The 57,671-nt window shown below is 36.1% G+C and carries 55 protein-coding genes, 1 other RNA gene, 4 pseudogenes and 2 riboswitches (2 of these 62 only partly in view); of the genes and pseudogenes, 42 read left to right on the forward strand and 18 right to left on the reverse strand.

Features of this window, described 5'->3' with window-relative positions; all coding sequences use genetic code 11:
* The 3 genes from IGJ37_RS04150 to IGJ37_RS04160 all read right to left on the reverse strand — a co-directional run.
* A protein-coding gene (locus IGJ37_RS04150; protein ID WP_002358168.1) for a hypothetical protein crosses the window boundary here: on the reverse strand, positions 1-158 show its 5' portion. It extends 103 nt beyond the left edge of the window; 158 of the gene's 261 nt are visible here — the first part of the coding sequence; its start codon is at positions 156-158; its stop codon lies beyond the left edge, outside the window.
* Positions 159-222: 64 nt separating this feature from the next.
* A riboswitch (M-box (ykoK) riboswitch) is annotated at positions 223-390 on the reverse strand.
* 62 nt (positions 391-452) lie between these two features.
* The gene (locus tag IGJ37_RS04155; RefSeq protein WP_002360638.1) at positions 453-1,232 is read right to left on the reverse strand and encodes an ABC transporter ATP-binding protein; all 780 of its coding nucleotides are present in this window, start codon (positions 1,230-1,232) and stop codon (positions 453-455) included.
* 88 nt (positions 1,233-1,320) lie between these two features.
* Positions 1,321-3,093 carry an ABC transporter permease subunit gene (locus IGJ37_RS04160; protein ID WP_325814710.1) on the reverse strand — a complete coding sequence of 591 codons (1,773 nt, stop codon included), beginning with the start codon at positions 3,091-3,093 and terminating at the stop codon, positions 1,321-1,323.
* 44 nt (positions 3,094-3,137) lie between these two features.
* Positions 3,138-3,305, reverse strand: a riboswitch (M-box (ykoK) riboswitch).
* 314 nt (positions 3,306-3,619) lie between these two features.
* Here IGJ37_RS04160 and IGJ37_RS04165 point away from each other — a divergent pair.
* The 3 genes from IGJ37_RS04165 to IGJ37_RS04175 all read left to right on the forward strand — a co-directional run bounded on the left by IGJ37_RS04165 (position 3,620) and on the right by IGJ37_RS04175 (position 6,427).
* Entirely contained in the window at positions 3,620-4,135 is a 516-nt protein-coding gene (locus IGJ37_RS04165; protein WP_016616422.1) for an AAA family ATPase, read from the forward strand.
* A gap of 268 nt (positions 4,136-4,403) precedes the next feature.
* Positions 4,404-6,002 (forward strand): Nramp family divalent metal transporter, encoded by a 1,599-nt coding sequence (locus IGJ37_RS04170; protein ID WP_002382010.1) that lies wholly within the window; start codon positions 4,404-4,406, stop codon positions 6,000-6,002.
* Positions 6,002-6,427, forward strand: a complete 426-nt coding sequence (locus tag IGJ37_RS04175; RefSeq protein ID WP_002358161.1) for a universal stress protein — start codon at positions 6,002-6,004, stop codon at positions 6,425-6,427. Before IGJ37_RS04170 ends, IGJ37_RS04175 begins: the two co-directional genes overlap by 1 nt.
* A gap of 54 nt (positions 6,428-6,481) precedes the next feature.
* On the opposite strand, the gene IGJ37_RS04180 is transcribed toward IGJ37_RS04175, so the two are convergent.
* Entirely contained in the window at positions 6,482-8,152 is a 1,671-nt protein-coding gene (locus IGJ37_RS04180; protein WP_192211720.1) for a PucR family transcriptional regulator, read from the reverse strand.
* 380 nt (positions 8,153-8,532) lie between these two features.
* Here IGJ37_RS04180 and IGJ37_RS04185 point away from each other — a divergent pair, with 380 nt between their 5' ends.
* The 5 genes from IGJ37_RS04185 to IGJ37_RS04205 all read left to right on the forward strand — a co-directional run bounded on the left by IGJ37_RS04185 (position 8,533) and on the right by IGJ37_RS04205 (position 13,871).
* Positions 8,533-10,194 carry a peptide ABC transporter substrate-binding protein gene (locus tag IGJ37_RS04185; protein WP_002363656.1) on the forward strand — a complete coding sequence of 554 codons (1,662 nt, stop codon included), beginning with the start codon at positions 8,533-8,535 and terminating at the stop codon, positions 10,192-10,194.
* Positions 10,195-11,445 (forward strand): amidohydrolase family protein, encoded by a 1,251-nt coding sequence (locus IGJ37_RS04190; protein WP_174120971.1) that lies wholly within the window; start codon positions 10,195-10,197, stop codon positions 11,443-11,445.
* A complete protein-coding gene (locus IGJ37_RS04195; RefSeq protein WP_002406990.1) occupies positions 11,442-12,659 on the forward strand; it encodes an amidohydrolase in 1,218 nt (405 codons plus the stop codon). The genes IGJ37_RS04190 and IGJ37_RS04195 overlap by 4 nt, the downstream gene beginning before the upstream one ends.
* Before the next feature lie 234 nt (positions 12,660-12,893).
* On the forward strand, positions 12,894-13,373 hold the full coding sequence (locus IGJ37_RS04200) for a GAF domain-containing protein (RefSeq protein ID WP_174120970.1): 480 nt from the start codon (positions 12,894-12,896) through the stop codon (positions 13,371-13,373).
* Between the two features lie 66 nt (positions 13,374-13,439).
* On the forward strand, positions 13,440-13,871 hold the full coding sequence (locus tag IGJ37_RS04205) for a VOC family protein (protein ID WP_002382065.1): 432 nt from the start codon (positions 13,440-13,442) through the stop codon (positions 13,869-13,871).
* Between the two features lie 45 nt (positions 13,872-13,916).
* Here the strand turns inward: IGJ37_RS04205 and IGJ37_RS04210 are convergent, their stop codons facing one another.
* From IGJ37_RS04210 to galM, 3 genes are all read right to left on the reverse strand, one after another.
* Positions 13,917-14,555: a sugar O-acetyltransferase gene (locus IGJ37_RS04210; RefSeq protein WP_002365472.1), complete on the reverse strand. Its 639-nt coding sequence runs from the start codon at positions 14,553-14,555 to the stop codon at positions 13,917-13,919.
* A 120-nt stretch (positions 14,556-14,675) separates the two neighbouring features.
* On the reverse strand, positions 14,676-14,822 hold the full coding sequence (locus IGJ37_RS04215) for a hypothetical protein (protein ID WP_002384758.1): 147 nt from the start codon (positions 14,820-14,822) through the stop codon (positions 14,676-14,678).
* 130 nt (positions 14,823-14,952) lie between these two features.
* On the reverse strand, positions 14,953-15,957 hold the full coding sequence (gene galM / locus IGJ37_RS04220) for a galactose-1-epimerase (protein ID WP_048943792.1): 1,005 nt from the start codon (positions 15,955-15,957) through the stop codon (positions 14,953-14,955).
* A 252-nt stretch (positions 15,958-16,209) separates the two neighbouring features.
* On the opposite strand from galM, the gene IGJ37_RS04225 reads away from it, so the two are divergent.
* From IGJ37_RS04225 to IGJ37_RS04315, 19 genes and pseudogenes are all read left to right on the forward strand, one after another.
* Positions 16,210-17,373 carry a galactokinase gene (locus IGJ37_RS04225; RefSeq protein WP_174120969.1) on the forward strand — a complete coding sequence of 388 codons (1,164 nt, stop codon included), beginning with the start codon at positions 16,210-16,212 and terminating at the stop codon, positions 17,371-17,373.
* A gap of 15 nt (positions 17,374-17,388) precedes the next feature.
* The gene (gene galE, locus IGJ37_RS04230; RefSeq protein ID WP_002361578.1) at positions 17,389-18,378 is read left to right on the forward strand and encodes a UDP-glucose 4-epimerase GalE; all 990 of its coding nucleotides are present in this window, start codon (positions 17,389-17,391) and stop codon (positions 18,376-18,378) included.
* Between the two features lie 14 nt (positions 18,379-18,392).
* On the forward strand, positions 18,393-19,883 hold the full coding sequence (galT, locus tag IGJ37_RS04235) for a UDP-glucose--hexose-1-phosphate uridylyltransferase (RefSeq protein WP_325814901.1): 1,491 nt from the start codon (positions 18,393-18,395) through the stop codon (positions 19,881-19,883).
* A 6-nt stretch (positions 19,884-19,889) separates the two neighbouring features.
* Positions 19,890-20,894 carry a LacI family DNA-binding transcriptional regulator gene (locus IGJ37_RS04240; protein ID WP_002358146.1) on the forward strand — a complete coding sequence of 335 codons (1,005 nt, stop codon included), beginning with the start codon at positions 19,890-19,892 and terminating at the stop codon, positions 20,892-20,894.
* Between the two features lie 9 nt (positions 20,895-20,903).
* A pseudogene (locus IGJ37_RS04245) lies at positions 20,904-21,129 on the forward strand (AAA family ATPase); the annotation flags it as partial.
* Between the two features lie 160 nt (positions 21,130-21,289).
* Positions 21,290-21,607 (forward strand): annotated as a pseudogene (locus IGJ37_RS04250) (hypothetical protein); the annotation flags it as partial.
* Positions 21,608-21,634: 27 nt separating this feature from the next.
* Positions 21,635-21,943: a hypothetical protein gene (locus tag IGJ37_RS04255; RefSeq protein WP_325814713.1), complete on the forward strand. Its 309-nt coding sequence runs from the start codon at positions 21,635-21,637 to the stop codon at positions 21,941-21,943.
* A gap of 56 nt (positions 21,944-21,999) precedes the next feature.
* Positions 22,000-22,512, forward strand: coding sequence for a GNAT family N-acetyltransferase (locus tag IGJ37_RS04260; RefSeq protein ID WP_025188867.1), 513 nt, complete (start codon positions 22,000-22,002; stop codon positions 22,510-22,512).
* 48 nt (positions 22,513-22,560) lie between these two features.
* Entirely contained in the window at positions 22,561-23,001 is a 441-nt protein-coding gene (locus tag IGJ37_RS04265) for a GNAT family N-acetyltransferase (protein ID WP_325814714.1), read from the forward strand.
* A gap of 192 nt (positions 23,002-23,193) precedes the next feature.
* The gene (gene emeA / locus IGJ37_RS04270) at positions 23,194-24,348 is read left to right on the forward strand and encodes a multidrug efflux MFS transporter EmeA (RefSeq protein WP_002358140.1); all 1,155 of its coding nucleotides are present in this window, start codon (positions 23,194-23,196) and stop codon (positions 24,346-24,348) included.
* A gap of 144 nt (positions 24,349-24,492) precedes the next feature.
* The gene (locus IGJ37_RS04275) at positions 24,493-25,815 is read left to right on the forward strand and encodes a Y-family DNA polymerase (RefSeq protein ID WP_002386016.1); all 1,323 of its coding nucleotides are present in this window, start codon (positions 24,493-24,495) and stop codon (positions 25,813-25,815) included.
* A gap of 4 nt (positions 25,816-25,819) precedes the next feature.
* Positions 25,820-26,209: a hypothetical protein gene (locus IGJ37_RS04280; RefSeq protein ID WP_002407077.1), complete on the forward strand. Its 390-nt coding sequence runs from the start codon at positions 25,820-25,822 to the stop codon at positions 26,207-26,209.
* 71 nt (positions 26,210-26,280) lie between these two features.
* Positions 26,281-26,478 carry a hypothetical protein gene (locus IGJ37_RS04285; RefSeq protein WP_002360617.1) on the forward strand — a complete coding sequence of 66 codons (198 nt, stop codon included), beginning with the start codon at positions 26,281-26,283 and terminating at the stop codon, positions 26,476-26,478.
* A gap of 17 nt (positions 26,479-26,495) precedes the next feature.
* Entirely contained in the window at positions 26,496-26,801 is a 306-nt protein-coding gene (locus IGJ37_RS04290) for a hypothetical protein (protein WP_002358136.1), read from the forward strand.
* A gap of 52 nt (positions 26,802-26,853) precedes the next feature.
* On the forward strand, positions 26,854-27,285 hold the full coding sequence (locus IGJ37_RS04295) for a universal stress protein (RefSeq protein WP_325814715.1): 432 nt from the start codon (positions 26,854-26,856) through the stop codon (positions 27,283-27,285).
* Between the two features lie 70 nt (positions 27,286-27,355).
* Positions 27,356-27,598 (forward strand): hypothetical protein, encoded by a 243-nt coding sequence (locus IGJ37_RS04300; RefSeq protein WP_002358134.1) that lies wholly within the window; start codon positions 27,356-27,358, stop codon positions 27,596-27,598.
* A 369-nt stretch (positions 27,599-27,967) separates the two neighbouring features.
* Positions 27,968-28,414, forward strand: a complete 447-nt coding sequence (locus tag IGJ37_RS04305; protein ID WP_002390030.1) for a GNAT family N-acetyltransferase — start codon at positions 27,968-27,970, stop codon at positions 28,412-28,414.
* 139 nt (positions 28,415-28,553) lie between these two features.
* A complete protein-coding gene (locus IGJ37_RS04310) occupies positions 28,554-29,267 on the forward strand; it encodes a DsbA family oxidoreductase (RefSeq protein ID WP_002365483.1) in 714 nt (237 codons plus the stop codon).
* Between the two features lie 70 nt (positions 29,268-29,337).
* A complete protein-coding gene (locus IGJ37_RS04315) occupies positions 29,338-29,733 on the forward strand; it encodes a DUF805 domain-containing protein (protein WP_002358131.1) in 396 nt (131 codons plus the stop codon).
* 185 nt (positions 29,734-29,918) lie between these two features.
* Here the strand turns inward: IGJ37_RS04315 and IGJ37_RS04320 are convergent, their stop codons facing one another.
* Positions 29,919-31,340, reverse strand: coding sequence for a helix-turn-helix domain-containing protein (locus IGJ37_RS04320; protein ID WP_002382000.1), 1,422 nt, complete (start codon positions 31,338-31,340; stop codon positions 29,919-29,921).
* A 174-nt stretch (positions 31,341-31,514) separates the two neighbouring features.
* On the opposite strand from IGJ37_RS04320, the gene ebpA reads away from it, so the two are divergent.
* The 4 genes from ebpA to srtC all read left to right on the forward strand — a co-directional run bounded on the left by ebpA (position 31,515) and on the right by srtC (position 39,244).
* Positions 31,515-34,979 carry an endocarditis and biofilm-associated pilus tip protein EbpA gene (gene ebpA, locus IGJ37_RS04325; RefSeq protein ID WP_430598999.1) on the forward strand — a complete coding sequence of 1,155 codons (3,465 nt, stop codon included), beginning with the start codon at positions 31,515-31,517 and terminating at the stop codon, positions 34,977-34,979.
* A 3-nt stretch (positions 34,980-34,982) separates the two neighbouring features.
* Positions 34,983-36,413, forward strand: a complete 1,431-nt coding sequence (gene ebpB, locus IGJ37_RS04330; protein ID WP_325814716.1) for an endocarditis and biofilm-associated pilus minor subunit EbpB — start codon at positions 34,983-34,985, stop codon at positions 36,411-36,413.
* The gene (gene ebpC / locus IGJ37_RS04335; RefSeq protein ID WP_325814717.1) at positions 36,410-38,293 is read left to right on the forward strand and encodes an endocarditis and biofilm-associated pilus major subunit EbpC; all 1,884 of its coding nucleotides are present in this window, start codon (positions 36,410-36,412) and stop codon (positions 38,291-38,293) included. The genes ebpB and ebpC overlap by 4 nt, the downstream gene beginning before the upstream one ends.
* A gap of 93 nt (positions 38,294-38,386) precedes the next feature.
* Positions 38,387-39,244, forward strand: coding sequence for an Ebp pilus assembly class C sortase (gene srtC / locus IGJ37_RS04340; RefSeq protein WP_002360607.1), 858 nt, complete (start codon positions 38,387-38,389; stop codon positions 39,242-39,244).
* A 21-nt stretch (positions 39,245-39,265) separates the two neighbouring features.
* Here srtC and IGJ37_RS04345 read toward each other — a convergent pair whose 3' ends face one another.
* Both IGJ37_RS04345 and IGJ37_RS04350 read right to left on the reverse strand, forming a co-directional pair.
* Positions 39,266-39,544 carry a hypothetical protein gene (locus IGJ37_RS04345; RefSeq protein ID WP_010710166.1) on the reverse strand — a complete coding sequence of 93 codons (279 nt, stop codon included), beginning with the start codon at positions 39,542-39,544 and terminating at the stop codon, positions 39,266-39,268.
* Positions 39,545-39,557: 13 nt separating this feature from the next.
* Complete coding sequence (locus IGJ37_RS04350; protein WP_002358125.1) at positions 39,558-39,851, reverse strand: hypothetical protein; 294 nt, start codon at positions 39,849-39,851, stop codon at positions 39,558-39,560.
* Between the two features lie 194 nt (positions 39,852-40,045).
* Between IGJ37_RS04350 and IGJ37_RS04355 the strand changes: the two genes are divergently transcribed.
* From IGJ37_RS04355 to IGJ37_RS04365, 3 genes and pseudogenes are all read left to right on the forward strand, one after another.
* Positions 40,046-40,249, forward strand: coding sequence for a DUF378 domain-containing protein (locus IGJ37_RS04355; RefSeq protein WP_002381996.1), 204 nt, complete (start codon positions 40,046-40,048; stop codon positions 40,247-40,249).
* A 359-nt stretch (positions 40,250-40,608) separates the two neighbouring features.
* Positions 40,609-41,122, forward strand: a pseudogene (entV, locus tag IGJ37_RS04360) (enterococcin EntV).
* Positions 41,107-41,292, forward strand: coding sequence for a hypothetical protein (locus IGJ37_RS04365; RefSeq protein WP_002384733.1), 186 nt, complete (start codon positions 41,107-41,109; stop codon positions 41,290-41,292). The pseudogene entV and the gene IGJ37_RS04365 overlap by 16 nt, the downstream one beginning before the upstream one ends.
* A gap of 412 nt (positions 41,293-41,704) precedes the next feature.
* Here the strand turns inward: IGJ37_RS04365 and IGJ37_RS04370 are convergent, their stop codons facing one another.
* The 4 genes from IGJ37_RS04370 to IGJ37_RS04385 form a co-directional block, all read right to left on the reverse strand.
* Positions 41,705-41,899 carry a hypothetical protein gene (locus IGJ37_RS04370; protein ID WP_002360606.1) on the reverse strand — a complete coding sequence of 65 codons (195 nt, stop codon included), beginning with the start codon at positions 41,897-41,899 and terminating at the stop codon, positions 41,705-41,707.
* Positions 41,900-42,165: 266 nt separating this feature from the next.
* The gene (locus IGJ37_RS04375; protein ID WP_002360605.1) at positions 42,166-43,917 is read right to left on the reverse strand and encodes a DUF262 domain-containing protein; all 1,752 of its coding nucleotides are present in this window, start codon (positions 43,915-43,917) and stop codon (positions 42,166-42,168) included.
* Between the two features lie 454 nt (positions 43,918-44,371).
* Positions 44,372-44,738: a transfer-messenger RNA gene (gene ssrA, locus IGJ37_RS04380) on the reverse strand.
* 138 nt (positions 44,739-44,876) lie between these two features.
* Positions 44,877-45,182 (reverse strand): DUF898 family protein, encoded by a 306-nt coding sequence (locus tag IGJ37_RS04385; RefSeq protein WP_002360604.1) that lies wholly within the window; start codon positions 45,180-45,182, stop codon positions 44,877-44,879.
* Positions 45,183-45,516: 334 nt separating this feature from the next.
* Here IGJ37_RS04385 and IGJ37_RS04390 point away from each other — a divergent pair, with 334 nt between their 5' ends.
* The 3 genes and pseudogenes from IGJ37_RS04390 to IGJ37_RS04400 all read left to right on the forward strand — a co-directional run bounded on the left by IGJ37_RS04390 (position 45,517) and on the right by IGJ37_RS04400 (position 49,923).
* Positions 45,517-47,400, forward strand: coding sequence for a collagen binding domain-containing protein (locus IGJ37_RS04390; protein WP_430598975.1), 1,884 nt, complete (start codon positions 45,517-45,519; stop codon positions 47,398-47,400).
* Positions 47,401-47,524: 124 nt separating this feature from the next.
* Positions 47,525-49,119: pseudogene (locus IGJ37_RS04395) on the forward strand (ATP-binding cassette domain-containing protein).
* A gap of 69 nt (positions 49,120-49,188) precedes the next feature.
* On the forward strand, positions 49,189-49,923 hold the full coding sequence (locus tag IGJ37_RS04400) for a class I SAM-dependent methyltransferase (RefSeq protein ID WP_016634745.1): 735 nt from the start codon (positions 49,189-49,191) through the stop codon (positions 49,921-49,923).
* Here IGJ37_RS04400 and IGJ37_RS04405 read toward each other — a convergent pair.
* From IGJ37_RS04405 to IGJ37_RS04420, 4 genes are all read right to left on the reverse strand, one after another.
* Positions 49,875-50,321 carry a YxeA family protein gene (locus IGJ37_RS04405; RefSeq protein WP_325814718.1) on the reverse strand — a complete coding sequence of 149 codons (447 nt, stop codon included), beginning with the start codon at positions 50,319-50,321 and terminating at the stop codon, positions 49,875-49,877. The genes IGJ37_RS04400 and IGJ37_RS04405 overlap by 49 nt on opposite strands.
* Positions 50,322-50,430: 109 nt before the next feature.
* The gene (locus IGJ37_RS04410; protein WP_002404447.1) at positions 50,431-51,783 is read right to left on the reverse strand and encodes an amino acid permease; all 1,353 of its coding nucleotides are present in this window, start codon (positions 51,781-51,783) and stop codon (positions 50,431-50,433) included.
* A gap of 170 nt (positions 51,784-51,953) precedes the next feature.
* A complete protein-coding gene (locus IGJ37_RS04415) occupies positions 51,954-52,139 on the reverse strand; it encodes a hypothetical protein (RefSeq protein WP_002358046.1) in 186 nt (61 codons plus the stop codon).
* A gap of 180 nt (positions 52,140-52,319) precedes the next feature.
* Positions 52,320-52,607 carry a hypothetical protein gene (locus IGJ37_RS04420; protein ID WP_002393431.1) on the reverse strand — a complete coding sequence of 96 codons (288 nt, stop codon included), beginning with the start codon at positions 52,605-52,607 and terminating at the stop codon, positions 52,320-52,322.
* A 368-nt stretch (positions 52,608-52,975) separates the two neighbouring features.
* Here IGJ37_RS04420 and IGJ37_RS04425 point away from each other — a divergent pair, with 368 nt between their 5' ends.
* From IGJ37_RS04425 to IGJ37_RS04445, 5 genes are all read left to right on the forward strand, one after another.
* Positions 52,976-53,737, forward strand: a complete 762-nt coding sequence (locus tag IGJ37_RS04425) for a (Fe-S)-binding protein (protein WP_002360596.1) — start codon at positions 52,976-52,978, stop codon at positions 53,735-53,737.
* Between the two features lie 12 nt (positions 53,738-53,749).
* Entirely contained in the window at positions 53,750-55,222 is a 1,473-nt protein-coding gene (locus IGJ37_RS04430) for a LutB/LldF family L-lactate oxidation iron-sulfur protein (RefSeq protein ID WP_002360595.1), read from the forward strand.
* Positions 55,215-55,934, forward strand: a complete 720-nt coding sequence (locus IGJ37_RS04435; protein WP_002361597.1) for a LutC/YkgG family protein — start codon at positions 55,215-55,217, stop codon at positions 55,932-55,934. The genes IGJ37_RS04430 and IGJ37_RS04435 overlap by 8 nt, the downstream gene beginning before the upstream one ends.
* Before the next feature lie 220 nt (positions 55,935-56,154).
* Positions 56,155-56,703: a signal peptidase I gene (lepB, locus tag IGJ37_RS04440; protein ID WP_002358039.1), complete on the forward strand. Its 549-nt coding sequence runs from the start codon at positions 56,155-56,157 to the stop codon at positions 56,701-56,703.
* Positions 56,704-56,813: 110 nt separating this feature from the next.
* Positions 56,814-57,671, forward strand: partial view of a PD-(D/E)XK nuclease family protein gene (locus tag IGJ37_RS04445; RefSeq protein ID WP_174120958.1) — the 5' end (the start) only. The gene runs 2,733 nt beyond the window's last position; the window shows 858 of its 3,591 coding nt (coding positions 1-858); its start codon is at positions 56,814-56,816; the stop codon falls past the right edge of the window.

Here is a 57,671-nt window from a genome sequence, read left to right on the forward strand (position 1 = left end):
GTGCGAATAAATACAAGGGTTACAGAAGAATGTGGGGGTTCTGCATCGTCGTCATTAAATGTTCCTGCAGTAGGAATATGAATTTCTGTCATATTATATTCAATAACTTGAACTGTGATGATTGCAACAGTTCCAATGATTGCTAACATAGTAGTCATACTTTCACTCCTCTCTTAATTTTAAATAAAAGTACTTAACTGATTAACTAGAGACTAAAAAGATACATCAACATGAACGTTGAGCTTTAGCACTATACAACGTAAAGATCACTCTTAGCTATTTTGAGAAAAGCCTTCTCCTCGACCAGTCTTGTTCTACTCATTGGTGTCTCTCGACATTTCTGAGCAATAGCTTATGTTTGTATAGGAGCCTCACCTAACTTATTACAAAGAAATAATAGTCTTTTAAGTAACTCTTTGTCAAGACATAAGCAGAAGTCAAAACAGTTCTATTTACAAATGAATGCGACGAACCATTTCTTCTGTTATTTGTTCTACAATATCAATGGTTGTTTTTGGCGAACGTTGATTTCTGGGGATATCGATTGAGTAAATTTTGGCAATACGACCAGGATTTGCATCCATTAATACAACCCGATCAGAAAGTTGAACTGCTTGTTGAACATCATGCGTGATCATCACAATTGATTTAGTCGCAATTTGATTGTTTAGCCAAATTTCTAATAAATCGTTAGATAATTGGCTGGCTGTAATGATATCTAAAGCTGAAAAAGGTTCGTCTAAGAGCAATAAGCTAGGTTCGATGGCTAAAGCACGAGCAAAGCCTACACGCTGTTTCATTCCACCAGATAACTCTCTGGGATAAGCTTTTTCAAAACCAGTTAAACCAATCATTTCAATGAGATTACTGACTCTTTTATTTATTTGTTCGCGAGAAATTTCTTTACGGTTTTCTAAGCCAAAGCTGATATTTTTTTCAACTGTCAACCAAGGAAAAAGGGCAAAATGTTGAAAAACCATGCCGATATTGGCATCAGGCTCATTAATGATTTTATCTTCAAAAGTAATTTCACCTCTAGTTGTACGAAGAAGTCCAGCAATACTTCTGAGCAACGTTGATTTTCCTGTTCCTGATTGTCCGATAATACTTAAAAATTCATTCGTTTTAACTGTTAAATCAATATTTTCAAGGACTTTTAAATGTTCTGAATGTCCTTCAATTTCAAATTCTTTATATACTGATTTTATGCTTAATAATTCTTTATTTTCCATCGTCTTATTAGATAGGTCAAGGGAAATCACCTATCGTTCTCCTCTCTAGTTTATCTTAAAAATTTAGTCGAGTTGAGTCGTCCAGCTATTAATAGTGAAATTTTTGTTTTGCTGCTCGATATAAAGGTTGCCAAACAAAGGCGATACATAAACCAACAACGAAACACATCGCTAAGGTTCCTAAGGCAGATTTATCTTTTACGCCATCGTTTGCCGCAATATATTGTCCTAGGCCAGTAACATCTATTGATTTTTTGCCCCATTGAATGCTTTCTGCTGCGATATCAGCGTTCCAAGCAGCACCAGCAGCGTTAATAATTGCTGTAATGAGGTAAGGTAAAATAGAAGGGATCAAAAATTTTGTCCACCATTGCCATTTAGATAATTTAAAAAGTTTGGTTACGTCACGAATATCATCAGGGATGGCTAAGTAGCCAGCAATTACATTAAAGAAAAAATACCATTGGCAACCAACCATGATGAGTGGTAAAATCCACCATTCTAATTTGTTGAAGCCCATACTAATAATCAACACAATGAATGGAGTATAAACATTTGACGGAATGGAGCCTAAAATTTGTCCAATCGGTTGAACGATACTTAAGCGCCGATTATCATTCGCAACCCAGATTGCTAAGGGAGTAAAGATAATGCCAGCAACGACCATAGCCAAGGTAACCCGTAGCGTAGTATAAAGGGTTAATCTAGGAATCATGCTGAAATCTTGATGGGGCAAAAAATGATAGAGCTTAATAGAACAATAAACCCCAATAATGGTTAAGCTGACATACCATAATGTTTTGAAGAAATGGCGTAATTTTGCTAGTAATCGATAGAGATAGTCTAGCTTGAAAAAGTACCAAACTTTTGGTAAATCGTAAATCCAAAAATGACTGAATTTCACAAAAGCTTTTGAAAAGTATTTCGTTAAAGTTGCTTTTTTTAATAAATGATAAATGATGGATTTAGGTGGCGTCGTACTTTCGACATCTGTTTCATATTTAAAATAATAAGTGGCTCGAACTAAAGGTTGAAAAACTAAAAAGTTTAAAATCACCACATTGATTAATAAGGCAAAAACAGCCCATAAACAGGATTTAAAGTCGGCTCGATTTAATGCTACTTGGATATAAGAACCAATTCCTGGTAAATAAAGGTTGGTTTCTTTAGGAAAGGCAACAGAAGCTTGCTCGCTGGCCACCAAGGCAAACCAAGCCGCAGTTTGAGAAATAATAACGTTCCAAAGTAAGCCAGGAATTGAGTAAACAAATTCAAGCCGCCAAAATTTTTCCCAAGCATTGTACTTGAACTGATCGGTCACATTGACTAGATCTGAAGGAATAACTTCCATTATTTGATAAAGAGTCAACATGATGTTCCAAGCTTGACCTGTGAAGATGGCAAAAATAGCAACCGCTTCTGCGCCCATCACATTTCCTGGAAATAAACCAAGTAACCAAGCAGTTGTAAAGGTCAAAAAACCTAGCAATGGAACAGATTCAAGGAAATTAACTAATGGTAAAATGACTCTTCGAGCCGTTTTATATTTTACGGCTAAAATACCAAAAACAAAGGAAAACAGGAAGGACCAAGCCATCCCCACAATCATTCGAAACATGGTTCGAATTGAAAAGTAAAAAAGATTTAATGGAGATAAGAAATCATCTGTTTTACTTGGTGTTGCGAGGAATTCTTCTGAGGGAAGGGTGTGAAGAGGGCGATTCATTTTTAGCCAAGAGAAGACGATGATAAAAATGAAAATGCCTAAAATGATGAGCAAGGTAAGATTCCCGATACTTTTAGCAAGTAGGGTATTTTTCTTAGATGATGCAGTGACAGCTTTCAATTTAAAAACCTCCAATTAATCATATTAAAGAGGTCGCCGAATAAAAGAAGAAGATTATAGGGTAATCACAATAATTGAGCTTTGGCTTTCTGAGACGTAAGAAAAAAATTCTAGTTATCTTAGGAAAGCCTTAATTCGACAATCCCTGCTTTACTCGTTACTGTCTCTCGACATTTCCGAGCGATAACCTGTGTTCTTCAGAGTAACCTCACCTAATATGATTCTATTTGATTTACATGCTTATCATACTCGTGACTAAAAATAAAACAATTTCTAGCTGGTTATACCTGAATTACTGTTTGTTGTTATTCTATTCAATTATTCTTAAAAAGATTGCCCACATTCTGTTTTTTTAGGGAGAAATTATCAGATGAGTATGTTATATAACCCAAGGTTAATAGCGTAGGATGTTGTATTTTTAGTTTGTCTCGTTTACTGTTAAAGATGTAAGTAGTAACTATAAGTGAATGGCTAAAAAAATTAAAAGTAATCTAGCACCTAAATTAAACAACAAAGAAATTTGTTCAGAAGAAAGGAAATTATGATGATTATTTGGTTAAACGGTGCGTTTGGAGCCGGAAAAACGACCATTGCACATGAGTTACAACAAAAACTTCCCAATGCAATCATTTATGATCCAGAAATTATTGGTAGTGCATTGATGGAGTTAGTTCCCGAAGAAATGAAAGAAAATGATTTTCAAGAGTATCAGGAATGGCGTTGCTGGAATGCTCATTTATTAAAACGAATGTCCAAAGAGTCTGGACGGCCGATTATTGTTCCAATGACCCTTTATAAAAAAGAATATGAAGAAGAGCTGATTGGTTATTTGAGACGAGCTGGCATTGACGTTTATCATTTTTTGTTAGCGGTCGAGAAAGAAGAAATTTTACAGAGATTATTGAAAAGAAATGATGGAACTTTTGAATGGGGGAAAAATAAGTTGCCCGAAGTACTTGAAGGTTTTCGTCAGATTAAGTTTACCGAGATTTTTAGAAATCATTCAGCTGACACGACAGAAATTGTAGCATCCATTCTTAATAGAATAACCGAATAAAAATAAAATAAGGGACCTAAGCCGAAATGACTTAGGTCCCTTATTTTCTACTTCTTAAGATAATCAACTACCAGCTACCCTGATTTCTTCAAACTTTAAGATCGCACATTTACGACAATCTATTTTTACACTGTCAAAATTTTCTTTCAAGTCTTGCATTTTGTTATTTTTAGCAGTATATTTTAGGTGTACCTAAAATATATTAGAGGTTAACCTTCTAACGGGAAGGGCCTTTTAAAATTATTGCAAAACGAAAGAAGGAATTGAATTGAAAAATTCAGAAGAACATGAACCAAAGCAAAGACATCATTTGATTGAATATGCAAATGGTCCTTCGCTTGAAGAAATTAATGGCACCATCGACGTGCCTAAAAATATGAGTTTTTGGAAAACGTTATTTGCTTACTCAGGTCCAGGAGCATTGGTAGCAGTGGGGTATATGGATCCAGGAAACTGGTCTACTTCAATTACTGGGGGACAAAATTTTCAATATTTATTGATGTCGATTATTTTAATTTCCAGTTTGATTGCAATGTTGCTCCAATATATGGCTGCTAAATTAGGCATTGTTTCACAGATGGATTTAGCACAAGCGATTCGTGCTAGAACTAGTAAGACGTTAGGTATTGTATTATGGATTTTAACAGAGTTAGCAATTATGGCTACAGATATCGCTGAAGTTATCGGGGGCGCAATTGCCTTATATTTATTATTTCATATTCCTTTAGGTCTGGCTGTCTTCATTACGGTATTTGATGTTTTACTTTTGTTGTTATTGACAAAAATTGGTTTTAGAAAAATTGAAGCTATTGTTGTTGCTTTAATTGTTGTTATTTTTGTGATTTTTGCTTATCAAGTGGCATTGTCAAATCCAGTATGGGGAGATGTAATTAAAGGGCTGGTTCCTAGCGCAGAAGCTTTTTCTACATCACATGCGGTGAATGGGCAAACGCCATTGACAGGTGCATTGGGGATTATTGGTGCAACAGTGATGCCTCATAATTTGTATTTACATTCTTCTGTTGTGCAAAGTCGTAAAATTGATCGTAAAGATAAAACCGATATTCAACGCGCTTTACGCTTTTCAACTTGGGATTCTAATATTCAATTAACGATGGCATTTTTTGTTAACTCTTTGTTATTGATTATGGGTGTGGCCGTTTTTAAATCCGGCAGTGTCAAAGATCCTTCATTCTTTGGTTTGTTTGATGCTTTATCAAATCCAGCGGTTATGAGTAATTCTATTTTAGCGCATATTGCAGGTTCTGGAATTTTATCAATTTTATTTGCGGTAGCCTTATTGGCATCAGGACAAAATTCAACAATTACAGGAACCTTAACTGGTCAAATTATTATGGAAGGGTTTATTCATATGCGCGTACCAATTTGGTTACGTCGGATGGTCACACGTTTGTTATCTGTTATTCCTGTCTTAATTTGTGTTTTAATGACCAGCGGAAAAAGTACAGTGGAGGAGCATATTGCGATTAATAATTTAATGAACAATTCACAAGTTTTTCTAGCATTTGCTTTGCCATTTTCGATGTTGCCTTTACTGATGTTTACAGATAGCCGTGTTGAAATGGGTGAACATTTTAAAAACTCGTGGTTAATTAAATTGTTAGGCTGGGTTTCTGTCATTGGCTTAATTTACCTCAATATGAAAGGCTTACCTGATCAAATTGAAGGATTTTTCGGTGATAATCCGACAGCGAGTCAAATTACGTTAGCCGATAATATTGCCTATGTCATCATAGCACTCGTCATCCTCTTGTTAGTTTGGACGGTTGTGGAATTATATAAAGGCGATAAACGATATGCACAGCAGCTTGCAGCTATGGAGCAACAAGTAGAGGAGGTTAAATAATGAAATTTTCAAAAATTATGGTTGGTGTTGAAGAGTCGCCAGATGCGTTAAAAGCATTTCATTATGCTATCCAAAAAGCAAAAGAAGAACAAGCTGAATTGGTTATTGTTTCGATTTTAGAAGAGAAAGAGATTAATGTTTACCAATCGTTAGATAAAAATTATTGGCAAGAACAGTTGGCGAAATTAGAGAAACAAACGGAAAAATATCAACAAGAAGCGTTAGCGAATGGCATCGATAAAGTAAGTGTAATTGTCAATGAAGGGAACCCAGGAGAATTAATTATTAATAAGCTTATTCCTTTGAATAAACCAGATTTGTTAATTATTGGCTCCAAGTCAACTAGCAAATTAAAAAGCTTTTTTGGTAGCCAAGCAGCTTATATGGCTCGATATGCACCAATTTCTGTAATGATTATTCGCTAACAAAATTGAAACAGTTAAAAAAGCCGCCACGATTTACTATTCGTGGTGGCCTTTTTATAGTAATTTTTGTTTATATAAATAAACAGCCAAACTTAGTTGTAGCGAACTATCAGGAAATTCTAAAGTTAAGTGAAGAATCTCTTCTATTTTTTTTAAGCGGTAAATAATTGTATTACGATGTACATACATATTTGTGGCAGTCAACGAAATATTTTTATTCGACTGAAAGTAGGTGTTGATGGTTTCTAGTAGGGAACTTTCATGTTTTTGATCTTCTTTTTCTAATGGTTCAATCAATCGTTGATATATTTTTTGTTTGGCTTGTTTGGTCAGGGTTTCGATCATTAAACGATAAAAAAAGAGGTCGTCATAATTCAAAATAGTTCGTTGTTGTAATTCTTGACTTGCTTGTGCTAAGTGGAATGTTTCTTGTGCTAATTTATAAGAATCACACAGATTGGTGATTTTTTTGACAGTTGGTCCAATCGCTAATTTAAATGATAATTTTGGATTCAGTTTCATTAGTTGCTCTAGTAAATTCTTGGCAAGATGAGTGGTTTGTGCAAGATAGGTGGCTTCCTCTTGTGCTGGATTTTCTAGTAATAAAATAAAGCCAGTTTGTGTAGGAAAGGCAGTAATTTTTTGTCGATATCCTTCTAAAATATGATTCAATTGATGGCCAATGCTATTCATTTGAATAGTCGGATTAAACAGTTGTTCCAATTGTTCAATGGCTACAAGCAAGAGACTAAATGTATCTTTTTCATTTAATTGCAGATAATTACTAAATTCTTGCCAAGCTTGAGGATTGGTATTTTTTTCTTGGATAAGGTCTTGAAACAGCGCCCCGATCTTTTGCCTCGTTGTTAAATTTTCCGAAGATTCTAATTGAAGTTGTGGTAAAAGGTAGTGAGCACAGACCTCCACAGATAATAAATCAATCGTCTGTAATTTTTTGGTAGTTTGCCAAATCACTAAGTAAGATAAGCTGAGATTTTTCTTTTTGATGGGTAAAATTCGCAAAGATAACTGATGATTCGCTAAGGAAAATTCAACAGTCAATGGTTCTTTATAAAATAATAGGAGCTCATTGTTCTGGGCTTTTAAAGCTGTCTCAAACTGTTTTTTGAGAGTCGCGTTGTTTAAAATACTGGTGATTCTTGTTGGCGCATCAGGTAAATCAAAATGATTCATAATCTGAAAATGCTCGTCTAAAAGCATTACAGGCGCTTGAATCGCGGCACTTAATACTTCCAGTAATTGGGTACTTTTTCCGCCAGCTTTGATAATTGTATAAAATTTATTATGCATATGAACAGAATGTTGGCTAATCGTTTCGTCAGGTTGATTGACTCGGCGATTGACCAATGAAATAATTTGAGAAAAGTTGTAATTATAAGGTATTGAGAGAATTGGTAATCCGACGTCATTCGCTAATTGGATCATCTCTTGTGGAACTTCATTGAAATAACGTTGGACTTTAAAGCCTAGAGCAGCGCAGTTCATATTTGCTAGTTCTTGAATAAGACGTTTTTGCAAGCAAGGCTGATCTTTGAAAATATAGCCGGTAGTTAATAAAATTTCTCCTGGCGTTAACCAGTCAAAAGCATCAGGATTTTCTAAAATATTTGCTTGTAGAATTGGCGCATCTAAATTGGTCTCGTGCGTCAATAAGGTTAAACCAGGTAGTTCTTCTGCATGGAGTAGATCATTGACCGTCATCATTAGCAAGGCCTCCTTTTGTATGAATTATCTAAAAATTAAGTGTATTTATTGTAAGATGTTACAAAACTATTTTAGGGAAAATAAGGTATCCTTATACTAATAGAAAAAAGTTCCAAGTCATCACGTGATTGGTAGTCACAAGTGACCAAATAAGAACAATCAGCGCTTACAACCTATAGAAACGCATCGTTTAAAGATATAGCAATAGTATACTTAATTTTTAATGCTTTTACTATTGTTTCAGCTACTTTAAATTTCTCAAGTATTTCTATAATCTGTAAGTTTTTTGAGACTCTTATCAGATATGCTTCTTTTTCTATATTTTATCAGAAAATTCTGGTAAATTTGAAGGTTATAGTTTGTAAAATGGAGGGATTGGTATGAAGAAATTAAAAATGTTAGGATGCGTCGGTTTGCTTTTAGCTTTAACGGCTTGTCAGGCGGGAACGGGAAACTCGGCTGATAGTAACAAAGCAGCGGAACAAAAAATTGCAATTAGTTCTGAAGCGGCTATTTCGACAATGGAACCACACACAGCGGGGGATACGACCTCGACTTTAGTCATGAATCAAGTTTATGAAGGACTCTATGTTTTAGGTAAAGAAGATGAATTAGAGTTGGGGGTCGCTGCCGAAGAACCAGCGATTTCTGAAGATGAAACCGTTTATACATTTAAGATTAGAGAAGATGCCAAATGGTCGAATGATGATCCAGTAACAGCAAATGACTTTGTTTATGCATGGCAACAAGTTGCTTCCCCTAAATCAGGGTCGATTCATCAAGCTTTATTTTTTGATGTCATTAAAAATGCTAAGGAAATTGCTTTAGAAGGCGCAGATGTGAATACTCTTGGGGTTAAGGCGCTAGATGATAAAACGTTAGAAATAACTTTAGAACGGCCCACCCCTTATTTGAAATCTTTGCTTTCGTTTCCTGTTTTGTTTCCGCAAAATGAAAAATATATCAAAGAACAAGGGGATAAATATGCCACTGATGCAGAACATTTGATTTATAATGGTCCTTTTAAATTGAAAGAATGGGATAATGCCTCTTCCGATGACTGGACCTACGAAAAAAATGATACGTATTGGGATGCTGAAAAAGTTAAATTAACAGAAGCGAAAGTTTCAGTAATTAAGAGCCCAACGACAGCGGTGAATTTGTTTGACTCGAATGAATTGGATGTAGTGAATAAGCTAAGTGGTGAATTTATTCCTGGTTATGTTGATAATCCAGCCTTTCTTTCAATTCCTCAATTCGTCACATACTTTTTAAAAATGAACAGTGTTCGTGATGGAAAAGAAAATCCGGCTTTAGCGAACAACAATATTCGTAAAGCGTTGGCACAAGCTTTTGATAAAGAAAGTTTTGTAAAAGAAGTCTTGCAAGATCAATCAACGGCTACAGATCAAGTAATTCCGCCAGGACAAACGATTGCGCCAGATGGAACAGATTTCACAAAACTAGCTGCTAAGAAAAATAACTACTTAACCTACGATACAGCGAAAGCAAAAGAATTCTGGGAAAAAGGGAAAAAAGAAATTGGGCTGGATAAAATCAAATTAGAATTTTTAACAGATGATACAGACAGCGCCAAAAAAGCTGCTGAGTTTTTCCAATTTCAATTGGAAGAAAATCTAGATGGATTAGAAGTGAATGTTACTCAAGTTCCTTTTACTATTCGTGTTGATCGTGATCAAACGAGAGACTATGATTTAGAATTATCTGGTTGGGGAACCGATTATCGTGATCCATTAACAGTTATGCGCATCTTTACTTCGGATAGTACCTTGGGCGGCGTAACGTTCAAGAGTGATACGTATGATCAATTAATTCAAGAAACTAGAACAACACATGCGGCTGATCAAGAGGCTCGTTTAAATGACTTTGCTCAAGCACAAGATATTTTGGTGAATCAGGAAACGGTTTTAGCACCAATCTACAATCGAAGCATTTCTGTATTAGCTAATCAAAAAATCAAGGATCTGTATTGGCATTCATTTGGACCTACGTACAGTTTAAAATGGGCTTATGTTAACTAATTGAATGAAGGTAGGAAGGGGTTTGTCATGCTTTTAAAAAACTGTAAATTAGAAACAGGATTTTCTACTGTGAATCAGCGAATTGTTGCGACAGAAACAGCTAGCTATGATATTCGAATTGAAAACGAGGTCTGTACTGCGGTCGCACCGCAGTTAAGGCCTTTAGAGAACGAAACAGTTATCGATGTGAATCAGCAACTCGTTTTACCTGCTCTAAGAGAAATGCATATTCATATTGATAAAACGTATTTTGGGGGACCTTGGAAGGCCTGTCGTCCACTAACGAAAGGAATTTTAACACGTATTGAAGAAGAAACTTGGCTGTTGCCTGAACAATTACCAACTAGTTTAGAACGTGCTTGCCAAGTTATTGAGCAGTATATTCAACAAGGCCATTATCATATTCGCAGTCATTGTAATGTAGATCCATCTATTGGAACGAAACATATTGAAATCACTAAAGAAGCATTTAGTCGATATGAACAATACATTACTCATGAAATTGTGGCTTTTCCTCAACACGGATTACTCCGCTCACAAGTCGAACCTTTGATGCGCGAAGCCTTACGCATGGGGGCAACTCATGTCGGCGGCGTTGATCCAGCCCTTGTGGATCGTCATGTGGATCATTCAATCGCAAAAATATTTGAATTAGCTACCACATTTAATAAAAAAATTGATGTTCATTTACACGCCCGTGATACTTTGGGACTTTATGAATTTAATAAATTTGTTGATTATACAGAACAAGCAAAGATGTTTGGCAAAGTCACTTTAAGTCATGCTTTAGCCTTAGGGAGCTTAGAAGAAGCAGCAATTAGAGACATTGCGCAAAAATTTATCGAAACAGGTATTGATTTGACTTCGACTGTACCAATTGGAATGACCACCATGCCGATTCCAACCTTGGTTGAACAAGGTGTTAAGATTTCCGTGGCTCATGACAGTTTGACGGATCATTGGTCGCCTTTTGGCAGTGGCAATACAATAGAAAAATTAAATACAGCCGCTCAAAGATTTAAAATTAGCGATGAGTATCGCTTGAATCGTTTATGGGGCTTAGCGAGTAATTTTGTAACGCCTCTTGATCCTAACGGGCAGCGAGTTTGGCCTAACGTCGGCGATTCTGCAGATTTCCTACTATTTAATGCTGAGAGCACTGCTCACGTGATTGCACGCCAACAGCCAATCCAACAACTGATACTAAAAGGACAACTGGTTGAAGCCGTTCAAAAGGGGGAAAGAGAATGACAGCATCCATTGTTTATTTGAATAATGTTCGTTTAGAAACTGGTTTTGCTAAAGACCACCACGAATTAACGTATACTAAAACCGCACGCTATACTTTAGCGATTCAAGAAGGCAAAATCCAAGCGATTATTCCGCAAAATCAAGTCACTGAAAAGCAACAAGGCACTGATTTAAACGGACAACTGGCTATTCCCGCTTTTCAAGAGAGCCATAATCACTTAGATAAAACCTACCTTTCATTAGGCTGGCGTGCTAGCCAACCTGTTAAGAATTTAAAAGAGCGTTTAGCAGACGAAGCCAGTGAACTTAAATTGTTAGCTCCGTCAACAGAACAACGAGCGACGGCCATGATTGAAAAATTAATTGGTTATGGAGCCTCTTATATTCGGACACATGTCAACATTGATCCTTATGTAGAACTAGAAAACTTCTGGGGCGTCAAAAGAGCCTTAGAAAAATATGCGCATGTGATTGATTATGATATTGTTGTCTTTCCACAGCATGGATTATTAAAAAATCCCCAAACGGTTTTACTCATGAGAGAAGCCCTAAAAAATGGTGGAACAATGGTTGGCGGTTTAGATCCTGCAGGCATTGATTATGCAATTGAAGAATCTTTAGAAACCATTTTCGATCTGGCAGAAGAATTTCAAGTAGGAATCGATATTCACTTGCATGATACGGGGGAAGTGGGTGTTTATACAATTGATAAATTTTTAGACATTTTGGAAGAACGAAAATTTACTCAGCGAACCGCTATCAGTCACGCCTTTGCGCTGCTAGATGTACGACCAGCAGAAAAAGAAAAACTATACCAACGCTTGGCAACGCATCAAACAGCGATTATGTCTACAATTCCCTATGATCCTCGTTATTTATTGCCACCAATTGATGTGTTACGCCAAGCTGGTGTATCGGTTCATTTAGGTAGTGATGGCTTTTTTGACTCTTGGAGTTCTAATGTTTCAGGTGATTTATTTGAAAAATTACGTAATTTTTGTGAAATGACAGGAAAGATTACAGAAGAGCAACTTACTCAAGCTTACGTCCATGGCTGCGGCAAAGAAGCACCTTTTTCATTTGAAGAAGAACGTCTTTGGTTTACAGAAGGCGACGAAGCAAACTTTATCTTTACAGAAGCAGCTTCTACAGCAGAAGTGATTGCTAGAAAACCGCAGAAACGCCAGATTATGTTGAAAGGACAATGGGTTTAACTTGCTTTAAAATTAGGTAGAAATAGAATGTTAAAAAGCCAAACAGAGGAAACAGGGTTCAGCTCTGAGCAACGCATAGTGTCAGTCCAGCGGTTACTCGTCACAGTTTAATCCTTATAAAGTGCTTCTGCTCACAACGTGGATCAGCGTTTCAAGTTTGTTTGACTCACTTTAACATAGCACTTTTGCGTATCTTCCTTTATAATAAGACAAAATGAAGGAGATGAACCAAGCATGACTGAACAAACGAGAGAAAACAAAAAAGCAGCCTACGAATTGTGCTTACAACAATTGAGCGGTTTGTTAGAAATAGAAACGGATGCTATTGCAAATTTAGCAAACTCGTCCGCGTTACTTGCACAAACGTTACCAGACACCGTTTTTGTTGGGTATTATTTATATAAAAATGAAGAATTAGTTTTGGGGCCTTTTCAAGGGAAAGTCTCTTGTACCAGAATTAAAATGGGCAAAGGTGTTTGTGGTGAGTCCGCGGAAAAACAAGCTACATTGATTGTTGATAACGTGAAGACACACGCCAATTATATTTCTTGTGACTCAGCTGCGATGTCTGAAATCGTTGTACCGATGGTAAAAAATCATCAATTGGTCGGTGTTTTAGATATTGATAGTGGTGTAACAAATAGCTATGATGCGGTTGACCAACTGTATTTGGAAAAATTTGTTACCTTGTTACTAGAAAAATCAGATTTTTAAGCAGACTATTTTTGCTTTCTGACAAATCATGAGAAAATAAAGTATAAAATTTGATCATGAAAGAAGGTGAGTCATTTGTTAGAGCTGTATATAAATTTTAAAGGTGAAGCAAAAGAAGCAATTGCGTTCTATGAAGATGTTTTTGATACAAAATGTCAAAATTTAATGACTTTTGGCGAAGCACCTGAGGATCCTGAGCATCCTATAAACGACGAGATAAAGGATTTAGTGATGAACGCAAGTATCATTATTGAAGGAACCTATGTAATGATTTCAGATGTTCCTGATATGTTTGGTTTTGAAGTTACGGAAGGAAATAACCTTTCGCTCGTGGTTAGCACAGATGATGATGAAAAAATTGATCGCTTATTTAAACGATTATCTGAAGGTGGCACTGTTACAATGCCATTATCTGAAACTTTTTGGTCCAAAAAGTATGGTTCCCTAAAAGATCAGTTTGGCATCCATTGGATGTTTAATTATTATGAAGAAGATTAAAATAAAAAATCCCCAATCCGTTATTTTCATTGGATTGGGGATTTTTTATTCATGAAAGAATTGCTTCTTAGCGATTTGATACTGCCGTTGCTTTTCTGTCCAAAATTGCTGATCGTTTTCATCAATTTTGCGAATGACTTTTGCTGGATTACCCCCAACAATCGTGTTGGCAGGAACGTCTTTTGTAACCACAGCACCAGCAGCGACAATAGCATTTTTTCCAATTGTAACGCCAGGTAAAATGGTGGCACTTCCGCCAATCCACACGTTATCTTCAACAATAATTGGCGTCCCGAATTCTAATTCTGCAGTTCGAATCGTTGGATCAATTGGATGGCCGGCAGTATAAAAACTAGCACGAGGGCCAACCATGACATTATCACCGAAGATGATTTTGTTTACATCTAAAAAAATGCAATCCATATTTGCATAAAAATTTTCTCCTACCTCAATATGGCGACCGTAATCTACATAGAGGGGTGGGGTGATATATAACTCATTGCCAGTTTTTCCTAATAATTCTTTTTCTAGGGCCACAATTTCTTTCACGTTATCGATAGGAAGTTGATTGATTTTTTGAGCTAACACCTTGCCTTTTGTTGATTTATTTTCGGGTAAAATGGTGGGGGCGTAATATAATTCACCTTTTAACATTTGCATATAATCAAAGTCATTTTGTTTCATGTAAGCGCTCCTTTAGGCTTTTTCTCTATTGTATCAAATCAATACAATAAGTCGAGGAATATGTAAAATAAAAAAGGATAGATAGCAAAATAGCCTTGCTTATCTATCCTTTACCTAAGGTTATCCAATTTTTTTAACTCTCCCGCCAATTTTATCTGCTAATTTTTGTGCTTCTTTTTCAGAGTGGTAAACTAAACAACCTGATTTATCTCGCGTACGTTTACCATCTGCAGTTAAATAGCCATGAAAAAATTTGATTGCATACATAGACATCACCGCCTTTCTAATTGAAAATAGTGTAAATGGAGCGATTAAAAATGTCAAATAATAGAAGTGCTCTTAACCATTCTTATCTTTTTTAGTTCGAAGATAAGCTTGGTTAAGAGCACCATTTCACTTAATAAATTAGTTTGAAACGGGTCGTTGAGTGAAATTCCTGTTCAGGTGAGAGGGTGATAGAACCGAACAACGGAAATCTTTCAGCACCAGGACAGACTTGGGTTTCAAATGTGAGCGCTCCGTGATTGACTAATTTTTGCCCTTGAATATCGGGACCGTTATCAGCAAAATTTGCTGAAAAAATAACAACTGAAGGTTGATCAGTGAACATCTCTAAGGTGATATCTTTAGTAGGACTTTTTAAGATAACATCTGGGTTAATTAAATCATGATTGGTTAAGATGAAAGGGTGATCGAAGCCGTTCATCTTTTGAATTTGTTCATCGGTACTTGAAAAAACCTCAGCTAATTTTTTAGGTTTTTGTAAATCAAAAGCTGTCTGGTCGACGGAAGCTAATTCTCCAAGCGGTAAAACTCTTTCATCAAGCGGGACAAACTTTTGGGCATTTATTTGTAACTCATGCGCATCAATGGGGATTGCGGGATTTCCAGTTAAATTAAAGTAGACATGATTGGTTGGATTAAAAAGTGTTTGTTCATCTGTAGTTGCCTGATACTCAATTTGCCATTCATTTTCTTCAGTCAATGTATACGTGACTGAAACAGTGAGATTTCCAGGAAAACCATTTTCACCAGCAGGACTCTCTAGCCAAAATTTCACAGAAGGATTCACTTGTGCCTCTTGGATTTCGCTGTGCCATTTTTTACTTTCAAACCCAGGTGTGCCGCCGTGAAGTGTTGTTTGAGTAGGAGTATTAATCATCGTTTGATACGTTTTACCCGCTAGTTTAAAGGAGCCATCGGCAATTCGACCAGCTGTTCGACCAATTGTTGCACCAAAATATAAGTCTTTAGACAAATATTCATCTGCTGAGGGAAAGCCTAGCACGAGTGATCGGGATTCATTTTTTGTAAGAGGAACGTCGAGCGCAACAATTCGCGCACCAAAATCTGTTGCTTTTAAAGTCACACCATTTTTATTCGTCAGTGTGTAAAGAAGCATTCCTTGTCCAAATGATTCAGTTGAAATAGTCAAAATAATCAATCCTTCCTTTAAGTAAATATTTAGTAAATTTAATTTTGTTTTTTAGATTATTTAAATAGTCGAAAAGAAACACTAAGAAAATAAATCTTTATTTAATTGTATTGTACACGTTTTCAACCGAAATGACAATTAAGGAAATATTAAGTAAATATTTGCAAAAGTTTAGTAAATATTATACAATTTGTTTACTAGTGAAAGGAGCGATTAGTGATGGAAGAACTGTTAATGAATCGATTTGTAGAAATATTTGGTGAGAAAGGGACAGCCTGTTATTTTGCCCCTGGAAGAATTAATTTGATTGGTGAACATACAGATTACAATGGCGGTCATGTTTTCCCAGCGGCTATTACGTTAGGGACATTTGGTGTGGCAAGAAAAAGAGACGACCGAAAAATTCGGATGTTTTCTGATAATTTTAAAGAGGTTGGTCTCATCGAATTTTCATTAGAAGATTTAACCTATTCAGATTCAGATGATTGGGCAAATTATCCGAAAGGCGTTTTAAATTACTTGATTGAAAGCGGACACAATGTTGATTCTGGCTTAGATGTGCTCTTCTACGGTACGATTCCTAATGGTGCTGGCTTGTCTTCTTCTGCTTCTATTGAACTTTTAATGGGGACGATCTGTAATGATTTATATGCTTTACACTGTCCAATGCTTGAATTGGTGCAAATCGGTAAAAAAGTGGAGAATGAATTTATTGGAGTTAATTCGGGAATTATGGACCAATTTGCCGTAGGAATGGGAGAAAAAGATCAAGCTATTCTACTAGATACCAATAATATGCACTATGAAATGGTTCCCGCCAAATTAGGTGAGTATACGATTGTCATTATGAATACTAACAAACGCCGTGAATTAGCAGATTCAAAATATAATGAACGTCGTGCAGAATGCGAAGAAGCCGTTCGTTTGCTTCAAAAAGAGTTATCTATTGAATTTTTAGGTGAATTAGACAGCGAGACATTTGAACAATATCAAGCATTGATTGGAGATCCAGCGTTGATTAAACGAGCGCGTCATGCCGTCACAGAAAATGAACGAACTTTATTGGCAAAACAAGCGCTAACTGAAGGGGATTTGGAAGAATTTGGCTTATTATTAAATGCCTCACATCGTTCGCTAAAAGAAGATTACGAAGTAACTGGCATTGAGTTGGATACCTTAGTGGCTTGTGCGCAAGAACAACCAGGCGTTTTGGGTGCACGGATGACTGGTGCAGGGTTTGGCGGTTGTAGTATTGCTTTGGTACCAAAGCAAAATATAGATGCATTTATTGAAGCTGTTGGCCAGAGTTATCAAGATAAAATTGGCTATGCTGCTGATTTTTATCCTGCATCAATTGATGATGGTGCCAGAAAGTTATTTTAGAAAGGAAGGCTTTAAATGTCTATTTTAGTATTAGGTGGCGCAGGCTACATTGGCTCACATGCCGTTGATCAATTAATTTCAAAAGGATATGCCGTTGTTGTTGTTGATAATTTATTAACGGGGCATCGTTCAGCAGTTCATGAACAAGCGACTTTCTATGAAGGCGATATTCGTGATAAAGCTTTTTTACGTAGTGTCTTTGAAAAGGAATCAATTGAAGGGGTGTTGCACTTTGCGGCCAATTCTTTAGTAGGAGAATCCGTGGAGAAACCGTTAATGTATTTCAATAACAATGTTCACGGCACTCAAATTGCCTTGGAAGTCATGCAAGAATTCGGAGTGAAACATATTGTTTTTTCTTCCACAGCGGCCACTTATGGCGAACCAAAAGCAATGCCTATTACAGAAGAAACCCCAACGAATCCTAAAAATCCGTATGGGGAAAGTAAATTAATGATGGAAAAAATCATGAAATGGTGCGACAACGCTTATGGAATGAAATATGTTGCTTTGCGTTATTTTAATGTTGCAGGAGCAAAAAAAGATGCCTCAATTGGTGAGGATCACACGCCAGAAACGCATATTGTGCCAATTATTTTACAAGTGGCATTGGGCCAACGAGCAGAGCTAAGTATTTTTGGGGATGATTATGATACACCAGATGGCACGTGCATTCGAGATTATGTTTATATTGAAGACTTGATTGCAGCACATATTTTGGCTTTAGAATATTTGAAAAATGGCGGCGAAAGTGACGTCTTTAACTTGGGAAGCAACAACGGCTATTCTGTTAAAGAAATGTTAGATGCTGCTCGCGAAGTGACAGGTCAAGAAATTCCTGCGACAATCGCGCCACGCCGAGCAGGGGATCCTAGTACGTTAATTGCTTCTAGTGAAAAAGCCAAACGAGTTTTAGGCTGGCAACCAGAAGTAACTGAGGTCAAGGACATTATCGCCACCGCTTGGCAATGGCATGTGAAACATCCTCAAGGCTATAATGAATAGGAGAACATCAGATGATGAAAGAAAGTAGTAAATGGATTGCTGCATTTGTAGAGATAATCATAGAAAATGGCGATTGGACGGAAACAGACCGCTATTATTTGACGAATCGGATTACCAAACTAGTTGGCTGTGATTTTTTTGAACAACCAGAAGCGGTTGCTTGTGAGCAAGAACCGTTGCGTGTGGTGGAACATCTTTTAAACATTGCACAAGCCAATCACCAAATCGATGACTCAATTACGGAAGCAGAACAACTAGAAGCGGAGTTAATGGATTTTATTACGCCGACCCCAACCATCATTAATCAGAAGTTTATGGATTATTATCAAGAGTCTCCACGAAAAGCAACGGATTATTTTTATCAGTTATGTAAAACGAATAACTACATTAAAACGAAAGCAATCGCCAAAAATATTATTTTCCCAATGGACTCACCCTATGGTAAACTAGAAATTACCATTAACTTATCGAAGCCAGAAAAGGATGCTCGAAAAATTTTGGCTGAAAAGAAAATGAGTCAAAAAAAATATCCAGCGTGTATGTTATGTATGGAGAATGAAGGCTATTATGGTCGTGTGAATTATCCAGCACGAACAAACCATCGGATTATCCGACTAAATTTAGAGGACGAAGCTTGGGGCTTTCAATATTCGCCATATGCTTACTATAATGAGCATGCGATTTTCTTGGACCAACAACATCGAGAAATGAAAATCGAGAAAAAAACGTTCCAGCGGCTCCTTAAAATTACGGAGTTATTCCCTGAATATTTTGTGGGCTCTAATGCAGATTTGCCAATTGTTGGTGGTTCTATTTTATCTCATGATCATTACCAAGCAGGACGTCATACATTTCCAATGGATTTAGCACCAATGGAAACAAGATTTTCTTTGAAAAAATATCCTGAGATAACTGCGGGTATTTTAAAATGGCCGATGTCTGTGATTCGTCTTCAAAGTGATCATCAAGAGGAACTAGTTGAGGCGGCCGAATTAATTTTGACCAAATGGCGCAATTATTCTGATGAACGTGTCTCAGTTCGGGCCTATTCAGAAGATGGCACACCGCATCATACGATTACGCCAATTGCCCGACGCAAAGGGTCATTATTTGAATTGGATTTAGTTTTACGAGATAATAATGTTTCGGAGGAATTTCCAGATGGCATTTTTCATCCACATCCAGAAGTACAACATATTAAGCAAGAAAATATTGGCTTAATTGAAGTAATGGGACTAGCTATTTTGCCACCAAGGCTAGCACAAGAATTAAGAGAAGTCGAAAAGTATTTATTAAAGCAACCCAATCAAATTGCTGAAAGTCATCGAGCTTGGGCGGATGAACTCAGTCAGCAAACCATCACTGAAGCCAATGTCAAAGACGTGATCCAACAAGGAATTGGGACAATTTTTGTTCAAATTTTAACAGATGCCGGTGTCTTTAAACGTGACGAAGAAGGCCGTCGTGCTTTTGAACGATTTATTCAATGTATTGAAAATGATTAATTTGAGGTGAGGAACATCGTAACCATTAAAGATATAGCAGAGCAAGTCGGTGTTTCTTCAGCGACAGTTTCGAGAGTTTTGAACTATGATGAAACATTATCAGTTAGTGATGAAACGAAGAAGAAAATATTTGAAACAGCAGAAACGTTAAATTATAAAAAGCGAGCCAGAAAAAAACAAGCAGGCAAAAAGAAAATTCGGTTTGTCCAATGGTTCAGCGATCCAGAAGAACTGGATGATATTTACTATTTATCGATTCGTTTAGGTGTTGAAAAGCGGGCAGAGGAATTGGGTTTTCTTTTAGTCAAAGAATCTCTGACAAACCTGTCTCAAAAAAGATTTGATGGGACAATTGCCCTAGGAAAATTTGATGAAAAGCAAGTGGCGGCCTTAGCCGCCTTAGGCGCACCTCTTCTATTTGTAGACTTTGATGCAATGGCTTTTGGCCAAAACTCCATTGTTGTTGATTTTGCTGGAAGTGTTAAAACAATTGTGCAAGAATTTTTGGCGCAAGGGCATCAGAAAATTGGTATGCTTTCTGGGCAAGAATATACGAAAGAGTCCCACGTGGCATTGGTTGATCCACGTTTTGTCGCTTTTAAAGAAACCTTAAAAGATCTGGACCTTTATCATCAAGAATGGGTTGTCGAAGCAGCTTTTTCTGTTGAAGAAGGCTATCAAGCGATGAAAGACTTTATTGAAGAAGCGGACACTCGTCCAACCGCTTTTTTCGCTGCAAGTGATACGTTGGCAATTGGTGCGATGCGGGCGTTACAAGAAGCAGCCATTCGTGTGCCAGAAGATATTTCTATCATTGGTTTTAATGATATTAGTGTCGCAAAATATGTTTCACCCACATTAACAACAGTCAAAGTTCATACTGAATGGATGGGTGAGCTAGCCGTTGAGACAATGAAAGAGTTATGCTTGAATACCCCACCAGTTCCTAGAAAAATTATTGTCGGAACGGAATTCATTCAGCGAGATTCAACGAAACATTCATCAAAATAACAGCAAAACTTGGAGAGTTTTTTCCAAGTTTTTTGCTCTTTTGTGCTGGTTTTCAACAATCAAGAAAATGGAGGGAAACAGATGCAACCGAAATTAATTATTTTACGTGGTAATTCTGGTAGTGGTAAAACAACGATAGCTAAAGCGCTTCATCAGTGTCTTAAAGAACAATCGTTATTGATTTCTCAAGATGTGGTGCGCAGAGAAATGCTTCGTGTTAAAGATGAAACAGTCTTTTGGACGTAAGTCGAAACGACTTACCTTCTTAGACTTGAATCTTAAGATAAACGGCGGGAGAGGAGCAGCTTCTTCGGAAATAAGCCGAAATTCCTCGAAAGACGAAAAGCATCTTTCGGAAATTTATTCTTATTTCTTGAAGCTAAACACTCCTGTCCCGACCTCTGGCTTTTGGTTATCAAGAATGCCAGTATGTGATTGTTGAAGGGATTTTTCAAAAAGCCATTTATCATTCCTTTTTTCAGGAAATAATCCATCTCTTTGAAGGAAACGTTCAGGTTTATTATTTTGATATTTCTTTTGAAGAAACGTTGAAAAGACATAGCCAGAGAAACAAGAATCAAGAATTTGGTGTCGTGGAAATGAAACGTTGGTGGCTACCAGAAGATTATTTAGGGCTTGCGGGAGAACAGCGGTTATCTGAACAACTGTCTGAAAAGCAGATTATCAGGCAAATTTTAGCAGATATTCAGTAGTAAGTGCTGCGCTTTTTAGAGAAATGGATGTTGTGGTATGATAAAAAAGAAGGAGTGGTTTCAATGGATTACCAAGAACGATTAAAAAATTTACCACCTGAAGTCATGACAGCTTTTTCAGAATCGTTTATTTTTTTAATCAGTAACGATAAAGTTCAACATTTTCCTGCACGAGACTTAACGCAAGCTGAAATGATTCAACGAGTGAAAGAGAAATTAGGTGAAGCGGTGACGTGGTCCTTATGGCAAGGGTTCGTTATTGCTGTTAATTCAGAAAAAACATGTGTTGCTGTTTTGCCCAAATATTATCAACTCGATGGTTTTGAAAATGAATAAGGGAGCGAAGAATTATTCGCTTCGTTTTATAAAATGAAAACGCTTTTCGGGAGGAAATGCTGATGTCTGAGCTAGTGGTTATTAGAGAAATGCAAGAGAAAGATATCTTAGCGCTGGATACTCAATTTGTCCAACAAGGTTGGCCAAGTCGCCAAGAGATTTTAATGAACTATTTAGAAGAACAATTAGTCAAGCAACGAACGGTTTTTGTAGCGGAGAAAAAGGCAACGCTGTTAGGTTATGTGACGTTACTGCCATTAGCTAAGGAAGGACCTTTTAAAAATTTATATCCTGAAATAGCTGATTTCAATGTATTCTTACCATTTCAAAAACAAGGAGTGGGGCGGTTATTATTAAATCGTGCAGAAAATGTTGCCAAAAGTTATGCAGATACTGTTTCTTTGGGAGTAGGCCTGCATCCTGGTTATGGTGCAGCGCAAAGATTATATATCAAACAAGGATATGTGCCAGATGGTTCAGGAGTCTGGTTTCAAAATAAGCAGCTGAAACCAAACGAACGGTGTGTTAATGATGATGCGTTAGTTCTTTATTTATCGAAAAAACTATAGAGTAGCCAAAGTAATACTCTATAAATATCATTTAGGAGGGTGTTACCCTTGATTAGAAAAATGAAGCCAACAGATGCAGCGGCGTTAACTATCATTAATAAAGAACAATTGGGCTATGAAGTTCCCGTTGACGTGACCTGTAAACAGATTGAGAAATTACTACTAGCCAGTGACAGAGAGTTTTTATATGTTTATGAAGAAACGAAGACAGGCAAGATTTTAGGCTATGTGCATGCGCAACTGTATGAAACAATTTATTCCCAAACGTTATTAAACGTTCTGGGATTAGCAGTGGCAAAAGAAGAAGAAGGCCGTGGAATTGGCAAACAATTAATGATGAACCTAGAAACGGAAGCTAAAAAGTATAACTTGTCTGCGATTCGCTTAAATTCAGGGGAACAGCGTACAGCAGCACATCAATTTTATGAACACATTGGCTATGTTTCTGATAAAAAACAAAAGCGATTCATTAAATACTTGGATACTTAAGTTATGTCTTTAAAAAATAACAATTTCCTTTAAAAAAATAAGTAAAAACTAGTGAAATTTTCAGTGAATTAGTGTAAAATGTATCTCAATGACTCAACGAGTGTTTCAGCCGAAACACTGTCAAAGAAAGTACATACAAAGAAACAGAAATAGCCATTTTTGATGGCTGTTTTTTTATGGAGGAGGCAAATTATGACGAAAAAAAATAGTATGATGTACTTAGCAATTTCTAACTTATTTCTTGTTTTTCTAGGCGTAGGCCTAGTCATTCCCGTAATTCCCCAATTAAAAGAAGAAATGCATTTTTCTGGTACCACAATGGGAATGATGATTTCTATTTTTGCGATTGCCCAATTAATCACATCGCCAATCGCAGGTGTCCTTTCGGATAAAATTGGTCGGAAAAAAATGATTGCGACGGGTATGTTGGTTTTTTCAATTTCTGAGTTATTATTTGGTTTAGCCCAAGCGAAAAGCGGTTTTTATATTTCTCGTGGTTTAGGTGGGATTGCCGCCGCTTTATTAATGCCGTCAGTGACAGCTTTTGTGGCAGATATGACCACGATTTCTGAACGTCCGAAAGCGATGGGACTTGTGTCAGCTGCAATTAGTGGTGGTTTTATTATCGGACCAGGAGTTGGTGGTTTTATTGCTTATTTAGGTATTCGCGCCCCGTTTTTTGCAGCCGCATTTTTAGCGTTTATTGGTTTTATTTTGACATTAACTGTTTTGAAGGAGCCAGAGAAACGAATTTTAGCCGCTGTTGAAGCGAAAAAAGGTTCATTTATGGATATTTTAAGAAATCCAATGTTTACCTCATTATTTGTGATTATCTTAATTTCCTCTTTTGGCCTGCAAGCGTTCGAATCTATTTATAGTATTATGGCGACTATTAATTTTGGCTTTACCACAAGTGAAATAGCAATCGTGATTACGGTTAGTGGTATTTTAGCGTTGATTTGTCAGTTGTTTTTCTTTGATGCAATCGTCCAAAAAATAGGTGAAATGGGTTTAATCCAATTAACCTTTTTTGCAAGTGCCATTTTTATTGCCGTGATTGCCTTTACAAAAAATAATTTAGTTGTTGTATTTTCAACGTTTATTGTCTTTTTAGCGTTTGACTTGTTTAGACCAGCAGTAACTACTTATTTATCCAAACATGCTGGAGATCAACAAGGAACCATCAACGGACTAAATTCGACATTTACAAGTTTTGGTAATATTTTAGGACCAATGGCAGCAGGAGCTTTATTTGATATCAATCACTTTTTCCCTTATTATGTTTCAGCAGTAATTCTGTTAGGAACGGGCTTTTTATCGTTATTTTTAAATCGAAATAAGATGTAAAATAAAAAATAAGTATTTGGAATATAATAATTCCGAATACTTATTTTTTTGATCACCGACCGTTCTTGAAAAAAACAAAAAAATAAACAGTGTTCGCTTGATTAATCGAACGTTTGTTCGTATAATGGTTTTGCAAGTGAGGTGATGTTTGTGAAATTTGATTATGAAAAAGAACCTAGTCGCGATATTCTTTGTATTGATTGCAAAAGTTTTTACGCTAGTGTAGAATGCGCAGAACGTGGGTTAGATCCGTTGAAAACGATGTTAGTAGTGATGAGTAATGCCGAAAATGCGGGGGGATTAGTTTTATCAGCATCGCCAATGGCAAAAAAAGTTTTAGGTGTTTCAAATGTTACGCGTAAAAATCAAGTGCCCGCTCATCCTGATTTATATGTGGTTCCGCCACGAATGAATTTGTACATGAAAAAAAATCAAGAAATCAATAATTTATATAAAAAGTTTGTCGCAGATGAAGATCACTCTGTGTTTAGTGTAGATGAATCATTTCTTGATGTAACGGCTTCTTTAAGTTATTTTCATTGTGAAACCGCCTATAAGATGGCTCGGATTATCCAAAGAGTCGTTTATAATCATGTGGGTATTTATGTGACCGTTGGGATAGGGGACAATCCGTTACTGGCTAAATTGGCGTTGGACAATGGTGCCAAACATTCGCCAGATTTTATTGCAGAATGGCGGTATGATCGTGTACCAGATACTGTCTGGCAGTTGCCTTCTTTGACAGATTTTTGTGGGATTGGTCGCAGAATGGCTAAACGACTGAATCGTTTAGGAATTGATTCTGTATATGAGTTAGCGCAAGCGAATCCGCATCTTTTACAAGAAACATTTGGCGTGATGGGGCTTCAATTGTATGCTCATTCATGGGGGATTGATCGTACCTTTTTAGGGAAAAAAGCACCACATAAAGCTGAAAAATCATTTGGGAATAGTCAGATTTTACCGAGAGATTATGCGCGAAGAGATCAGATTGAACTAGTCTTAAAGGAACTGACAGAACAAGTGGCTGCTCGTTTAAGAAAAGCGCATTGTCAAACGGAATGTATCACAGTCTACGTTGGTTATTCCAAAGGACAAATTGACCGTGAAGGACGAACTGGTTGGCGAAAACAACAAACGATTCCTGCAACAAACAATACAAAAGTTTTGATTACCTATGTATTAGCCCTTTTTAGAGAACATTATCTAGCGGGAACCGATGTCCGGCAATTAGGGCTTTCTTATGGAAAATTAGTTTGGAATGAATCTTTACAATTAGATTTATTTTCGGAACCAGAAGAGCAAATTAGTGAAATGGAGTTAAACTATCTGATTGATAAAATCCGACAAAAATTTGGCTTTCAAGCTTTAATTCACGCCTCTTCTTTGTTGGAAGGCGCGACGGCAATTCATCGTTCAGGATTAGTCGGTGGACATGCTGGAGGAAATGTCGGTTTAGGAGGATAACATCATGAAACGAACAAAAAAAGAATTTACACCTTATAATGAGTACCATGATCGGCCCTTTGAACTGAAATGGGCGACCGCTTTTGCATTGGGGGAGTTACAAGAAGGAATCGAAGCTTCTGACGAATATTCTAAGAGAGCGTTTGAACGCTTACCGCAACAGACAACAGAAGAAATTGAAGAATACTTAGAGCAGTCTTTAAAAAATAACCAGGTTTTAGAAATCCAATTGAATACATTGGATGATTATGGCCGTGTTCAACCGCCAATTGTTGGTGTTTTTGAAGGGATGAGTTCAATGGAGTATGCAAAAGTTGGACATACACATATTTTATTTGAAGAGATTCGGCATATTAAAAGTCATGAGTTTACAAAGTGGTCGAGCCTTGATTAAAAAACTATTGTTATACGTGCGTTTTGTGAAAACATATGAGATAATGTTCATAGGTAATAGAAATAAAAATTATGGAGGTGGCTAGGATGGGACATCATTTAAAAGGACACCATGGCAAAAAAACAAACGCAAATGGCGGTTTTTTAACAAAGTTATTGGCAGGCGGCGCCTTAGTGGGCGTAGGAAAAAAGTTATACGATAATCGTGAAAAAATTAAAGAGCTGTTAAGTGACGACAAAGAAAAAAGCAACGACACTGAAAACAAATAAAGGACTGGATTGACGGAATGGTAAAAGATGCAGCGTATATTATTGAAGAGATTACCACGATTTTAGAGGGAACCTATTTTGTGATAACCAAGAAAGCGAATAAGCGCCGCATGTGTTTACATGTTTCGGATACCGCGAAAGAATTTTTACGTTGTCGACTGGAGTATGAAACATTCTTAGAGCAACAGTTTGATTATGCCACAATGTTTTTAGAAACATGTACGGAAGATGTTTCTGTTGAAATTCAAACGGGACTACTTGAAGAAACAAATTATCAAGCATTAACCGTGGAAAAATTACAACAGATAGCCACTAAAATGTAACACAGCTGTTGTGTTAGTTTTGATTCTTAATTTGGTTAAGGAGGCGTATAAAATGTCAGTATATCAACATATTTTGGTTGCTCTTGATGGCTCAGATCAATCTGAAAAAGCTTTTCAAGAAGCTGTCAGGATTGCCAAAGAGGAACAAGCTACTCTTTATTTAGCTACAATTATTAATGATGCTGAATTTACGACGAGTCCATTTTCTTTTGAAGAATTGTATGATTTAGAAAAACACAAGTCAGAAGAGGTGCTCACTGAAAAGGCAAAACAAGCGAGTGAAATTGGTGTAAAAACAGTCAAAAAAATTGTTGAGCTTGGGAGCCCAAAACGTTATCTTGCCAATACGATTTCTGAAAATTATGCCATAGATTTAATTGTGCTAGGTGCCACGGGAAGAGGTGCTATTCAACGAACCTTGATTGGTTCTACTACAGATTATGTAGTTACCCATGCTTTGTGCAATGTCTTAGTTGTTCGCTAATTGTGAGTAAATAATCAAGGAAACAATGTTTTATCGGGGCGTTTTTTTAAATTAAACGAGAGGTGAGTTTATGAAAACAAAAATCGGAAAAACAGTTATCTTGTCAGCGTTTTTATTCACAAGTTTCCTTTTACTGAGTGGTTGTACCTCGGCTGGCGAAGAGATGGAAAAAACAATTGATCGACAGAAAGAAAAAGTCGATAAAACGGTCGATAAGCAGAAACATAAAAATGAAAATTCCATGGAAAGTTACGACGAAAAAGTTGACCGTTCTTTAGATAGTCAAGAAGACAAAATCGATACTACTGAGTAACGGGAAAGTTTTCAACTATCGGCTAGTAAATAAATAATATACAAAAGGGAGCATCCACTGCAGTTATTTCTCACAGCGGATCCTCTCTTTTGTGGTTAAAAAGAAAAAGTTAACTGCTCCCCAACAGTTAACTTTTAATCATGTTGCACATAGTTAAAACACTCTATATATCATTTATATCATTTGAAACGGGTAGTGTAAAAAGAAATCTCTTGAAAAGAGTCTCCATTTATAGGGAAGATTTCCCATAAAAAAGAGAAACGTATAATCACAGAGAGTTAGAGAAAGCAAAGGGAAATAAGTATGTTAAAATAAGAAGCAAGAAAGAATACAAGTATGCTGAAAATAACAACTAATTAGGTGAAAACAATGGAAATACATTTTGAAAAAGTAACAAGCGATAATCGTAAAGCAGTGGAAAACCTACAAGTTTTCGCTGAACAACAAACCTTCATTGAATCAATGGCAGAAAATCTAAAAGAATCGGACCAATTTCCAGAATGGGAATCGGCAGGTATTTATGACGGCAATCAATTAATCGGCTATGCCATGTATGGACGTTGGCAAGATGGGCGCGTTTGGCTAGACCGCTTTTTAATTGATCAACGGTTCCAAGGACAAGGTTATGGGAAAGCAGCCTGTCGACTTTTAATGTTAATGCTAATAGAAAAATACCAAACAAACAAGCTATACTTGAGTGTTTATGATACGAACAGCTCAGCAATTCGGTTGTATCAACAACTTGGTTTTGTATTTAATGGTGAATTAGATACGAATGGTGAGCGGGTAATGGAATGGACATATCAGAATAAGTAGATAGAACAGGTGAGACAAAAGCCACAGCGCATTTTGTTTCACCTTTTTCTTTTAATTGGCTTCATTTGTTTACTTTTAGTAAGTAAAATGGTAAATTTAGTTCAATCTGTTTTGAAAAAAGAGTTACTGGAGGGTAAGGATGAAAATAGAATTTTTCCATGATGTTATTTGTAGTTTTTGTTTTCCAATGTCTGACCGCATGCATGAGATTCAACAAGAATTTCCTGAAATTGAATTGATTCATCGGTCGTTTGCGTTGGGATGGTCAGCAAACGATTTTGAAACAATGTTTGGCTCACGATCAGCAGTAAAAGAAGAAGTTTTGACGCATTGGGTGCATGCCAATCAAAACGATTCAAAGCATCGTTTTAATATTGAAGGGATGAGGAAGCAACGATTTGATTTTCCAACATCAAAGAATGCATTATTAGCAGCAAAAGCAGCTGGATACATTGGCAACCAAGACACTTATTGGTTACTGTTTGATAAGTTACAAGAAGGTTTATTTATGAGAAGTTTAAATATTGAAGAGCCAGAAGTAATTGAGGAGCTAGTAAAAGAGACAACGATTGATTTTGCTTTATGGAAAGAAGCTGTTGCTTCCGAGGCTGTTTGGACGGCGGTTCAAGAAGATTTTGCGCTAGCTTCTGCTTATGGTTTACAAGGAGTTCCCGCACTAATCATTAATCAAAAATATTTAATTAATGGTGCAGTACCGAAACAGCAAATCAGCCAAACTATTCAAAAAATTCTCGCAGAAGAAAAACAACAGCAACCGTTAGTTTCATTGACTCCTTCTTCTGAAGAGTCAGCTTCGTGTGAGTTTAAGGAAGGCACATGGACGTGTCATTAAGCAGCATAAAATAACGTTATTCTTTGACAAAACGAAAGACTTCTGTAATAGTTAATGCGGGGGTGATAATATGTTTAACGCGTATAGAGAATACTGGAATAATATTACAACAATGAATGCGTCAGCAACACGAGCACAATATTGGTGGCCACAATTAATTAATTATTTGGTGTTAGGGATTTATTCAGCAATTACGGGCGTTTACAGATATATTGAAGTAACACCCAATGATGGAACAATCATTAAAGAATGGAATACTGTGACCATTATCTTTTTCTTGCTGACTGCTTTAATTTGGTTGGCAAACTTTACTGTTCGAGCAAGAAGATTGCATGATCGCGACCACAGTAACTGGTGGATTTTATTCTATTTACTTCCTTTTATCGGTACTTTAGTGATCTTCATTACATTAATTTTGCCAAGTAAAAGTCACACAAGATGGCCAGTGAATCAATCAGAAATTTAATTTGCTGGTTTCGTTTAGCTGATTATCTTAAGAGTGAAAATAGGACATAAGTCATTTCGACTTATGTCCTATTTTCTTTTTTATTTCAGAAAAATAAAAATATCTTCTGTATGATGGCACCTCACATTACGCGGTTCTTGCTAAAAGGGCTATCTTTTTGGTAGATAGGGAAAACCATTAAGACGTTAAAAGTTTAATAAATCGAGCAATTCTCTTTTGTTAGAAAATAAGATAGCATCATTAATTAAAATACTTGGAACACTGGTTTCAATAATTGGTTGATTGGTAATAATCAAGTCAAATTCTTCGAGTCGATGGTCACCTAATTGTTCTTCCGTAATTGCTAACGTATTTGAACGAATCCGATGCAAAGCTAAAATATCGTGGACATAGTTTCCAATATATTGACTATGATTCAGGCCCATGTCGCTAATAATCAAAATCTTTTTTGAGTCGAAACTCTGGTTAATTTCTGGAAAAGTATTAAGCAACCAAAAAATATAAGAAGATGAATAGTTTAATAGATTTGTTTCTAAAAGAGCGGAAAAGAAATGCAATTCTGCTTTTAATCGTGCATATAAGTGAAGCTGAGTAAAATGAATTTGTCGAGTGAAAAAGGTGGCCCTTTGTGTCAATTCGGAGGTGTCAAAAGGCACTAATTGAGAAAACAAATAAAGACAGGTTAACAAGTGAACAGCGAAGTCGACGACTTCTTCTGTTAATTGTTCAATCTGTGAAAAAGCATTAAATTTTAAATTTTCACGTATTCTTTGACTGATGACTTCTTGGTCTTCGGAGTAGTATTGCTGAAAAGCGCCTCTTTGAAAATACCGGAGAACTTCCCGATAGGTTTCACGGCTGAGCCCAGTAAAATGACGACTGAGTAAAAGATAATCTTCCATTTTGATTGGACTCTTTTTATCTGTTTTTTTCTGGAAACGTTGCTGAAAGCCTTGATGCTCTCTTAATAAATCAACAATAAAATACATAATAAAGAAATCGTGTTCATAACTGTTATCCATACTAATAATATTTAATTGGCATTGATTACGGCGCATTAATTGTTTGATTTCCTGCTTATCTAATTGATAAGGCAATTCATAATGACCATAATACATTAAAAAGAAAAAGGTTGTAAAAATACGTAAAGGCAATTCTTCTGTTTGGCTAGTTAATTGATAGCCTTGATCAACGATAACGCGAAGAGAGTAAGTTTCCAAGACCTGATTACACTGCTTCAATTTTCGAGCAAAAGAAGAGCGACTAATATTGATGGTATCGCAATAATATTCGATGGTTTTGCCAGGATTTTGGATAAACTCATGGAGCAATTGGGTGGTCGTTGACGTTTTTGCCATATCCGTCAGCACGTTTAAATATAAGGACACATTAAAGTTTTCTAAACGATAGCCTAATTTATGCGATGTTTTAATGGTTAAACTTTCGCCCCAACGCTGTTTAATCTCCTCAATATAACGAATAAAAGTAGACTCAGAACTACCAATATATTTTGCAAGTTCTTTTTTAGTCATCCATTTATCAGAAATGGATAAGACACGAATGATTTCTTCCATTTTCCGATAATTTTTTTCTAAAAACCTAATCATATTGTTTCCTCCCAAGTCCTTTACTTTAATGAAACAATCATCGAAACAATAACGCAATTTCAGAAATGAAACCGCTTGGTATGAAAGCTGGTGTGATTTAATGAGCTCCTTCTCTGTATAATAATTATCAGATTAGAATAATGAAATTTTACGTGCTAGGCAATTCTAATTTAACTGTTAATTCATAAAAGAAAGGAGAGAACAGACATTAAATTACTAAAGAAATTTGGGGTTTTCGGCGTAGTCTTTTTACTTGTCTCATCCTATTTCATACCGCTCATTGGCTATGCAGAAACAGCCAAAGAAGTTGAAATTACATCCGCTCAAATGATAACAGATGAGAATGATAAAACGAATATTAATATCGAGTTAAATCTTCTCAACCAAACAGAGCAGCCATTACAACGAGAAATTCAATTGAAAAATGCACAGTTCATGGATACTGCTGTAATTGAAAAAGACGGATATTCTTACCAAGTGACTAATGGTACGCTTTATCTGACTTTGGACGCACAAGTAAAAAAGCCGGTACAGCTTTCGTTAGCTGTTGAGCAAAGTTCGCTTCAAACAGCTCAGCCACCTAAGTTATTGTATGAAAACAACGAATATGATGTTTCAGTTACTTCTGAAAAAATAACAGTAGAGGATTCTGCTAAAGAATCAACTGAACCAGAAAAAATAACTGTACCAGAAAATACGAAAGAAACTAACAAAAATGATTCGGCTCCAGAAAAAACAGAACAGCCGACCGCAACAGAAGAGGTAACCAATCCATTTGCAGAAGCAAGAATGGCGCCAGCTACTTTGAGAGCGAATCTGGCACTGCCTTTAATTGCACCACAATACACGACGGATAATTCTGGGACTTATCCGACAGCTAATTGGCAGCCCACAGGCAATCAAAATGTGTTAAACCATCAAGGGAATAAAGACGGTAGTGCACAATGGGACGGCCAAACGAGTTGGAATGGGGACCCTACTAATCGCACAAATTCTTATATTGAGTATGGCGGTACAGGAGACCAAGCCGATTATGCCATCCGAAAATATGCTAGAGAAACAACAACACCAGGGCTTTTTGATGTATATCTTAATGTGCGTGGGAATGTTCAGAAAGAAATCACGCCATTGGATTTGGTCTTAGTCGTTGACTGGTCCGGTAGTATGAATGAAAACAATCGGATTGGTGAAGTTCAAAAAGGAGTGAACCGTTTTGTTGATACATTGGCAGATAGCGGTATTACCAATAACATCAACATGGGCTATGTTGGCTACTCAAGTGACGGTTATAATAACAACGCCATTCAAATGGGGCCGTTTGATACAGTCAAAAATCCAATTAAAAATATTACGCCAAGTAGCACTAGAGGAGGAACTTTCACTCAAAAAGCATTAAGAGATGCTGGTGATATGTTAGCAACGCCAAATGGACATAAGAAAGTCATTGTACTTTTAACGGATGGCGTCCCAACCTTCTCTTATAAAGTGAGTCGAGTTCAAACAGAGGCGGATGGTCGCTTTTACGGGACACAATTTACGAATCGACAAGATCAACCAGGTAGCACTTCTTATATCTCTGGTAGCTATAATGCGCCAGATCAAAACAATATCAATAAACGGATTAACAGTACGTTTATCGCCACGATAGGTGAGGCAATGGCCTTAAAACAACGTGGGATTGAAATACATGGATTGGGCATTCAATTGCAAAGCGATTCACGAGCTAATTTATCTAAACAACAAGTTGAAGATAAAATGCGTGAGATGGTGTCAGCCGATGAAAATGGAGACCTTTATTATGAATCCGCGGATTATGCACCAGACATTTCTGATTATTTAGCGAAAAAAGCCGTTCAGATTTCAGGAACGGTTGTAAACGGAAAAGTAGTTGATCCAATTGCTGAACCTTTTAAATACGAGCCAAATACATTATCAATGAAAAGTGTGGGTACTGTTCAGGTTCAAACATTACCAGAAGTGTCGCTAACAGGCGCTACAATTAATAGTAATGAGATTTATTTGGGTAAAGGGCAAGAAATTCAAATTCATTATCAAGTACGTATTCAAACAGAGTCAGAAAACTTCAAACCTGATTTTTGGTATCAAATGAATGGTCGGACAACGTTTCAGCCATTAGCCACGGCCCCTGAAAAAGTTGATTTTGGGGTTCCTTCGGGAAAAGCACCTGGCGTGAAGTTAAACGTGAAAAAAATCTGGGAAGAGTATGATCAAGACCCAATAAGTCGGCCAGATAACGTGATTTATGAAATTAGTAGAAAGCAAGTAACTGACACAGCCAACTGGCAAACTGGGTATATTAAATTATCAAAATCAGAAAATGATACCAGCAATAGTTGGGAGCGCAAAAATGTAACCCAACTTTCCAAAACCGCGGATGAAAGCTATCAAGAAGTTCTTGGACTTCCCCAATACAACAATCAAGGACAAGCTTTCAATTACCAAACAACCCGTGAATTAGCAGTTCCTGGTTACAGTCAAGAAAAAATCGACGATACTACTTGGAAAAACACGAAGCAGTTCAAGCCATTAGATTTAAAAGTAATCAAAAATTCTTCCTCAGGTGAGAAAAACTTAGTGGGAGCCGTCTTTGAATTGAGTGGTAAAAATGTTCAAACAACATTAGTGGACAATAAAGATGGGAGCTATTCCTTGCCAAAAGATGTGCGCCTACAAAAAGGGGAACGCTATACATTAACTGAAGTAAAAGCACCTGCAGGACATGAGTTAGGTAAGAAAACGACTTGGCAAATTGAGGTGAATGAGCAAGGCAAAGTAAGCATCGATGGACAAGAAGTGACCACCACAAATCAAGTTATTCCATTGGAAATTGAAAATAAATTTTCTTCTTTGCCAATCAGAATTAGAAAATACACCATGCAAAATGGCAAACAAGTGAACTTAGCAGAGGCGACTTTTGCGTTGCAAAGAAAAAATGCTCAAGGAAGTTACCAAACTGTGGCAACTCAAAAAACAGATACTGCAGGATTGAGCTATTTTAAAATTAGTGAACCTGGTGAGTATCGAATGGTGGAACAATCAGGACCATTAGGCTACGACACTCTTGCTGGAAATTATGAATTTACTGTTGATAAATATGGGGAAATTCACTATGCAGGCAAAAATATTGAAGAAAATGCGCCAGAATGGACACTGACACATCAAAATCATTTGAAACCTTTTGACTTAACGGTTCATAAAAAAGCCGATAATCAGACGCCACTTAAAGGAGCGAAATTCCGTTTAACAGGACCAGATACGGATATTGAATTACCAAAAGATGGCAAAGAAACGGATACTTTTGTTTTTGAAAACTTAAAACCAGGGAAATATGTCCTAACAGAAACTTTTACGCCAGAAGGATATCAGGGGTTAAAAGAACCAATCGAATTAATAATTCGCGAAGATGGTTCAGTCACGATAGATGGGGAAAAAGTAGCAGATGTTTTAATTTCTGGAGAGAAGAATAATCAAATTACTTTAGATGTTACTAACCAAGCAAAGGTTCCTTTACCTGAAACTGGTGGCATAGGACGCTTGTGGTTTTACTTGATAGCGATTAGTACATTCGTGATAGCGGGTGTTTATCTCTTTATTAGACGACCAGAAGGGAGTGTGTAATCAATGAAAAACGCACGTTGGTTAAGTATTTGCGTCATGCTACTCGCTCTTTTCGGGTTTTCACAGCAAGCATTAGCAGAAGCATCGCAAGCAAGCGTTCAAGTTACGTTGCACAAATTATTGTTCCCTGATGGTAAATTACCAGAACAGCAGCAAAACACAGGGGAAGAGGGAACGCTGCTTCAAAATTATCGGGGCTTAAATGACGTCACTTATCAAGTCTATGATGTGACGGATCCGTTTTATCAGCTTCGTTCTGAAGGAAAAACGGTCCAAGAAGCACAGCGTCAATTAGCAGAAACCGGTGCAACAAATAGAAAACCGATCGCAGAAGATAAAACACAGACAATAAATGGAGAAGATGGAGTGGTTTCTTTTTCATTAGCTAGCAAAGATTCGCAGCAACGAGATAAAGCCTATTTATTTGTTGAAGCGGAAGCACCAGAAGTGGTAAAGGAAAAAGCTAGTAACCTAGTAGTGATTTTGCCTGTTCAAGATCCACAAGGGCAATCGTTAACGCATATTCATTTATATCCAAAAAATGAAGAAAATGCCTATGACTTACCACCACTTGAAAAAACGGTACTCGATAAGCAACAAGGCTTTAATCAAGGAGAGCACATTAACTATCAGTTAACGACTCAGATTCCAGCGAATATTTTAGGATATCAGGAATTCCGTTTGTCAGATAAGGCGGATACAACGTTGACACTTTTACCAGAATCAATTGAGGTAAAAGTGGCTGGAAAAACAGTTACTACAGGTTACACATTGACGACGCAAAAGCATGGATTTACGCTTGATTTTTCAATTAAAGACTTACAAAACTTTGCAAATCAAACAATGACTGTGTCGTATCAAATGCGTTTAGAAAAGACCGCTGAACCAGACACTGCGATTAACAACGAAGGACAATTAGTCACGGACAAGCATACCTTGACTAAAAGAGCCGCAGTTCGTACAGGCGGCAAGTCTTTTGTCAAAGTTGATAGTGAAAATGCGAAAATCACCTTGCCAGAGGCTGTTTTTATCGTCAAAAATCAAGCGGGGGAATACCTCAATGAAACAGCAAACGGGTATCGTTGGCAAAAAGAAAAAGCATTAGCTAAAAAATTCACGTCTAATCAAGCCGGTGAATTTTCAGTTAAAGGTTTAAAAGATGGCCAGTACTTCTTGGAAGAAATCTCTGCACCAAAAGGTTATCTTCTGAATCAAACAGAAATTCCTTTTACGGTGGAAAAAAATTCTTACGCAACGAACGGACAACGAACAGCACCGTTACATGTAATCAATAAAAAAGTAAAAGAGTCAGGCTTCTTACCAAAAACAAATGAAGAACGTTCTATTTGGTTGACGATTGCAGGCCTGCTAATCATTGGGATGGTAGTCATTTGGCTATTTTATCAAAAACAAAAAAGAGGAGAGAGAAAATGAAGCAATTAAAAAAAGTTTGGTACACCGTTAGTACCTTGTTACTAATTTTGCCACTTTTCACAAGTGTATTAGGGACAACAACTGCATTTGCAGAAGAAAATGGGGAGAGCGCACAGCTCGTGATTCACAAAAAGAAAATGACGGATTTACCAGATCCGCTTATTCAAAATAGCGGGAAAGAAATGAGCGAGTTTGATAAATATCAAGGACTGGCAGATGTGACGTTTAGTATTTATAACGTGACGAGCGAATTTTACGAGCAACGAGCGGCAGGCGCAAGCGTTGATGCAGCTAAACAAGCTGTCCAAAGTTTAACTCCTGGGAAACCTGTTGCTCAAGGAACCACCGATGCAAATGGGAATGTCACTGTTCAGTTACCTAAAAAACAAAATGGTAAAGATGCAGTGTATACCATTAAAGAAGAACCAAAAGAGGGTGTAGTTGCTGCTACGAATATGGTGGTGGCGTTCCCAGTTTACGAAATGATCAAGCAAGCAGATGGTTCCTATAAATATGGAACAGAAGAATTAGCGGTTGTTCATATTTATCCTAAAAATGTGGTAGCCAATGATGGTAGTTTACATGTGAAAAAAGTAGGAACTGCTGAAAATGAAGGATTAAATGGCGCAGAATTTGTTATTTCCAAAAGCGAAGGCTCACCAGGCACAGTAAAATATATCCAAGGAGTCAAAGATGGATTATATACATGGACAACGGATAAAAAACAAGCAAAACGCTTTATTACTGGGAAAAGTTATGAAATTGGCGAAAATGATTTCACAGAAGCAGAGAATGGAACGGGAGAATTAACAGTTAAAAATCTTGAGGTTGGTTCGTATATTTTAGAAGAAGTAAAAGCTCCAAATAATGCAGAATTAATTGAAAATCAAACAAAAACACCATTTACAATTGAAGCAAACAATCAAACACCTGTTGAAAAAACAGTCAAAAATGATACCTCTAAAGTTGATAAAACAACACCAAACTTAGATGGTAAAGATGTGGCAATTGGAGAAAAAATTAAATATCAAATTTCTGTAAATATTCCATTGGGGATTGCAGACAAAGAAGGCGACGCTAATAAATACGTCAAATTCAATTTAGTTGATAAACATGATGCAGCCTTAACTTTTGATAACGTGACTTCTGGAGAGTATGCCTATGCGTTATATGATGGGGATACAATGATCGCTCCTGAAAATTACCAAGTGACTGAACAAGCAAATGGCTTCACTGTCGCCGTTAATCCAGCGTATATTCCTACGCTAACACCAGGCGGCACACTAAAATTCGTTTACTTTATGCATTTAAATGAAAAAGCAGATCCTACGAAAGGCTTTAAAAATGAGGCGAATGTTGATAACGGTCATACCGACGACCAAACACCACCAACTGTTGAAGTTGTGACAGGTGGGAAACGTTTCATTAAAGTCGATGGCGATGTGACAGCGACACAAGCCTTGGCGGGAGCTTCCTTTGTCGTCCGTGATCAAAACAGCGACACAGCAAATTATTTGAAAATCGATGAAACAACGAAAGCAGCAACTTGGGTGAAAACAAAAGCTGAAGCAACTACTTTTACAACAACGGCTGATGGATTAGTTGATATCACAGGGCTTAAATACGGTACCTATTATTTAGAAGAAACTGTAGCTCCTGATGATTATGTCTTGTTAACAAATCGGATTGAATTTGTGGTCAATGAACAATCATATGGCACAACAGAAAACCTAGTTTCACCAGAAAAAGTACCAAACAAACACAAAGGTACCTTACCTTCAACAGGTGGCAAAGGAATCTACGTTTACTTAGGAAGTGGCGCAGTCTTGCTACTGATTGCAGGAGTCTACTTTGCTAGACGTAGAAAAGAAAATGCTTAATTTCTAGCATCACCGAAGAAATTTTTAGAAAAACAAAGAGCCTGGGCCAATCACTGTCCCAGGCTTTCATGCTTTATTTTTAAGGAGGAAGCAATGAAGTCAAAAAAGAAACGTCGTATCATTGATGGTTTTATGATTCTTTTACTGATTATTGGAATAGGTGCATTTGCGTATCCTTTTGTTAGCGATGCATTAAATAACTATCTGGATCAACAAATTATCGCTCATTATCAAGCAAAAGCAAGCCAAGAAAACACCAAAGAAATGGCTGAACTTCAAGAAAAAATGGAAAAGAAAAACCAAGAATTAGCGAAAAAAGGCAGCAATCCTGGATTAGATCCTTTTTCTGAAACGCAAAAAACAACGAAAAAACCAGACAAATCCTATTTTGAAAGTCATACGATTGGTGTTTTAACCATTCCAAAAATAAATGTCCGTTTACCAATTTTTGATAAAACGAATGCATTGCTATTGGAAAAAGGAAGCTCCTTGTTAGAAGGAACCTCCTATCCTACAGGTGGTGCGAATACACATGCGGTCATTTCAGGCCATCGTGGTCTCCCTCAAGCCAAATTATTTACAGATTTGCCAGAATTAAAAAAAGGCGATGAATTTTATATCGAAGTCAATGGGAAGACGCTCGCTTATCAAGTGGATCAAATAAAAACCGTTGAACCAACTGATACAAAAGATTTACACATTGAGTCTGGCCAAGATCTCGTCACTTTATTAACTTGCACACCGTATATGATAAACAGTCATCGGTTATTAGTTCGAGGACATCGTATCCCATATCAACCAGAAAAAGCAGCAGCGGGGATGAAAAAAGTGGCACAACAACAAAATTTACTATTATGGACATTACTTTTAATTGCCTGTGCGTTAATTATTAGCGGCTTCATTATCTGGTACAAGCGGCGGAAAAAGACGACCAGAAAGCATGGAAATTAACGATTCGTATAATAAAAGTGACTATGTTTTTATTTTTTTAAACCCTTTACGTAGTAAATCAATGACCAAACCTAAGCAAAAATAAGTACAAAAATGAAGCCCAGAAGAAATCAACATTTTGGTTGTTAAAGGCTGCTGGGAATAATAAGTATCCAGCACAGGCGTTTGGTGAATAATAGAAAAACCTAGAAAATCTGTAAGGGCCAATAGAAATCCCTTACTATCATATCCAGAAAACCAAAGTAGTATGACGAAAAGGCTAAACATACTAAAAAAAAGAGTAAAAAAATAGCTTTTCAATTTTTAATCCTCCTTATCGTGCATAATTGAACCAGAGAAACAGAAGTATTAACGAAATAACTAAAAGAGCAAGCCCTGAATAAAAAGCGACAAAGGGCCAATCAATCGACTGTTTAAATTCCTGCCAAGTTTGGATTTTTCTGTTTTTTTTCGCGCTATCCTCAAGCGTGAGTAAATAATTCAATAGTAAGAGGAGCAGCAACACCGTGAAATCATTTGTGGTAAAAAGCACATGTAAAAATAGAATGACAAAGACAACACGGGATAACACTCGATTCCGCAAAATTAAAAATAACTTAGCACGCATAATAAACCACCATTTCTTATCAGAGATAATGAATCTGTTTTTGTCTACTCTTTAGTTATATCATAAAATTCTTAATAATGAAAAAATGATTCGAGAAAATAATTGAAAAAAGTTTTTTTCCTGAATCATTATTTTCGTAAATAAAGAATAAACGTGTTACTCTTGGCTTATCAAATTTGGAAGGAGTGTTAAAAATGAAATATCTGGATATTATTGCTTTAATTTTATTGATTGTCGGAGGTTTAAACTGGTTATTAGTTGGTGCATTTAATTTTGATTTAGTTGCAACAATTAGTGGCGGTGCAACCACACCATTAGCAAAAATTATCTATATTATTGTCGGAATTTGTGCGATTTATTCTATTAAGTTTTTAGCTCCTTTGTTCCGCGAACCATAGGACTGATTTAAAAGATTTAGATAACGTGAAGTTATTTTGACTTAGCAATTGAGAGTTTCCTTGAGAAAGGGGACTCTTTTTTTATTTTCTATATTCGTTTCAGAAGGTTTAGACAAGCTCGAAAAATATTTCAAGAGAGCTGCGTTGTTTTCAAAATAGAACCTAGCATTACCTCGAACGTACCTCAAATAACCTGTGTCTTTTTTTGAATCATTAGTTCAAATTGATGTGATCACTAGTGAGAAAAATCAGCTCTAGGATATATAGGAAAATATAAGCATCAAATAGGGATTTTGATGATAAATTATCTTTTTCCTTGTTATGATTATAACAAGGAAAAAGAAAGTAGGGATTTATTTATGGAATTACAGGTGACAAAAAAGGCTAAATTTTTTTGTTTGGCGATGGCATTACTAATGACATTAGGTATTTTTATCAGCGCTGGTACAAGTGTTTATGCATCTGACCAGCTAGAGGATTCAGAAGTTGAGGCTGTAGCAAAAGGACTGGAAGAAATGTATGCGAATGGAGTGACGGAAGATAACTTTAAAAACTATGTCAAAAATAATTTTTGCTCAGCAAGAGATTTCTTCAGTTGAGGAAGAATTAAATGTAAATATTTCTGATGCTTCAACAGTAGTTCAAGCACGTTTTAATTGGAATGCATTAGGAAGTTGCGTTGCTAACAAAATCAAAGATGAGTTTTTTGCAATGATTAGTATCAGCGCAATTGTAAAAGTTGCACAAAAGAAAGCCTGGAAAGAATTAGCAGTGACTGTATTACGCTTCGCTAAAGCCAATGGGTTAAAGACGAATGCTATTATTGTGGCTGGACAACTAGCTTTATGGGCAGTTCAATGTGGGCTAAGCTAATGAATTTAAAAGATCATGTTACGGAAATAGTAATTACTTTTATCATCGCTTTTGTGTATACTTGGATAGATTCAGGAGAAATTGAAATCTTAAAAACTCTTTTGATAACAATAATATTTTTAGCCATGTTCTATGCAATACCCAAAATCACCAATAGAAAAAGAAAATGAAGTGGTTTTAGAAAGATAATGTGATAGGAAGTGTAAGAGGAGGTAACGAGCCTTCTCTTTATTTTTTTATTGACTTGCTATGTAGATGGTTCAAGATAGCTAAAAAGCCTACCAAACCGTTAAAATGAAGTTTGGTTCACGACAACCACATTAACAGTTTAAGAGGTAATACTTATAAAAAAGCCATAGAAATTTCATTACACTTAAGGTAGAAATATAAGTATCCTATATAACATTCAGTTTTAAACTATTCAATGTTTCTTTGATAAGCTTAGCATAACTTGATTCCTACTTAGAATGGGTTCAGTAACTTTAATTCTACAGAATTTTTGGGGGTCTTTTTTTGTGAATCAAAAAAGATGTTGAAAAAAATATTGATATTAGAAATATAGAAGCTAAAAACTACATCATATCAAGATATGTTTTTTTCTAAATCATCAAAATACTTTACTAATATTTCCGCTTTTCCAAGTCCAATATTTTCAATAGCTGTTTTTCCACTTCTGATTTTGTCAATGTATTGCGTGCTGATTCCAGTTTCTTTTGCAATACGATAGCTCGTTAAATCTAGGTCTATTAATTTTTCGATTTTTTCAGTGTAAGTCATTTAATCAACTACTTTCTTTTGCTTAATATGCCTACAATTAACAAGATCACTGAGTAAGTAATCCAATTAATTACAGTAAAAAGTGTCAGTACTAAACCGACTAACACGATAGTTAATAATAGTAATACATAATTTTTATTATTCATGTTATTCTTGCTAGAATTATTCTATAGAGAAGGGAATACTAGCAAGAATAATAGGGTTAGTTTATTTCTATACTATCTAGATTTGATATAAAACATAGTTATTAGTAATTGAAAAGATGGCTAAAAAGATAAGTTTTGTAGCAGTCTTTTTCTTAATTCTTCCTTCCTATCTGTATACATTTGGATGAATTCATTCTTTTTATAAACTTTATTTAGTAAATTCCTATTTAGATAATAATCCAGTTCCTCGTTAGAATTATATCTTTTTAATAACCAATCATCGAAATACTTATTATTTTTTTCTGTATTAGGAATGCCTTCTAGTAATTGTAAATTTACAATTGTATCGATGTGTTCAACAATAAATGTTATTTCTTCTTCTGAATAACCTATTTCTCTTAAATTCTTTTTATTTTTATATTTGCTTGAAGGGAATATATGATCTTGGTGAAACTTATTTTTTAAATCTATGGCTGGAAAAATTACCGATAAAAGTGTGAAAGAGTACTTTCCAATTTTTGTATCTAGTAAATAATCAATGTCTTCATCCGTTAGGATTAAAGATTTGTTTGTATCTCTAACTTTAAGAAGTTTTGACAATGGGAACCCTTCGGATAAATCCTGCATATTTTCTCTCATTTTAAGTAATATTGAGTCTGGAGTTCCTCCAAAGATTCTTTTTAACAAAGAAATCTGAACAAAATATTTTATTTTATTCCTATCATTTAAGTATCTATCAGCTTCTAAATAGTTATTTGGGCAATCAATTTTGTATAGGTAATAAACAACAGGGATGATTACACTATTAGCAATTAAAGTATCTCCATTAAACCCAAAATTTGAAAGTAAATTCACTGCTAAAGATATTGCTTTTTTTGTCTTTTCCCAGTTAGTTTCGATTAGGTTTGTGGTTTGTTTGTCAAAATTGGAAGCTCTAAATTTAATATTCTTTTTATCAGTTAACACTAAAGCAGCCTTTAAAATATTATCTTTGTTAAAATTGAAACCGTTTCCTATCATATTTAGTTCATCAACTAATGAATAAATTTCTTCTCGAGCATTCAGATTTTGCCATTTAGCAGTCGCTAAAGAAAGCAAAAGGTCAGAATAAGTTAGCGTAGTACCACCGCTATTCATTCTGATAAAGATATCTAAAACCTTATCAATTTCTTGTGAGTTTTCTTCATAATATGCCAATATATCTTTTTCCATCATTTGATGTAAAGTTCCTAAAGAATTCATAATATAACTTGTTTTTTCAACGGATTCATTAGGAAAATTTTTCCGATAAAGCTCTTGATATCTAGCAATCACAGTAAACATTTCACCTACTTCAAATTGCAAAATATCGGAGACAGGGTACCAAAGAGTATCTTCGGTAAAATCTTCTGCTTCCTCATTAGTTAAAAATCTAAAATCAAATTGAACATCTTTGTTGGTATCTAAATTTGGAGAAACGATATTTAAATAAAGCTGTCTCGAAGGATAAGCATTGTCATTATTTTTCCATGCTCCTTTTATTTTGTAGCTGTAGGTACCTTTCAAAGCTATATAGATAGATGTTATTCTTTGTTGCCCATCTAGTATTGCTGTAACACTATCTTTATGTGAAATATTGATTTTTGTATTATGTCTAGCATCTCTTTGATGGTATTCTTTTAATATGTTATAAAATTCATATTTATTTATATTTTCATTTTGGACGTTCCAAAATAAGAACGAGCCGATGGGATATCCTTTCATAATGGAATCGAATAATCTTTCAATTTGTTCTGGTTTCCATACAAATTCTCTTTGAAGCGCAGGTAGTACATATTCATTGTTATCTATTTTCTTAATTAAATTTTTTATAGTGAAATTTACGTAACCCATTTTGAGAATCTCCTTTAACATTATTTAATTAATTTTACCACATAAAATACAAAAATATTGAATCTATTTTTATTATACAAATTTGTTATCTGGATTCTATAAGGTAATATAAATCGAAATTTCTACAGGTTTATCCATTAGAATATCTATTCATAAATATGAAATAATTACAATGGAGATTCATTTTAGAAAAAGTGGATATCCATGTGAAGCTAATCGAATCAAGTATAATTTAAATAAATTGAAATTATTCAGCAGAAAATTGGTTCGTTATGTAAAAGATTACCTTTTTAATAATGTTTTCTTGAAAGTATTCACCAAATTTTGATTATTAGTTGATACCTTTTTCTATTTTCTTTATGATTTTTCTCAAAAGTCCGAGTTCAGTCCAACTCCCAAGAAAATAAGGAACTTACTAAATCGTTGATTTAACAACGTTTAGCAAGTTCCTTTTTAATGGAGACGGCGGGAGTCGAACCCGCGTCCAAACATATTGCCACTTAAATCTCTACGTTCATAGACACTCATTTAAAGGTTCGCTTTACAGCGTGCCGAGTGACAGGCATTCTGTATTGCTAGTCTGGTAAGCTCTTCTAAATTTTACAGACGGAAAAATTTAGCGTATCCCACTTCGATTAGGACCCTGACCCGAGCACATGGGCGATACCGGGAGGATCTTCGCTAGCTGGTTTTTAGGCAGCTAAAGCGAAAGAATTGTTTTCGTTTTTAGCAGTTATATTTAACTGTAACGTTTTAACGTAGCCGTAACCTACGAAACGCAATTCAAGCTCAACTATGCCTGTCGAATCCGTAACGCCCCCGAAATAACATAAGTATCCCTTGATACTTATCAAAGTATAGCATAAATTCCTTGTTTTTTCAAAGAGTAGGATAACACTCTGTTAGATATTCATAAAAAGAGGAAGGATGAACCGTAACTCAGTTCATCCTTCCTCTTTTTATGAAAGTGTGTGGGTATGTTTTGTAATCCATTGTTGCAAACGGATATTCAACCAAAAACCATAAATTCCTAAAGTAATTATAGTTAATAAAAGCCATTTAATCCAATGACCGAATAATTGCATAGCTGTACCATCAAAATAAAGGCGTTTACCATCAATAACGGTATGCTTGATTTTCCAGTTGTACATCATACAAATTCCCCAAGGTGCGCAAATGCCTAATGTAAAGACAGTAATCAAGGTTGCTAAAATTGAAGTCCCGATATACGTTGCTAAACCACCGTCAAAATATGAATTTTTCATTCTTTTCCTCCTTAACTCATAAACTTTATTATAACAAGAATAAATGGCCTGGGAAACAAAATGAGGATGAAATAAGTATTTTTATTCATTATTGATGTGAAATATGTTATTTATGCAACTCAAACTTGGCAGCATTAGATATTTTGTAACAAATGTTATCTAATGTAACTACCATAATAAAACGTTTTCCTTAGGAAGTGAATTAGAAATTTAAAAAAAAGGCTACTTAAATGAGCATTAATATTGTACGAGACATATCTTTTTGCTATTGTCAACTTCTGAAAAAGACCACTAAGTGGAAAAAATAAGAGAAAAGAAAGGTGAATAATTTTTTATGACAAAAAGTGTAAAATTTTTAGTGTTACTGTTGGTAATGATTCTACCAATTGCGGAGGCGTTATTGATTGGTCCAATTTCGTTTGGCGCCGAATTGAGCAAAAGTCCAATCGTTGACAAAGTAGAATTGGATCATACTACTTTATATCAAGGAGAGATGACCTCCATTAAAGTATCTTTTAGTGACAAAGAGAATCAGAAAATAAAACCTGGAGATACTATTACTTTAACTTTACCAGGTGCATTAGTTGGAATGACCGAGAACGATGGCTCACCACGAAAAATCAATTTAAATGGTTTAGGGGAAGTTTTTATCTATAAAGATCATGTTGTAGCAACATTTAACGAAAAAGTTGAATCTTTACATAATGTGAATGGGCATTTTTCTTTCGGGATTAAAACGCTTATCACCAATAGTTCGCAACCGAATGTGATAGAAACGGATTTCGGAACAGCAACGGCGACTCAACGTTTGACGATTGAAGGAGTGACTAACACAGAGACTGGCCAAATTGAGCGAGACTATCCGTTTTTTTATAAAGTAGGCGATTTGGCTGGAGAGTCAAATCAAGTACGTTGGTTTTTAAATGTGAACCTCAATAAATCCGATGTCACAGAAGATATTTCAATTGCGGATCGACAAGGAAGTGGTCAACAATTAAATAAAGAGAGTTTTACATTTGATATTGTGAATGACAAAGAAACTAAATATATTTCACTTGCCGAGTTTGAGCAACAAGGTTATGGCAAAATTGACTTCGTAACAGATAATGACTTTAATTTACGTTTTTATCGGGATAAAGCACGCTTTACTTCCTTTATCGTCCGTTACACTTCGACAATCACAGAAGCAGGCCAACATCAAGCAACATTTAAAAATAGTTATGACATCAATTATCAACTAAACAATCAAGACGCAACGAATGAAAAAAATACATCACAGGTTAAAAATGTTTTTGTAGACGGTGAGGCAAGCGGCAATCAAAATGTGGAAATGCCAACAGAAGAAAGTCTAGACATTCCTTTAGAGACAATAGAAGAATGGGAACCAAAGACACCTACTTCGGAACAGGCAACAGAAACAAGTGAAAAGACAGACACAACAGAAACCGCAGAAAGCAGCCAACCAGAAGTTCATGTCTCACCAACAGAAGAAGAAAATCCAGATGAAAGTGAAACACTAGGCACGATTGAGCCAATCATACCTGAAAAACCAAGTGTGACAACTGAAGAGAATGGCGCAACAGAAACGGCAGAAAGCAGCCAACCAGAAGTTCATGTCTCACCAACAGAAGAAGAAAATCCAGATGAAAGTGAAACACTAGGCACGATTGAGCCAATCATACCTGAAAAACCAAGTGTGACAACTGAAGAGAACGGCACAACAGAAACCGCAGAAAGCAGTCAACCAGAAGTTCATGTCTCACCAACGGAAGAAGAAAATCCAGATGAAAGTGAAACGTTAGGTACAATTTCACCAATTATTCCTGAAAAACCAAGTGTGACAACTGAAGAGAACGGCACAACAGAAACGGCAGAAAGCAGCCAACCAGAAGTCCATGTCTCGCCAACAAAAGAAATTACTACAACTGAGAAAAAACAGCCATCCACAGAAACAACTGTGGAGACAAATAAAACTATTACATCAAAAAATCAACCACAAATACTAAACGTTCCATTAAATACATTGAAAAATGAAGGAAGCCCACAATTGGCTCACCAACTGCTTAGTGAACCAATTCAAAAATTAAATGAAGCAAACGGGCAACGAGAACTTCCCAAAACAGGCACAACAAAAACACCGTTTATGCTAATAGCAGGAATACTGGCAAGTACATTTGCCGTTTTAGGTGTAAGTTATCTACAAATCAGAAAGAATTAACAATAGAAAAGCCATCCAACTTTCGCTGGGGGGCTTTTCTATTATCTGGAGATAAATTGCTGATAGGCGCCAATCAAAAACTATGCTACAGTAAGGTATGTACTGCTCGAAAAGGAGGGAGTAAATGACTAAAAAAATATGGTCGCACTTTCGGAAAAGCTTCACTTGGTACATTTTGATTGGCGTGATTGTTTCATTATGTAGTGCTTTAGCAATTTATTTTTTCAACAGTTGTTAGATCATTATCAAAAAAGTTTCCAACTAGGGTTGTTAGTAGCGTATGGAACGACAATTATTTTAATTCCGCTATTGTCTTACTGTGAACAGAAACCGAAAGCTTACTTAACTAATGGCATCTATTTCTATTTGAAGAAATTAAGTTTAATAAAAATGAGCAAGATTTCCTATGAAGAATATCTAAAACTGGGAGCGGGAGCTTTACTACAAAAAGTAGAAGTTGGTGCAGCAGCTGGGAGAAATATCCACTTGAATTTTTATGGGCGCTTATTTCGAGAGTTAATTCCAGAGACGTTATTTAATTTATTTTTCATAGCATTGATTGATAAAAAATTATTACCAGCAATTCTAATTGGTTATGTGATTGTATTTATTTTAACCAAAATACTTTTGAAAACGCTACAAAAAATGAAAGAAAAAACACTTATTTCTGAAGAAGCAATGAATGCTACTTTGATACGAGGGATGACAGAACTAGTAACTTTTAGAATTAATCGAAAATATAAAAAAGAGATTGAAAATTACGCGTTAATGGCAGAGGAAAATAGTCAAAATATAACAAAAATGACTATGATCCATGAATTTTTCTTTGGCTTTTTTGCCTTGTTAGTTGCACTTATCAAAGTAAGTATTGTCGTACTTAGTTTTACTAACGTCGTGACGCTAAGTTTAGGTGGACTTGTAGCGATAGTGATGTATATCGATCGAATTTATACGCCGATAGCCATATTTAATGTTTTATTTGTTCAATATAATTTGGATAAAGTAGCCTATCAGCGCTTGGAAGATTTTTATAAAAAAGAAGATGATCCTGACTTAGCGGTTCCAGGCAAAGCGTTACCTGAAATTCAAACAATTTCATTAAAAGAGGTGTGTTTTAGCGTAGATAGTCAAACGATTATGTCCCAACAAAATCGACAATTTTCAATGAACAAAACCTATGGCTTGATTGGAAAAAGTGGGACAGGCAAATCTACCCTGATTAAATTGATTTTAGGATTATTGAAGCCGACAGAGGGGACAGTTTATGTGAATCAATTTCCTCTAACACAATTCAATTTGGAAGATTATTATGAAAAAGTTTTTTATTTATCTCAAGATGTGCCAATATTTCAAGGAACGTTGAAAGAAAATATTGTATTTAATCAAGAAATTTCTGATGAACAAGTAATTGAAGCTATGTATCGTTTTCAGTTGGGGGAACTTTATGAACGGTTACCGGAAGGCTTAAACACTATTGTGAGTGAAAAAGGAATGAATTTTTCTGGTGGCGAGAAACAACGGATTGCTTTTACACGCTTAGCATTTACACAAGCAGAGATCCTTATTTTAGATGAGGCGACTTCTGCATTGGACGAAAAGACCGAAGAAAAAGTGTTACAAGAAGTACAAAAATTTACCCATAATAAGTTGACTATTTTGGTTACTCATCGACCTAAAACCCTGCGATTTGTAGATGAAATTATTGATTTAAATGAGTGAACTTGTTAGCTCTTTGGCGCTTCTTTTGCTACACTTTTTATAAGAATTGAGAGAAAGGGGCAACTGTTGATGAATAATAATGAGCAAGAATTAGCGGAATTTTGGGATGAATTTGCAGAAGAATATGAAGAAATTCAACAAGAATCGCCATTTCCAATTGCTCGAGAATTACGTGATTTCTTGGTCCAAGAAGGCATTTTTCCGTGTCAGACATTTCTGGATATCGCAGGTGGGACGGGACGATATTTACCTTTTTTTCAAGAGCAAGTCACGGAGTATACGCTAGCCGATATTTCTCAGAGAATGTTGGAGATTGCGGAAGCAAAAGCACAAAGCAACGTTGTTTTTCTTCACCAAAGCCAAGAAAGACTGATTGAGACTGGGAAAAAATTTCAAGTCGTTTTTTCAGCGATGAATCCTGCTTTGGATACGCCGGAAAAAGTTAATGCATTGTGCCAATTAAGTGAGGAATGGTGTCTTATATTTCGGCTAGTGGAAGAGCAAGATTCGTTATTTTCTCCTTTTGAGCAAGAGAGCAACCCGCAGTTAAATTGGATGGCAAAATACAAAGCATTTCTAAAAAAAGAACAGCGACCTTTTTTCACAAAAAAATTTTTCTTTGAAGCATCAGAAGCTATTTCAAAAGACTTTTTCCGCAACTATTTTGAAGAACAATGGTCAGTTCCAATTTTAGAACAACGCGTACAAGAAATTTTTGGTTCTCATGAAATTAAGCAAAATCAGCGTACCATTATTTATGAATTAATTGTTATTCCATGTAAAAAAACAACCAGCGATGACTGATTATCGCTGGTTGTTTTTCGGTTATTTAATTGTGCGAAAGCTTTTTCTGGAATCTCTTTTTTATCAATTTTGACAGGAGATTGGATGATTCTTTTTTTACTAATGGTTGCTTCTATGTAAGCATTTGGTTCCAAAGGTTGAGGATTTTTGTCTGTCCGTTCGTAGTCCATAACTTGCGTTTTTCCATTACTTTTAACAAAAGTTAGTCGATAGTGTAAAGAATATTGGCCATCTATGCTTTTTTGATTGTCATCTACTGTTTGTTTTCGTTCAGGAATTTCTAGAGGAACTTGTGCATAGGCTTTTTCACCCTTATATGTATCTGCATAATAACGATAGCCTGTATAACCACCAACAATAAATAAGCCAATAAATAAAATAGCGCCGATTTTTTTCATTTTTTCTCCTCCTAACAATTTACAAAAATAGCATAGCAAAAGAAGAAGGAGATGGAACATCGAAAAAACGAACAGTTATCTTACAAAACTGTTCGTTTTTTTGGTCTATTTAGCTTTCATCAGAGAGTAGAAAGGAATCATTTTTATTACGATAACTAAAGAAAATAACAAAGTACAATAGGCCTGTTAAAAGAGTAACGCCTAACGAATTTGTAAATAAGATGCCAATAAAGATGAGTCCTAAAATGATTAAAGCAAGGAGATTAATACTTTTTTCAAAGAGAGACCCTCGTTTTAAAGACAGAACAAACGCCGCAGCGCTAATTAAAATCCAAATTAGCAAGACAGTGTAAGAGAGAGAACCGGCTAAGTAACCAAATAATTCATCGCCAACAAAATAAGAAAGAATAACGCCCAGATATAAAACACTGGCGCAGAAGAAAACTGAACGTTGAGGTACTTGGTGCTTGTTTAAAACCGCTAGTTTACTCATGGGTCCTTTTTTATCTTTTAAGCGAAAATATAAAAGGCGAGAAGAGGCGTATACCCCAGAATTAATAGAAGAAAACAAGGCTAAAATAATCACAAAATTTACGATGTCAGCAGCAAAAGGAATATTCATTTTTTCAAAAACCATAACAAATGGACTCACCGTTGTGCCTGCTAAGGTATTCCAAGGGAAAATAATCAAAAGTAAGAATAATGGAATGATATAGAAGGAAATAATCCGTCCCATCACACCACGAATCGCTTTAGGAATGGCTTTTTTAGGATCATCTGCTTCACTGACAGTAATCGCGATTAATTCTGAACCGCCATAAGAATAAATAACTACTAATAAAGAATTAACAATACCTTTCATGCCATGTGGGGCGAAGCCACCATGCTTGGTGATACTTTGTAAAGTAGGGAAGACACCACTGCCTAGCATTTGTTGTCCCACCAGATAAACACCAAAAATAATTAACAAAATGATGACACTAATTTTAGCAAACGCCAACCAATATTCTGTTTCTGCAAATAAACGAACCGAGTAAAGATTAATGAGCGTCGTTAAAATAGCTAAAATGAAAACAAAAAACCAAGCAGGAATATTAGGAAACCAAAGTTGTAAAAAGGAAGCTGCGGCAACCGCTTCTGCGATAATATTAATTGTCCACATGGAATAATAAACCCAATCAATAAAATCAGCAGAATGTGCACCTAAAAATGGTCGAACTAAGCCAGACAAACCATGATGTGTGTCTCCGCCATCTAAAACAAGTTTTCCTAAACCACTCATGACGATGAAGAGAACAGCACCGCCAATTAGAAAGGCGATTAAAACAGAAGGACCAGCAATACCAATTGCTTCGCCACTTCCTTTAAAAAGACCTGCGCCAATCGCTCCCCCTAAGGCTAACATCGTAATGTGGCGCGAGCTTAATTGTTTTTTTAAGGTTGTTTGTTGTGTTTCACTCATAGGATTCTCCTTTAATTGAAAAAAATAATATGAAAATAACTTTCTTTATTATATACAATTTTCTGACAATTACAACTATTCTGTCAATGAAAATGAAAAAATAAGTGAAAAATATTATGAAAATAAAAAAATTGAGCAATTTAAGTGATTAAAATTGCTCAATTTTTTTATTAATTTTTATTTTTTAATAGAGTCATAATTGTTAATGGAACAGTAATGACTACATAGCCGATGATACTAGCCACTACTAAATAAGCTATAGGACTCGAGAAATTAAATAAGTCCGTTAAAAGTATTGCGACAATCATTGAAATAGCATAACAAATGAATAATTGAATAAACCGCTTTGCAGACAAAAAATCACCTCTTCCTAATTAGTTAAAGTCTCTTTTCAATCATTTAGTATACACCTGAAAAGAAGAATAAACTATCATTAATTAAAAGAAAAAGTGAAACCACTAGCGGATTTTTTGTTCAGCTGATTATCTTAAGAATTAGAAAATGGGCCATAAGTCATTTCGACTTATGTCCCATTTTCATTTATGACGTTGGCTTCGTGTAAATTGAGAAGTCTCGTCTTCTCTAGTGGTTGGTTGCTGTGTTCGTTGTACGGTTTGCTTTTCCGGCTCGCTCTTTTTTGCAACATCAGTCACAACATTTGGCTTCTGAGAAGGGGGAACGGTTGTTTTTTTGTTTGAAGTTGGCGTAGTTCTTTTTGCTTCTTTCTTTTGTTTCTTTTTATTATTTTTATCATTTCCAGTGACTGTCAAATAGATAATCAGAAAAATCATTAGGATCGTTGCAACAATTAATAGAATAAACATGTTAAATGAAATGAACATGCATGGCCCTCGTTTCTCGTTTTTTCTTAGTTTACCAAAATTTCAAAATTTCGTCACTCTTTTCTTCAGAAAAAACGAATTTCAAAGGGGTTAAAAGAAACTTTTATAAAAAAGCCTCCTTTTTTGTGTGAAAATGCACAAAATTTCTGGAATCGTTTGCTGTTAAAACCAGATACTGGTAAAATAATTATTGTATAAGAATCATTTTAAAAAAGATTTTTGTTACAAATAACGTATTTGTTGAAAAGGCACTGTGAAGTAGTTAGAGACGACAGCCAAGTGACTTTTAATGACAGCCGCCCAATTAATTTCATGGAGCCTTTTCGTAGAAAACGAGGAGGTTATTTTGCGTGAAAGTGAGTATATTTTCGACATGCGTGGTGGATTTACTTTTTCCAAATGTAGGGCAAGCAATGGTAGAGGTTTTGGAACGATATGGCTGTGAAACGGTTTTACCAACAAGCCAAACGTGTTGTGGTCAGCCAACGTACAATAGTGGCTATGTGACAGAGAGCACGACAACGCTTAAGAATCAAATTGATAGTTTTGACGGTGCCGATTATGTGGTGGGACCTGCGGGGTCTTGTGTCGGCATGATGAAAGAATACCACAAATTTTTAGCAGATGATCCTATTTATGGACCAAAAGCACAACGTTTAGCTGAGCGAACTTATGAGTTTAGTCAGTTTCTTTATCGTGTCTTAGGGGTCAAAGATGTTGGCGCAACGCTATATGGGAAAGCCACTTATCATCGTTCTTGTCATATGACGCGAATTTTAAATGAACGAGAATCACCCTTTGTTTTGTTGGATCATGTGAAAGGATTAGAAATGATTCCTTTAGGACATCTTGAAAATTGTTGCGGATTTGGCGGAACGTTTTCAGTGAAAATGCCAGCTATTTCTGAACAAATGGTGACGGAAAAAATGAACGATGTGATTGATACAGGCGCAGAAATTTTAATTAGTGCGGATATGGGTTGCCTGATGAATATCGGGGGTAAATTCAATCGTGATGGGAAAAAGATTAAGATTATGCATATTGCAGAAGTCCTTAATCACGAAGTGGATGAAGCACGCATGGACCAACCGCAAATCATATCGGTAGGGTAAGGGGGAAGAACTGTGGGATTATCAACGAGCAATAAGCCGTTAAGTGAACGAATTGAAGAAAGTAAAAAAGATGTGTTTATGCAAAAGGCTGTCGCCAAAGCACAAGATGCCCAATGGGAGAAACGAGAAGGTGCGCGGGAAGCTTTAGGCAATTGGCCACAATGGCGTGAACTGGGAGAACAAATTCGCCAACATACCATTCAATATCTGCCTGACTATTTAGAAGAGTTCAGTGATAACGTTGCCAAACGAGGTGGCAAAGTCTTTTTTGCTCAAACCGCCGAAGAGGCCAATGAATATGTGAAACAAGTGGTTCTAGAAAAAAGGGCGAAAAAAATTGTGAAATCTAAATCAATGGTGACGACCGAAGTCGATATAGATCCAATGTTATTGGGATTAGACGATGTTAGTGTGATGGAAACAGATTTGGCGGAATTCATTTTACAAATGGATGACTGGGATGAGCCGTCACATATTGTTTTCCCAAGTATTCATAAAAATCGCGAACAGATTCGTCAGGTTTTTGCGAAAAAATTAGGGTATCAAGGAGATAATGACCCGGTAAATTTGGCACGCTGTGCACGAGAAGTGATGCGCAAATTCTTTTTGGAAGCGGAGATTGGCATTACAGGTTGTAATTTCGCTATTGCGGATAGCGGCTTAATTAACTTAAATACAAATGAAGGAAATGCTGATTTGACCATCAGTATTCCTAAGACACAAATCGTGTTAATGGGAATGGAAAGAATCGTACCAACAATGCGTGAAGCAGAGGTTTTAGATAACCTTTTAGCCAGAAGTGCCGTTGGTCAAAATTTAACAACGTATGTGACGTTTGCTGGGCAAAAAAATGCGGATGAATCCGATGGTCCGGAAGAATTTCACGTAGTCATTTTGGATAACGGGCGTTCAAAAGCTTTAGGAACAGCCTTTCAGCCAGTCTTACAGTGTATACGTTGTGGGTCTTGTCTGAATGTTTGTCCGGTCTATCGCCATATTGGAGGGCACGGTTATGGCTCTATTTATCCAGGACCAATTGGTGCTGTGCTTTCTCCAATTTTAGGTGGATATAAACAGTTTGGGGAATTGCCTTATGCGTCTAGTCTTTGTGGGGCATGTACGGAAACGTGTCCTGTGAAAATTCCATTGCACGAATTATTAATTGAACATCGTAAAGTGATGACCGATGATCTGAAAATGAAACATGGATTTGAAGATTTCCAAATGCGTATGGTAGGTAAAGCCACTGGTTCACCAGCAATGTTTAAAGCAGCCATGAAAGTCGATCATGCTGCAGCGGGCATTTTAAGTAAACAAAAAGACATTACTGTTGAAAACATGTACAATCATGGGGGCTACCTTGATAAAGGACCAGGGTTAGTAAAAGGTTGGACCGATGTTCGTGATTTGCCAAGACCACCAAAATCTTCAGAAAACTTCAGAAGTTGGTTCAAAAAACATCAAGAAGGTGAAAAAAATGACTAACGAAGCGATTCAAAATCGAGAACCTTTTTTACAAAATCTACGAGAAAAATTAGGCGTAGAAAAACAGCCTGTTTCGGCCCATCCATTTGAGCCAGTTAATCATTTACCAGAAGAACAGTTGGCAGATAAAACACCAGCAGAGCTATTAACGATTGTGAAAGAACGTGTGGAAACGATTCACACGAACTTAGTGGAAACCACACAAGAAAATTTACTGACGACGATTCAGCAAATTGTTGCTGAGTTTGGTGGGGGCAATCTTTTATTGCCAACAGATGCACGTTTTGAAGCCTATGGATTAGCTGATTTAGCTAAGTCATTAGAGGCTGTTTCTGTTAAGCAATGGCAACCTGGAAGTGAGCAACGAGAAGCGAATATTCAAACAGCTGCTCAGGCAAATATCGCGATTGCCTTTGCTGAGTTTTTACTAGCTGAATCAGGAACGATTGTGGTGGAGTCCAATGCGGGACAAGGCAGAGCCTTACATTTTTTACCGAAGCATTACATTTCAATTATACCGTTTAGCAAACTCGTTCCACGTTCGACTCAGCCAGCAGCTTTTTATACAGAAAAAATAGAAAAAGGCGAAAAAATCGGCTCAGCGATTCACTTTATTTCAGGGCCTTCTAATTCAGGAGATATTGAAATGCAACTGGTTGTCGGGTTGCATGGTCCTTTAGAAGTTTGTTACGTGGTTGTGATGGATCGCTAAAACGCTAGAAGCATAATCAATTCAGCCCTTTTTAGAATTGATTGTGCTTTTTTTATGAGCAGGATCAAAAAAGTAAGAATCAAATTTGAAAGAAATACGTTTTTTTTCTGACCATTTTGTAAAAAAAGCGTACATAAAAATTAATTGAGTGTTAAGCACTATAGGATTGATTTACTTTGTGGTAGAATATGAGACATAAGATAATAAGGTTTTTGGAGGAATGAGTTTGAAATCAAAAGAATTAATTAAAACAGTCGTCTTTTTTGCCTGTTTAGCTTTGGGTCTGTTTTTACTGAGACAATTTGTATTTACGCCTGTCGTAGTGAGAGGTCATTCAATGGATCCAACGTTAGCAGATGGTGAACGGGTAATTACGTTAAAAAACACAGAAATTAATCGTTTCGATATTATTACTTTCCCAGCGCCAGATGAACCAGATAAAAATTATATTAAACGTGTGATTGGTTTACCTGGAGATACAATTGCGTACAAGGATGATACGTTGTACATCAATGGAAAAGAAGTTGACGAACCCTATTTAGATGAATTTAAAAAAGCCTTAACAGATGGTCAACCTTTGACAGGCGATTTTTCATTAAAAGAAAAAGTACCAGCAGATAGCTACTTTGTTTTAGGTGATAATCGACGGAATTCAAAAGACGGTCGTGTCATTGGTTTTATTCATAAAAAAGATATTTTGGGTGAAGTGAAATTTGTGATGTGGCCATTCTCACGGTTTGGTCCAATACCAGAAGTGTCAAAACAATAAAAGAGACAATGAGTAAAAGAGAAGGACGGAAATGTGTAAAAACAAACACATGTTTCCGTCCTTCTTTTGTGGTAAAATAAAGGCAGTGCAAAGGAAAAGGATGTGAAACCATGAGTGTGCAGTTTATTAGAGGAACCGCCGTGGCAGACTTAGAAGCGCCACTTATACAGGCGACAAAACAATGGCTAGAGGAAGACGCACAGCATGAAGTATTCTATTTAGTCCCGAACCATATTAAGTTTGAGCAAGAAATTCAAGTCTTGCAAAAGTTACGTCAATTACAGACAACTACGTCTGATTCAATAACCAGTACCCGTCTGCAGGTTTTTAGTTTTTATCGTTTGGCTTGGTACTATTTACAACATACACCTTTTTACTCGGCAGATGTTTTATCTGATGCAGGCGCTGCGATGATTTTCCGCAAAATTTTAGTAGAAGCAGAAGAAGAGTTACAAATTTTTAGAGGTGAAATTAACAAGCCCGGCTTTATTCAGCAACTATTTCAGCTTTATCAAGAAATGCGCGAAGGCAATATTGAGATTGCGGAGCTTTATCCATTTTTAGAAAAACAAACGGAGAACCCTAAAGGACAAGATTTACAACTTAAGTTTCAAGATTTAACGTTAATTTTTACGCGATTCCAATTACAAATGAGTCAGTATGGCTATGAATCAGCGGAGATTATTCAACATTTAAGCGAGTATTTACAAACGGTTGATTTGTCGAATGTTCAATTCGTTATTTCAGGCTATCAGCAGTTTACTGCCAGAGAATTAAAGTTGATTGAAGTGCTAATGGCGCAAGCAGGTTCTGTGAAAGTAGCCCTCGTATTGGACAAACAATATCCGCATGACTTACCTGATCCGCGGTCGTTATTTTATGAAGCGGGACAAACCTATCATCAGCTTTATCAACTAGCAAGGCAGAAGCAAATCCCGATTCTTTCAGATTATGTGGAAAAGAAAGAG

The sequence above is a fragment of the Enterococcus sp. AZ104 genome, assembly GCF_050546705.1.
GTDB lineage: Bacteria > Bacillota > Bacilli > Lactobacillales > Enterococcaceae > Enterococcus > Enterococcus faecalis.

Excerpts from the sequence above, each read along its gene's own strand:
- IGJ37_RS04225 (WP_174120969.1), top strand. The coding sequence starts at position 16,210 with ATGGAAGAACTGTTAATGAATCGATTTGTAGAAATATTTGGTGAGAAA.
- IGJ37_RS04180 (WP_192211720.1), bottom strand. The coding sequence starts at position 8,152 with ATGATGACGGTCAATGATCTACTCCATGCAGAAGAACTACCTGGTTTA.
- IGJ37_RS04390 (WP_430598975.1), top strand. The coding sequence starts at position 45,517 with ATGACAAAAAGTGTAAAATTTTTAGTGTTACTGTTGGTAATGATTCTA.
- IGJ37_RS04295 (WP_325814715.1), top strand. The coding sequence starts at position 26,854 with ATGTCAGTATATCAACATATTTTGGTTGCTCTTGATGGCTCAGATCAA.
- IGJ37_RS04375 (WP_002360605.1), bottom strand. The coding sequence starts at position 43,917 with ATGGGTTACGTAAATTTCACTATAAAAAATTTAATTAAGAAAATAGAT.
- IGJ37_RS04210 (WP_002365472.1), bottom strand. The coding sequence starts at position 14,555 with ATGAAACAAAATGACTTTGATTATATGCAAATGTTAAAAGGTGAATTA.
- IGJ37_RS04175 (WP_002358161.1), top strand. The coding sequence starts at position 6,002 with ATGAAATTTTCAAAAATTATGGTTGGTGTTGAAGAGTCGCCAGATGCG.
- galT (WP_325814901.1), top strand. The coding sequence starts at position 18,393 with ATGAAAGAAAGTAGTAAATGGATTGCTGCATTTGTAGAGATAATCATA.
- IGJ37_RS04320 (WP_002382000.1), bottom strand. The coding sequence starts at position 31,340 with ATGATTAGGTTTTTAGAAAAAAATTATCGGAAAATGGAAGAAATCATT.
- IGJ37_RS04200 (WP_174120970.1), top strand. The coding sequence starts at position 12,894 with ATGACTGAACAAACGAGAGAAAACAAAAAAGCAGCCTACGAATTGTGC.
- lepB (WP_002358039.1), top strand. The coding sequence starts at position 56,155 with ATGAGTTTGAAATCAAAAGAATTAATTAAAACAGTCGTCTTTTTTGCC.
- IGJ37_RS04215 (WP_002384758.1), bottom strand. The coding sequence starts at position 14,822 with ATGTATGCAATCAAATTTTTTCATGGCTATTTAACTGCAGATGGTAAA.
- srtC (WP_002360607.1), top strand. The coding sequence starts at position 38,387 with ATGAAGTCAAAAAAGAAACGTCGTATCATTGATGGTTTTATGATTCTT.
- IGJ37_RS04185 (WP_002363656.1), top strand. The coding sequence starts at position 8,533 with ATGAAGAAATTAAAAATGTTAGGATGCGTCGGTTTGCTTTTAGCTTTA.
- IGJ37_RS04260 (WP_025188867.1), top strand. The coding sequence starts at position 22,000 with ATGCTGATGTCTGAGCTAGTGGTTATTAGAGAAATGCAAGAGAAAGAT.
- IGJ37_RS04305 (WP_002390030.1), top strand. The coding sequence starts at position 27,968 with ATGGAAATACATTTTGAAAAAGTAACAAGCGATAATCGTAAAGCAGTG.
- IGJ37_RS04370 (WP_002360606.1), bottom strand. The coding sequence starts at position 41,899 with ATGACTTACACTGAAAAAATCGAAAAATTAATAGACCTAGATTTAACG.
- IGJ37_RS04285 (WP_002360617.1), top strand. The coding sequence starts at position 26,281 with ATGGAGGTGGCTAGGATGGGACATCATTTAAAAGGACACCATGGCAAA.
- IGJ37_RS04195 (WP_002406990.1), top strand. The coding sequence starts at position 11,442 with ATGACAGCATCCATTGTTTATTTGAATAATGTTCGTTTAGAAACTGGT.
- IGJ37_RS04365 (WP_002384733.1), top strand. The coding sequence starts at position 41,107 with ATGTGGGCTAAGCTAATGAATTTAAAAGATCATGTTACGGAAATAGTA.
- IGJ37_RS04280 (WP_002407077.1), top strand. The coding sequence starts at position 25,820 with ATGAAACGAACAAAAAAAGAATTTACACCTTATAATGAGTACCATGAT.
- IGJ37_RS04350 (WP_002358125.1), bottom strand. The coding sequence starts at position 39,851 with ATGCGTGCTAAGTTATTTTTAATTTTGCGGAATCGAGTGTTATCCCGT.
- IGJ37_RS04435 (WP_002361597.1), top strand. The coding sequence starts at position 55,215 with ATGACTAACGAAGCGATTCAAAATCGAGAACCTTTTTTACAAAATCTA.
- IGJ37_RS04385 (WP_002360604.1), bottom strand. The coding sequence starts at position 45,182 with ATGAAAAATTCATATTTTGACGGTGGTTTAGCAACGTATATCGGGACT.
- IGJ37_RS04410 (WP_002404447.1), bottom strand. The coding sequence starts at position 51,783 with ATGAGTGAAACACAACAAACAACCTTAAAAAAACAATTAAGCTCGCGC.
- galM (WP_048943792.1), bottom strand. The coding sequence starts at position 15,957 with ATGCTTCTTTACACACTGACGAATAAAAATGGTGTGACTTTAAAAGCA.
- galE (WP_002361578.1), top strand. The coding sequence starts at position 17,389 with ATGTCTATTTTAGTATTAGGTGGCGCAGGCTACATTGGCTCACATGCC.
- IGJ37_RS04155 (WP_002360638.1), bottom strand. The coding sequence starts at position 1,232 with ATGGAAAATAAAGAATTATTAAGCATAAAATCAGTATATAAAGAATTT.
- IGJ37_RS04165 (WP_016616422.1), top strand. The coding sequence starts at position 3,620 with ATGATGATTATTTGGTTAAACGGTGCGTTTGGAGCCGGAAAAACGACC.
- IGJ37_RS04290 (WP_002358136.1), top strand. The coding sequence starts at position 26,496 with ATGGTAAAAGATGCAGCGTATATTATTGAAGAGATTACCACGATTTTA.
- IGJ37_RS04355 (WP_002381996.1), top strand. The coding sequence starts at position 40,046 with ATGAAATATCTGGATATTATTGCTTTAATTTTATTGATTGTCGGAGGT.
- IGJ37_RS04275 (WP_002386016.1), top strand. The coding sequence starts at position 24,493 with ATGTTTGTGAAATTTGATTATGAAAAAGAACCTAGTCGCGATATTCTT.
- IGJ37_RS04255 (WP_325814713.1), top strand. The coding sequence starts at position 21,635 with ATGTTGTGGTATGATAAAAAAGAAGGAGTGGTTTCAATGGATTACCAA.
- emeA (WP_002358140.1), top strand. The coding sequence starts at position 23,194 with ATGACGAAAAAAAATAGTATGATGTACTTAGCAATTTCTAACTTATTT.
- IGJ37_RS04405 (WP_325814718.1), bottom strand. The coding sequence starts at position 50,321 with ATGAAAAAAATCGGCGCTATTTTATTTATTGGCTTATTTATTGTTGGT.
- ebpC (WP_325814717.1), top strand. The coding sequence starts at position 36,410 with ATGAAGCAATTAAAAAAAGTTTGGTACACCGTTAGTACCTTGTTACTA.
- IGJ37_RS04315 (WP_002358131.1), top strand. The coding sequence starts at position 29,338 with ATGTTTAACGCGTATAGAGAATACTGGAATAATATTACAACAATGAAT.
- IGJ37_RS04420 (WP_002393431.1), bottom strand. The coding sequence starts at position 52,607 with ATGTTTATTCTATTAATTGTTGCAACGATCCTAATGATTTTTCTGATT.
- IGJ37_RS04310 (WP_002365483.1), top strand. The coding sequence starts at position 28,554 with ATGAAAATAGAATTTTTCCATGATGTTATTTGTAGTTTTTGTTTTCCA.
- IGJ37_RS04400 (WP_016634745.1), top strand. The coding sequence starts at position 49,189 with ATGAATAATAATGAGCAAGAATTAGCGGAATTTTGGGATGAATTTGCA.
- IGJ37_RS04300 (WP_002358134.1), top strand. The coding sequence starts at position 27,356 with ATGAAAACAAAAATCGGAAAAACAGTTATCTTGTCAGCGTTTTTATTC.
- ebpB (WP_325814716.1), top strand. The coding sequence starts at position 34,983 with ATGAAAAACGCACGTTGGTTAAGTATTTGCGTCATGCTACTCGCTCTT.